The sequence below is a fragment of the Bacillus sp. V5-8f genome (genome assembly GCF_002863565.1).
GTDB lineage: Bacteria > Bacillota > Bacilli > Bacillales > DSM-1321 > Peribacillus.
The window spans coordinates 1-57,671 of the sequence record NZ_PGUW01000017.1 but is presented as its reverse complement, the minus strand read 5'-3'; the positions used below and the strand labels follow the sequence as shown (position 1 = coordinate 57,671).

Annotated in this window: 55 protein-coding genes, 3 pseudogenes, 2 riboswitches and 1 other annotated feature (1 of these 61 running past the window's edge); of the genes and pseudogenes, 19 read left to right on the top strand and 39 right to left on the bottom strand. The window is 41.3% G+C overall.

What is annotated here, in order from left to right:
• The 4 genes from CUU64_RS15985 to CUU64_RS15970 all read right to left on the bottom strand — a co-directional run.
• Window positions 1–728, bottom strand: partial view of a sirohydrochlorin chelatase gene (locus CUU64_RS15985; RefSeq protein ID WP_101634604.1) — the 5' portion only. 7 nt of this gene lie to the left of the window's left edge; the window shows 728 of its 735 coding nt (coding positions 1–728); it begins with the start codon at window positions 726–728; the stop codon falls past the left edge of the window.
• A gap of 65 nt (window positions 729–793) precedes the next feature.
• A complete protein-coding gene (cysC, locus tag CUU64_RS15980; protein ID WP_101634603.1) occupies window positions 794–1,390 on the bottom strand; it encodes an adenylyl-sulfate kinase in 597 nt (198 codons plus the stop codon).
• 20 nt (window positions 1,391–1,410) lie between these two features.
• Complete coding sequence (gene sat / locus CUU64_RS15975; RefSeq protein WP_101634602.1) at window positions 1,411–2,559, bottom strand: sulfate adenylyltransferase; 1,149 nt, start codon at window positions 2,557–2,559, stop codon at window positions 1,411–1,413.
• Between the two features lie 73 nt (window positions 2,560–2,632).
• On the bottom strand, window positions 2,633–3,346 hold the full coding sequence (locus CUU64_RS15970; protein WP_101634600.1) for a phosphoadenylyl-sulfate reductase: 714 nt from the start codon (window positions 3,344–3,346) through the stop codon (window positions 2,633–2,635).
• A gap of 214 nt (window positions 3,347–3,560) precedes the next feature.
• Window positions 3,561–3,652, bottom strand: a riboswitch (SAM riboswitch).
• A 705-nt stretch (window positions 3,653–4,357) separates the two neighbouring features.
• Here CUU64_RS15970 and CUU64_RS15960 point away from each other — a divergent pair.
• Window positions 4,358–5,773, top strand: a complete 1,416-nt coding sequence (locus CUU64_RS15960) for an NAD-dependent succinate-semialdehyde dehydrogenase (RefSeq protein WP_101634599.1) — start codon at window positions 4,358–4,360, stop codon at window positions 5,771–5,773.
• 193 nt (window positions 5,774–5,966) lie between these two features.
• On the opposite strand, the gene CUU64_RS15955 is transcribed toward CUU64_RS15960, so the two are convergent.
• Window positions 5,967–6,359, bottom strand: coding sequence for a hypothetical protein (locus CUU64_RS15955; RefSeq protein WP_101634597.1), 393 nt, complete (start codon window positions 6,357–6,359; stop codon window positions 5,967–5,969).
• 419 nt (window positions 6,360–6,778) lie between these two features.
• On the opposite strand from CUU64_RS15955, the gene CUU64_RS15945 reads away from it, so the two are divergent.
• Window positions 6,779–7,141, top strand: a complete 363-nt coding sequence (locus CUU64_RS15945) for a VOC family protein (protein ID WP_101634595.1) — start codon at window positions 6,779–6,781, stop codon at window positions 7,139–7,141.
• A gap of 73 nt (window positions 7,142–7,214) precedes the next feature.
• Here the strand turns inward: CUU64_RS15945 and CUU64_RS22110 are convergent, their stop codons facing one another.
• The 9 genes from CUU64_RS22110 to CUU64_RS15905 form a co-directional block, all read right to left on the bottom strand.
• Window positions 7,215–7,367, bottom strand: coding sequence for a hypothetical protein (locus CUU64_RS22110; protein ID WP_180954633.1), 153 nt, complete (start codon window positions 7,365–7,367; stop codon window positions 7,215–7,217).
• A 33-nt stretch (window positions 7,368–7,400) separates the two neighbouring features.
• A complete protein-coding gene (locus tag CUU64_RS15940) occupies window positions 7,401–7,763 on the bottom strand; it encodes a P-II family nitrogen regulator (protein ID WP_101634594.1) in 363 nt (120 codons plus the stop codon).
• A 12-nt stretch (window positions 7,764–7,775) separates the two neighbouring features.
• Window positions 7,776–9,002, bottom strand: coding sequence for an ammonium transporter (locus CUU64_RS15935; protein WP_101634593.1), 1,227 nt, complete (start codon window positions 9,000–9,002; stop codon window positions 7,776–7,778).
• A gap of 219 nt (window positions 9,003–9,221) precedes the next feature.
• Window positions 9,222–9,425: a YbdD/YjiX family protein gene (locus CUU64_RS15930; RefSeq protein WP_101634592.1), complete on the bottom strand. Its 204-nt coding sequence runs from the start codon at window positions 9,423–9,425 to the stop codon at window positions 9,222–9,224.
• Window positions 9,426–9,439: 14 nt separating this feature from the next.
• Window positions 9,440–11,491: a carbon starvation CstA family protein gene (locus CUU64_RS15925; protein WP_101634591.1), complete on the bottom strand. Its 2,052-nt coding sequence runs from the start codon at window positions 11,489–11,491 to the stop codon at window positions 9,440–9,442.
• Between the two features lie 243 nt (window positions 11,492–11,734).
• Window positions 11,735–12,160, bottom strand: coding sequence for a DUF4064 domain-containing protein (locus tag CUU64_RS15920; protein ID WP_180954632.1), 426 nt, complete (start codon window positions 12,158–12,160; stop codon window positions 11,735–11,737).
• Between the two features lie 293 nt (window positions 12,161–12,453).
• Window positions 12,454–14,256: an ABC transporter ATP-binding protein gene (locus tag CUU64_RS15915; RefSeq protein WP_101634589.1), complete on the bottom strand. Its 1,803-nt coding sequence runs from the start codon at window positions 14,254–14,256 to the stop codon at window positions 12,454–12,456.
• Window position 14,257: 1 nt separating this feature from the next.
• Window positions 14,258–15,979: an ABC transporter ATP-binding protein gene (locus tag CUU64_RS15910; RefSeq protein ID WP_101634724.1), complete on the bottom strand. Its 1,722-nt coding sequence runs from the start codon at window positions 15,977–15,979 to the stop codon at window positions 14,258–14,260.
• Between the two features lie 156 nt (window positions 15,980–16,135).
• The gene (locus tag CUU64_RS15905) at window positions 16,136–17,500 is read right to left on the bottom strand and encodes an aspartate kinase (protein WP_101634588.1); all 1,365 of its coding nucleotides are present in this window, start codon (window positions 17,498–17,500) and stop codon (window positions 16,136–16,138) included.
• Between the two features lie 646 nt (window positions 17,501–18,146).
• Between CUU64_RS15905 and CUU64_RS15900 the strand changes: the two genes are divergently transcribed.
• Window positions 18,147–18,338 (top strand): hypothetical protein, encoded by a 192-nt coding sequence (locus CUU64_RS15900; RefSeq protein WP_101634587.1) that lies wholly within the window; start codon window positions 18,147–18,149, stop codon window positions 18,336–18,338.
• Window positions 18,339–18,463: 125 nt separating this feature from the next.
• Here CUU64_RS15900 and CUU64_RS15895 read toward each other — a convergent pair whose 3' ends face one another.
• The 3 genes from CUU64_RS15895 to queF form a co-directional block, all read right to left on the bottom strand.
• Entirely contained in the window at window positions 18,464–18,700 is a 237-nt protein-coding gene (locus tag CUU64_RS15895; RefSeq protein ID WP_101634586.1) for a hypothetical protein, read from the bottom strand.
• 116 nt (window positions 18,701–18,816) lie between these two features.
• Window positions 18,817–18,960, bottom strand: coding sequence for a hypothetical protein (locus CUU64_RS22105; protein ID WP_180954631.1), 144 nt, complete (start codon window positions 18,958–18,960; stop codon window positions 18,817–18,819).
• A 98-nt stretch (window positions 18,961–19,058) separates the two neighbouring features.
• Complete coding sequence (queF, locus tag CUU64_RS15890; protein WP_101634584.1) at window positions 19,059–19,556, bottom strand: preQ(1) synthase; 498 nt, start codon at window positions 19,554–19,556, stop codon at window positions 19,059–19,061.
• Between the two features lie 113 nt (window positions 19,557–19,669).
• A riboswitch (PreQ1 riboswitch) is annotated at window positions 19,670–19,715 on the bottom strand.
• Between the two features lie 314 nt (window positions 19,716–20,029).
• On the opposite strand from queF, the gene CUU64_RS21730 reads away from it, so the two are divergent.
• The 5 genes from CUU64_RS21730 to qoxD all read left to right on the top strand — a co-directional run bounded on the left by CUU64_RS21730 (window position 20,030) and on the right by qoxD (window position 24,364).
• Window positions 20,030–20,164, top strand: a complete 135-nt coding sequence (locus CUU64_RS21730) for a BA3454 family stress response protein (protein ID WP_142383641.1) — start codon at window positions 20,030–20,032, stop codon at window positions 20,162–20,164.
• A gap of 371 nt (window positions 20,165–20,535) precedes the next feature.
• Window positions 20,536–21,462 carry a cytochrome aa3 quinol oxidase subunit II gene (qoxA, locus tag CUU64_RS15885; RefSeq protein ID WP_101634582.1) on the top strand — a complete coding sequence of 309 codons (927 nt, stop codon included), beginning with the start codon at window positions 20,536–20,538 and terminating at the stop codon, window positions 21,460–21,462.
• A 72-nt stretch (window positions 21,463–21,534) separates the two neighbouring features.
• Window positions 21,535–23,481, top strand: coding sequence for a cytochrome aa3 quinol oxidase subunit I (gene qoxB / locus CUU64_RS15880; protein WP_101634581.1), 1,947 nt, complete (start codon window positions 21,535–21,537; stop codon window positions 23,479–23,481).
• Window positions 23,481–24,077, top strand: a complete 597-nt coding sequence (gene qoxC, locus CUU64_RS15875) for a cytochrome aa3 quinol oxidase subunit III (protein ID WP_101634579.1) — start codon at window positions 23,481–23,483, stop codon at window positions 24,075–24,077. The genes qoxB and qoxC overlap by 1 nt, the downstream gene beginning before the upstream one ends.
• A 2-nt stretch (window positions 24,078–24,079) precedes the next feature.
• The gene (gene qoxD / locus CUU64_RS15870) at window positions 24,080–24,364 is read left to right on the top strand and encodes a cytochrome aa3 quinol oxidase subunit IV (RefSeq protein WP_101634577.1); all 285 of its coding nucleotides are present in this window, start codon (window positions 24,080–24,082) and stop codon (window positions 24,362–24,364) included.
• Window positions 24,365–24,386: 22 nt separating this feature from the next.
• Here the strand turns inward: qoxD and CUU64_RS15865 are convergent, their stop codons facing one another.
• On the bottom strand, window positions 24,387–24,641 hold the full coding sequence (locus CUU64_RS15865) for a hypothetical protein (RefSeq protein WP_101634575.1): 255 nt from the start codon (window positions 24,639–24,641) through the stop codon (window positions 24,387–24,389).
• Between the two features lie 202 nt (window positions 24,642–24,843).
• Here CUU64_RS15865 and CUU64_RS15860 point away from each other — a divergent pair, with 202 nt between their 5' ends.
• Window positions 24,844–25,548, top strand: a complete 705-nt coding sequence (locus CUU64_RS15860) for a DUF421 domain-containing protein (RefSeq protein ID WP_101634574.1) — start codon at window positions 24,844–24,846, stop codon at window positions 25,546–25,548.
• 143 nt (window positions 25,549–25,691) lie between these two features.
• Window positions 25,692–25,793 (top strand): annotated as a pseudogene (locus CUU64_RS22705) (transcriptional regulator); the annotation flags it as partial.
• Window positions 25,794–25,860: 67 nt separating this feature from the next.
• Here CUU64_RS22705 and CUU64_RS15850 read toward each other — a convergent pair.
• Window positions 25,861–26,826: pseudogene (locus CUU64_RS15850) on the bottom strand (HAD-IC family P-type ATPase); the annotation flags it as partial.
• 468 nt (window positions 26,827–27,294) lie between these two features.
• Between CUU64_RS15850 and CUU64_RS15845 the strand changes: the two are divergent.
• Window positions 27,295–29,676, top strand: a complete 2,382-nt coding sequence (locus CUU64_RS15845; protein WP_101634573.1) for a M14 family zinc carboxypeptidase — start codon at window positions 27,295–27,297, stop codon at window positions 29,674–29,676.
• 61 nt (window positions 29,677–29,737) lie between these two features.
• On the opposite strand, the gene CUU64_RS15840 is transcribed toward CUU64_RS15845, so the two are convergent.
• On the bottom strand, window positions 29,738–30,484 hold the full coding sequence (locus CUU64_RS15840; RefSeq protein WP_101634572.1) for an alpha/beta hydrolase: 747 nt from the start codon (window positions 30,482–30,484) through the stop codon (window positions 29,738–29,740).
• 161 nt (window positions 30,485–30,645) lie between these two features.
• Here CUU64_RS15840 and CUU64_RS15835 point away from each other — a divergent pair, with 161 nt between their 5' ends.
• The gene (locus CUU64_RS15835; protein ID WP_101634571.1) at window positions 30,646–31,005 is read left to right on the top strand and encodes a hydrolase; all 360 of its coding nucleotides are present in this window, start codon (window positions 30,646–30,648) and stop codon (window positions 31,003–31,005) included.
• A 91-nt stretch (window positions 31,006–31,096) separates the two neighbouring features.
• Here the strand turns inward: CUU64_RS15835 and CUU64_RS15830 are convergent, their stop codons facing one another.
• The 5 genes from CUU64_RS15830 to CUU64_RS15810 form a co-directional block, all read right to left on the bottom strand.
• Window positions 31,097–31,819, bottom strand: coding sequence for an amino acid ABC transporter ATP-binding protein (locus CUU64_RS15830; protein WP_101634570.1), 723 nt, complete (start codon window positions 31,817–31,819; stop codon window positions 31,097–31,099).
• Window positions 31,816–32,472 carry an amino acid ABC transporter permease gene (locus CUU64_RS15825; protein ID WP_101634569.1) on the bottom strand — a complete coding sequence of 219 codons (657 nt, stop codon included), beginning with the start codon at window positions 32,470–32,472 and terminating at the stop codon, window positions 31,816–31,818. The genes CUU64_RS15830 and CUU64_RS15825 overlap by 4 nt, the downstream gene beginning before the upstream one ends.
• A gap of 72 nt (window positions 32,473–32,544) precedes the next feature.
• Complete coding sequence (locus CUU64_RS15820) at window positions 32,545–33,366, bottom strand: basic amino acid ABC transporter substrate-binding protein (protein WP_101634568.1); 822 nt, start codon at window positions 33,364–33,366, stop codon at window positions 32,545–32,547.
• A gap of 249 nt (window positions 33,367–33,615) precedes the next feature.
• A complete protein-coding gene (locus CUU64_RS15815; protein WP_374702730.1) occupies window positions 33,616–34,878 on the bottom strand; it encodes an esterase/lipase family protein in 1,263 nt (420 codons plus the stop codon).
• Window positions 34,879–35,064: 186 nt separating this feature from the next.
• Window positions 35,065–37,824 (bottom strand): GTPase domain-containing protein, encoded by a 2,760-nt coding sequence (locus CUU64_RS15810; RefSeq protein WP_101634566.1) that lies wholly within the window; start codon window positions 37,822–37,824, stop codon window positions 35,065–35,067.
• 371 nt (window positions 37,825–38,195) lie between these two features.
• Between CUU64_RS15810 and CUU64_RS15805 the strand changes: the two genes are divergently transcribed.
• The gene (locus tag CUU64_RS15805; protein ID WP_101634564.1) at window positions 38,196–38,465 is read left to right on the top strand and encodes a hypothetical protein; all 270 of its coding nucleotides are present in this window, start codon (window positions 38,196–38,198) and stop codon (window positions 38,463–38,465) included.
• Between the two features lie 100 nt (window positions 38,466–38,565).
• On the opposite strand, the gene CUU64_RS15800 is transcribed toward CUU64_RS15805, so the two are convergent.
• Window positions 38,566–38,796 (bottom strand): excisionase family DNA-binding protein, encoded by a 231-nt coding sequence (locus tag CUU64_RS15800; protein ID WP_101634563.1) that lies wholly within the window; start codon window positions 38,794–38,796, stop codon window positions 38,566–38,568.
• Window positions 38,797–39,252: 456 nt separating this feature from the next.
• Window positions 39,253–39,502, top strand: a binding site (T-box leader).
• Between the two features lie 49 nt (window positions 39,503–39,551).
• On the opposite strand from CUU64_RS15800, the gene brnQ reads away from it, so the two are divergent.
• A complete protein-coding gene (gene brnQ, locus CUU64_RS15795; protein ID WP_101634562.1) occupies window positions 39,552–40,886 on the top strand; it encodes a branched-chain amino acid transport system II carrier protein in 1,335 nt (444 codons plus the stop codon).
• Between the two features lie 60 nt (window positions 40,887–40,946).
• Here brnQ and CUU64_RS15790 read toward each other — a convergent pair whose 3' ends face one another.
• Window positions 40,947–41,570: an exonuclease domain-containing protein gene (locus CUU64_RS15790; protein ID WP_101634561.1), complete on the bottom strand. Its 624-nt coding sequence runs from the start codon at window positions 41,568–41,570 to the stop codon at window positions 40,947–40,949.
• Window positions 41,571–41,812: 242 nt separating this feature from the next.
• Between CUU64_RS15790 and CUU64_RS15785 the strand changes: the two genes are divergently transcribed.
• Together CUU64_RS15785 and CUU64_RS15780 are read left to right on the top strand one after the other, a co-directional pair.
• Window positions 41,813–42,037 (top strand): YuzF family protein, encoded by a 225-nt coding sequence (locus CUU64_RS15785; RefSeq protein WP_101634560.1) that lies wholly within the window; start codon window positions 41,813–41,815, stop codon window positions 42,035–42,037.
• Between the two features lie 63 nt (window positions 42,038–42,100).
• On the top strand, window positions 42,101–42,991 hold the full coding sequence (locus CUU64_RS15780; RefSeq protein ID WP_101634559.1) for a manganese catalase family protein: 891 nt from the start codon (window positions 42,101–42,103) through the stop codon (window positions 42,989–42,991).
• A 257-nt stretch (window positions 42,992–43,248) separates the two neighbouring features.
• Here the strand turns inward: CUU64_RS15780 and CUU64_RS15775 are convergent, their stop codons facing one another.
• The 4 genes from CUU64_RS15775 to CUU64_RS15760 form a co-directional block, all read right to left on the bottom strand.
• Window positions 43,249–43,617: a hypothetical protein gene (locus tag CUU64_RS15775; RefSeq protein WP_101634558.1), complete on the bottom strand. Its 369-nt coding sequence runs from the start codon at window positions 43,615–43,617 to the stop codon at window positions 43,249–43,251.
• 137 nt (window positions 43,618–43,754) lie between these two features.
• On the bottom strand, window positions 43,755–44,858 hold the full coding sequence (locus tag CUU64_RS15770; protein WP_101634557.1) for a Ger(x)C family spore germination protein: 1,104 nt from the start codon (window positions 44,856–44,858) through the stop codon (window positions 43,755–43,757).
• Complete coding sequence (locus CUU64_RS15765) at window positions 44,851–45,933, bottom strand: GerAB/ArcD/ProY family transporter (protein WP_101634556.1); 1,083 nt, start codon at window positions 45,931–45,933, stop codon at window positions 44,851–44,853. The genes CUU64_RS15770 and CUU64_RS15765 overlap by 8 nt, the downstream gene beginning before the upstream one ends.
• Window positions 45,934–45,941: 8 nt before the next feature.
• On the bottom strand, window positions 45,942–47,405 hold the full coding sequence (locus CUU64_RS15760; protein ID WP_101634553.1) for a spore germination protein: 1,464 nt from the start codon (window positions 47,403–47,405) through the stop codon (window positions 45,942–45,944).
• Window positions 47,406–47,690: 285 nt separating this feature from the next.
• Between CUU64_RS15760 and CUU64_RS15755 the strand changes: the two genes are divergently transcribed.
• Together CUU64_RS15755 and CUU64_RS15750 are read left to right on the top strand one after the other, a co-directional pair.
• The gene (locus tag CUU64_RS15755) at window positions 47,691–48,809 is read left to right on the top strand and encodes an NAD(P)/FAD-dependent oxidoreductase (protein WP_101634723.1); all 1,119 of its coding nucleotides are present in this window, start codon (window positions 47,691–47,693) and stop codon (window positions 48,807–48,809) included.
• A 125-nt stretch (window positions 48,810–48,934) separates the two neighbouring features.
• On the top strand, window positions 48,935–49,069 hold the full coding sequence (locus CUU64_RS15750; RefSeq protein ID WP_101634552.1) for an FbpB family small basic protein: 135 nt from the start codon (window positions 48,935–48,937) through the stop codon (window positions 49,067–49,069).
• Between the two features lie 96 nt (window positions 49,070–49,165).
• Here CUU64_RS15750 and CUU64_RS15745 read toward each other — a convergent pair whose 3' ends face one another.
• The 4 genes from CUU64_RS15745 to CUU64_RS15730 form a co-directional block, all read right to left on the bottom strand.
• Window positions 49,166–50,875 (bottom strand): alpha-keto acid decarboxylase family protein, encoded by a 1,710-nt coding sequence (locus tag CUU64_RS15745; RefSeq protein ID WP_101634550.1) that lies wholly within the window; start codon window positions 50,873–50,875, stop codon window positions 49,166–49,168.
• Window positions 50,876–51,232: 357 nt separating this feature from the next.
• Window positions 51,233–51,739 (bottom strand): STAS domain-containing protein, encoded by a 507-nt coding sequence (locus tag CUU64_RS15740; protein WP_101634548.1) that lies wholly within the window; start codon window positions 51,737–51,739, stop codon window positions 51,233–51,235.
• Window positions 51,740–51,751: 12 nt separating this feature from the next.
• Entirely contained in the window at window positions 51,752–52,186 is a 435-nt protein-coding gene (locus tag CUU64_RS15735) for a DMT family transporter (RefSeq protein ID WP_101634547.1), read from the bottom strand.
• Between the two features lie 142 nt (window positions 52,187–52,328).
• A complete protein-coding gene (locus CUU64_RS15730) occupies window positions 52,329–53,300 on the bottom strand; it encodes a hypothetical protein (RefSeq protein WP_101634546.1) in 972 nt (323 codons plus the stop codon).
• 507 nt (window positions 53,301–53,807) lie between these two features.
• Here CUU64_RS15730 and CUU64_RS15725 point away from each other — a divergent pair.
• Window positions 53,808–54,032, top strand: a complete 225-nt coding sequence (locus CUU64_RS15725) for an alpha/beta-type small acid-soluble spore protein (RefSeq protein WP_101634544.1) — start codon at window positions 53,808–53,810, stop codon at window positions 54,030–54,032.
• Window positions 54,033–54,497: 465 nt separating this feature from the next.
• Here CUU64_RS15725 and CUU64_RS15720 read toward each other — a convergent pair whose 3' ends face one another.
• From CUU64_RS15720 to CUU64_RS22100, 4 genes and pseudogenes are all read right to left on the bottom strand, one after another.
• The gene (locus CUU64_RS15720; RefSeq protein ID WP_101634543.1) at window positions 54,498–54,821 is read right to left on the bottom strand and encodes a DUF5658 family protein; all 324 of its coding nucleotides are present in this window, start codon (window positions 54,819–54,821) and stop codon (window positions 54,498–54,500) included.
• A gap of 225 nt (window positions 54,822–55,046) precedes the next feature.
• Complete coding sequence (locus tag CUU64_RS15715) at window positions 55,047–56,018, bottom strand: TasA family protein (protein ID WP_180954630.1); 972 nt, start codon at window positions 56,016–56,018, stop codon at window positions 55,047–55,049.
• A 200-nt stretch (window positions 56,019–56,218) separates the two neighbouring features.
• A complete protein-coding gene (locus CUU64_RS15710; protein WP_101634540.1) occupies window positions 56,219–56,794 on the bottom strand; it encodes a signal peptidase I in 576 nt (191 codons plus the stop codon).
• A pseudogene (locus CUU64_RS22100) lies at window positions 56,787–57,671 on the bottom strand (hypothetical protein); the annotation flags it as partial. The pseudogene CUU64_RS22100 and the gene CUU64_RS15710, both read right to left, overlap by 8 nt.

The window sequence follows — 57,671 nt, the reverse complement described above, 5'->3', positions numbered from 1 at the left end:
GATAATTCTTCAACGCGCTCTTGCAATATCTCGCCGATTAAAGGATGATATCCAAGATAATTACACAATACGTACTCTTTCTCTCCATCTGGGAAACTTTTTTTAATTGTTTGCTGGATGGAATTCATCAAAATGCCAGTAAACAGAAGATAGGGAATGATAAATACTTTTTTAAAGCTGCTTTCTTTTACAGTTTCCAAAGCTTCTTCGAAACTTGGTTCAGCCGCTGTTAAAAAACATGTTTCCACCTTGCTAACTCCTGTTTTCTGCTTCAGTAGTCCAGCTATTTCGGATAAATCACGTTTTACATCCGGGTCGCTGCTTCCTCTGCCAATGATTAGTACCACGGAGTCTTCGTCGACTTTTTTTCCTGTTTCCGAAATACGTTCAACTAGAATATCAATCATATATGGGTGAACGCCGATTGGCCTTCCATATACCATATGAACATCAGGAAAAGCGGTGCCTATCCTTTTCAGTTCATTAGGGATATCTTCTTTTGCATGAACCGCGGTCAGGAGTAAAATAGGGACCACAATAATCCTTGTTGCGCCTCGCTCGACACATCTTTTATATGCTTCTTCAATTGTCGGCTCTGCCAGTTCAAGAAAGCAATACTCCTGTATGGGAGCCGGGTTATCCTTCATACATGCTTTAACAAAGGAAATCGCCTCTTCGCATGCTTTTTTTACCCTGCTCCCATGGCAGATATATAGAATAGCATCCATTTTAATCCCTCGCGATTTATCGATAAAATTCCGTGAACGCGGATTTTAGTATGTTATCCCTTTTTTTAAATAAAATTCCGTTCCGTTAAATAGTTAACTAACTGTTCGACACACTCATCAACGGAAAAACGGTCGGTTTCAAGTACAAATTCCGGTTTTTTTGGCTCCTCATATGGAGAGTCAATGCCGGTGAAGTCCTTGATCAATCCATCCCTTGCTTTTTGGTATAGACCTTTTGGATCACGTTTTTCACATTCTTCCAGAGAGCATTTTACGTAAACCTCAATAAATTCGTCCTCTTCAAGCAGGTCCCGGACGATATCGCGGTCTGCCTGGAAAGGAGAAATGAACGCAGTCAGTACAACCTGTCCGCTATCTACAAACAATTTAGAAACCTCACCGATCCGGCGGATATTTTCTTTGCGGTCTTCTTCAGAAAACCCAAGATCTTTATTTAAACCGTGCCGGATGTTATCCCCATCCAGCACATAATTACTGATTCGATCTTTAAAAAGCTTGGAAGCCACTGCATTGGCAACTGTCGATTTTCCTGAACCCGAAAGGCCGGTAAACCAGATGACAAAACTGTGGTGCCCGTTTTGGCCCCTGCGGACATCTTTTGAAACTGAAGAATCATGCCATGTAACATTTGTACTTGCCATTTTTAGCCCTCCATCACAGGTTAAACCTGTACCGTATCTTTTTTCATGCCTTTAATCAACACTTCTACTACTTCTTTCCGGCTGAATGTGCTTGGCGGAACCTCACCGTTACGCAGCATTTCCCTTACTTTCGTTCCAGAAAGAATCACATGGTCCTCTTTACCGTGAGGGCATGTTTTCGTAGATGCCATGTTTTCACACTTGGTGCAATAAAAGCTGTGCTCGAAGAAAAGGAGGGTTATTCCCAATTCATCTTCCGTAAAGTTGGTGAAAATCTTTTGCGCATCATATGTTCCGTAGTAGTTGCCTACTCCAGCATGGTCGCGGCCTACGATAAAATGGGTGCAACCGTAGTTCTTCCTTACAAGCGCATGGAACACTGCTTCCCTTGGGCCTGCATAACGCATCGCTGCTGGAAATACCGATAGGAATACACGGTTTTCTGGGTAATAATTTTTAAGAAGAACCTGATAGCTTTCCATCCTGATATCTGCAGGGATGTCATCTGACTTCGTTTCTCCTACTAGCGGATTCAACAATAAGCCGTCGACAATCTCGAGAGCTGTCTTTTGGATGTATTCATGTGCACGATGAACTGGATTCCTCGTTTGGAAACCAACAACTGTGCTCCATCCTTTTTCTTGGAATACCTTTCTTGTTTCTTCCGGATCTAGATGGAATTCCGCAAATTTATCGCGAGAAACTCTCTTAACAAGTTGGATTTCTCCCCCGATATAGGTATCGCCCCTGCTATATAATTTTTGTACACCAGGATGCTCGTCGCTGTCTGTACGATAGACTTCCACTGCTTCATGTTTCTTATCCGGCTGATAAATATCCGACACCTTAATGACACCATACGTTACTCCGTCGTTAACTAGTCTGACTTCTTCGCCAATTGCAAGGCTGCTCGCCACTTCTTGAGAAACAGGCAACGTAATCGGGATACTCCAAACCGTTCCGTCCCCCAGGCGCATTCCGCTGACAACGGAATCATAATCTTTTTGATCAAGGAATCCCTTTATTGGGCTATATCCTCCAGTGCCGATTAATTCCAGATCACTAAGTGCCATTGCATCCAATTCAATTTCCTTATCGATGTGGAAGAAATCATATTCCGGGTTCCAACGATTGATCAAGGTTCCTCCATGCGGTTTGCTAATTGTCATTATTATACCTCCATTTTGATTTACAATTTTTGATGTTAGAAAGAATAAGGCTCATCAATCTTTTAATAATTGATTACAAATGAAGTCCGCATTCCGTTTTCCCTTTTCCGCTCCAACGCCCAGACCTTAAATCATCTTCAGTGAAGGCTGGCTGGGTGCATTTTTCACAACCTATGCTCGGATATCCGCGGTCATGAAGAACATTATACGGTAGCCCGTTTTTATGGGCATAGCGCCAGACATCCTTCCATGTCCAGTGGATGAGCGGACAAATCTTAACCGATTGGAATTTGTTGTCTTTATTAATAAATTGGGTGTTTTTTCTTGTTTCTGACTGTTCCCTTCTCAGTCCAGATAACCAAGCTTTGGCTCCTGATAAAGCTTCATTAAGTGGGATGACCTTCCTGATTTCACAGCATTTGTTCGGTGCAGTTTCCCATAAAGCCTCTCCATGCTGAGCTGCCTGTTCTTCAAGCGAAAACACCGGCTTTTTCATTTCGATCTGCAGCAGCGGATATCGCTCTTTTACTTGTTCTATTAAGGCATAAGTCTCTTTAAAATGAAGGTCTGTATCCAAAAACACGATCTTCGCGCGTTCATTAACCTTGGAAATCAAGTCGATCAATACGATTCCCTCAATCCCGAAACTGCAGGCATACACCAGGTCATCCCCATAGTGTCCATACGCCCACTCTAAGACCTCCAACGCCCCTTTTGTGTCGTTATCAATTGAAAAATCCACAGGGGAAAACGTATCATAACGATCATAAACCAATAAATTGTCCATGTAATATGCCCCCAAAAAAGCAGCATCAACCAAAAAACGTCAATACCGCCTGTAGTTTGTCTAGTCAGCCATCCTTATTTGTTTGTAAAAATATATTCCGGCGACAGGTGTGCTGTTACCCAAAATCAATCATTGTTAAGCCCAATATTTCTATATTACCCATTTAAAAAACTTTCCTTTTCGGAAAGATAAGTTTAGGCAATGTACCAAACATTCCTTATCTTCCAATTGCATTTTGTTGGATGGAGCACCTTGCAGGTTGCCGGACTTCATCAGGCCAATCCCCTCCGTCGCTCTTGATAAGTTTAATTATTTTAAATAATATCATAATATTTGGTCATGTCAATAAGTTTTCTGATTAAAATACTCGGAATTAAAAAATAGCTCCCTCACCTACAGGATCGCCTTGAGTCAGCTGTGTTGCCCGGTTCTTTTTCATCTATAGGTTTTTGGCGCTTTTAAAATAATTTTTTTCCATTATTTGAGGAGGAATGGATTTCAGTTTTCCCAACTGCAGACCGCGCCCTCTCTTCCATACTGAAGAGGCCGACACCTTCTGAAATCTGTTCCGGGTTAAATCCGCATTTCGGAATTTTACAAGATTCATCATTTATAAGTCGTTCAGGTAAACCTTTATGTCATTCCAATTCTATGAATTTAATTCTATTTCTCATCTCGGAGTAATCCTCAATCTAACGAAAAAGACCCCCGTTGGCAATCATATTTTTTTTGTCAAAAACTGGACCTGATGAGAATATTAATGTTAATGGCGTTTCTGCACCACTGTTTAAAGAAATGTTTTTTTAAGTAGGAAATGTCTATAAATTCTAGTATTTGGGTTTATATCTTCTATCCAGAATTTCCTACTCTACCATTTGTCCTTCATTTATTAAGGCAAAATTTTTCCGGCCTGGGATGCGAATCATTTATAATGAAAAGAAATAGCCATCATGAAGGACACAATTACTATTTACAAAGTAGATATTTTAGAATACAAAGGGAGGTTTTTACATGGAGCATTATAAAATGTTTATTAATGGCGAATGGGTCGGTGAAGGTTTTAATACAATCGAGGTAGAAAATCCGGCTACGGGTGAGGTCATTGCGACGGTCCCAAACGGTGGTTCGCATGAAGCTAAGCTTGCGGTGGATGCTGCTCATGCAGCATTTAGTGATTGGTCCGCTTATTCCGTATACGAACGTTCAGAACTTATCCGGAAGTGGTACGATTTAATCAACGAGAATCTGGAAGATCTGGCTGTAGCGATGACAACCGAACAAGGAAAACCTTTAAAAGAAGCAAGAGGGGAAATGTCATATGCCAATGGATTCTTATCCTGGTATGCGGAAGAAGGGAAACGTGTATATGGAGAAACAATCCCGGCAACCCACCGTAATAAGAGGCTTTTTGTTTCAAAGCAGCCGGTTGGTGTGGTAGCGGCAATCACTCCTTGGAATTTCCCTGCAGCAATGATTACCCGTAAGATCGCACCTGCCCTGGCAGCTGGCTGCACGGCAGTCATTAAGCCTGCTGAATTAACTCCCATCACCGCTTTAAAACTGGCAGAGCTCAGCGAAAAAGCAGGTATTCCAAAAGGGGTTATTAATGTCGTGACTGGTGACGCCAAAGAAATTGGGGAAGCTTGGCTTGAGGATGAGCGTGTGAGAAAATTCACCTTTACCGGTTCAACCGAAGTTGGAAAGCTGTTGATGAGAGGTTCTGCAGAAACCGTAAAGAAAATATCCCTGGAGTTAGGGGGCCATGCACCTGTTATCGTCCTTGAAGATGCGGATTTGGACAAAGCTGTTGACGGTGTTATCACCTCAAAATTCCGCAACGCAGGCCAGACCTGTGTTTGTTCGAACAGAGTGTATGTTCACGAATCAATTTATCAGGCATTTATTGATAGACTTATACCAAAAGTAAAACAACTAAAGGTAGGAAACGGTCTAGAGGAAGGAACGGATATTGGGCCTTTAATCAATAAGAAGGCTATCAATAAAGTGCAGGCCCACATTGATGATGCAATCACACTTGGGGCAAAGCTTGAAACCGGCGGTACGAGCAAGGACCTTTTTATCGAACCAACAGTGCTTTCAAATATTAATGACAAGATGCTTTGCATGCAGGAGGAAACATTCGGGCCACTGATGCCGATTTCTACATTTAAAACAACTGAAGAAGCCATTCAACGGGCCAATGATTCAATATACGGACTTGCAGCATATGTCTTCACAGAAAATATAACTAAGGGTATTCAAGTAGTCGAAGCCCTGGAATATGGAATTATCGGGCTAAACGACGGTCTGCCATCAACCCCACAGGCTCCATTCGGCGGCTTTAAACAAAGCGGCCTAGGTCGCGAAGGCGGCCATTTTGGAATTGACGAGTTTTTAGAAGTGAAATATATTTCACTGGGCTTATAGGACAAACTGAAGACCGCATGGAGAAGCATGCGGATCGACAATTTGGCCGTTCAGAAAGTATTTTGAAACGATAACCAAAACAGTTGGGTCCCTCCCTTCTCTCCACTGGGTTGCCGAGGATCCCAACTGTTATAGTAACTGTTATCTCTGTCTTTCTTCCTGCGAACTGGGGGTACTGCAGCAGCTTTCTTCGTTATGGAATTATCAAAGGAATCCCTGAAATTCCCTCTTCAGACAACGCTTTTATTCCTCCTGCCACTTCTATAGCAGCCCCTATAGACACAAGCAAATCTCCTGTTATGGCGATTTTTTGTTCTTCAAACAATTTTGCCTTATCTGTTTCTCCTATCTGCCTTGATACAGAGATGGCTTCCAATACCTGGCCAATTGTCTTAATCCAAACACCGCTTAATATTTGTTTTTCACCAGTTAAATCTCCATCCTCCAATTGTAACAGACCTGATAACCCGCTAAGTTCGATAATCTGTCCGATTGATTGAATCCAAAGCCCTAAAGAGACCTGCTTCTCTAGCTCGGCAATTTTGTTTTCTTTTTTAATGCTGTTTGAATTTGCATAGTTCACCATTCTAGCCCACCCCATGAAATAAAATATGCATCCTTAACATATTAGTGATTGCGTTTCAGTTTTTTGTAGGGTAGGTATACGCTATGCAAAAGTTTATTGGCTAAATCACCTGTGCCACATCCTAAGTCAAGAATCCGCTCTTCAAGGGACTGGTGCTAATAGTTCAATCTAACCCTCACCAAACCTTGAAACAAACGAATCCTTACCATCATATAAATTTGCATCCTAGCAATCCTTTTTCTTTGTTCCCTCCAGCACGCGGATGGATCTCCTTTAAAGTTCTTTCATTCATGGCAGCATAAAAATTTTAAATTTCAGAAAAATCCAGGTGAAACCATCGTCCGCAAAGTTCACTTGATAACGTGTATGAATAACCGATAAAATAAAGTTATTGAAAATTTTTGTAAAGGAGCAAATTCATGATTACTAAAATCGCAACTGCAGCTATTTATGTGGAAGACCAGCAAAAAGCCAAGGTTTTTTGGACAGAAAAAGTTGGTTTTGATGTTTTCGCGGAAAGAGAAATGGCGCCGGGCAGCTATTGGCTGGAAGTAGGTCCTAAAGGGGCGGAAACAGCTCTTGTAATTTACCCGAAACGCATGATGAAAAATTGGGCGGAACTGAAGCCATCGATTGTGTTCGAAACCGACAATGTAAAAGAGAGTTACCAACAAATGAAGGATAATGGAGTACAATTCGAGGGCGGGCTGAATGAAATGCAATGGGGAACCTTCGCTACCTTTAAAGATGAAGACGGAAATTCATTTTTGATAAAAGGGTAATCATTTATTTTTCTTTACATTAAAAAGGAAGTAAAGAAGCAAAAACCACGTTTCTGCTTCTTTTTCTCTTATATTATTTTTTCAATTGCTCAAGCCTTTCCTCCAAGTTTTTTAACGGCAGGCTAAACAAATAGTTGCGATCATCAGGTTGATATGCCTTCTCACGAATAAGTAAGTTTATTATCTTTAACTTTTCCGTGTTAACTAGCTTCACTAACTTTCCCATCGTCCCCCTCCTGCACAACAGTCCGCCTGGAAGTTATTTATCATCTTTTAACGCATCATGCCCTTCTTCACCTGTTCTGATTTTAATGACATTTGAAAGTTCATAGATAAATATCTTTCCATCCCCGGGCTCGCCAGTATTTAAAAATCGTCTCGCAACCTCAACCACATCCTTTACAGGCACTTCACATACGACGATTTCAATTTTAATTCGGTCGTAAAGTGTGATTTCCCGCTTCATACCCCGGTATGTCTCGATAAGTCCTTTTTGTAAGCTTGTTCCTTTTACATCAGAAACCGTGATTCCACTGACGCCTATTTTCGCCAGTTCCTGTTTGAACTGATCAAATTTGCTCGGACGTGTGACAATCTCTATTTTTGTTAACGCCTCTCCCATCTTAGGTCCCCCTTAAAAATTTGTTTCATGATATGCTTTTTCACCGTGCAGCGTTAAATCAAGCCCAAGAGATTCTTGTTCTTCGTCTACGCGGATTGGTGCTACCACATTAATCAACTTGGCGATAAAGTAAGTTACGAGAGAGACAAAGATAAATGTCGCTAGTATTGCCACTACCTGTTTCCACAAAAGGCTTATATCGCCATAAAAAAGGCCATTGGCGCCGGCGGAATTAACAGATGTTGTTGCAAAAAGGCCTGTGGCAATGCCACCCCATACGCCGCCAATCCCATGCAAACCAAACGCATCCAACGCATCATCGTAGCCTAGTTTCTTCTTTAGATACGTTACTCCCCAGAAACATGCCATCCCTCCGACAAACCCAATAATAATGGATGCTGAAGGTGTGACAAACCCGCACGCCGGTGTGATTCCGACCAGGCCGGCTATCGCTCCTGAGAGGCCCCCAAGCATTGTGGGCTTTTTATTTACCATAAATTCAACCAACAACCATCCGATAATTCCGGCGGAAGCAGCAATTGCTGTATTGACGAACACCGTCATGGCAACATCGTTAATTGTTAAAGCACTGCCGACATTGAAGCCGTACCATCCGAACCAGATCAAGGTTGCTCCTAAAAAGGTTAATGGAAGATTGTGTGGGGAGCTTGACTCTAGATCCTTGCGTTTCCCCAAAAGAATTGCCAACACCAAACCTGTTACACCAGAGGATATATGGACAACATTTCCTCCCGCAAAATCCAGGGCACCCAGCTCCCGCAACCATCCGCCAACTCCCCATACCCAGTGGGCTACTGGAGCGTATACAAGCAACGACCAAGCTATAATAAAAGCGATAAATGCTGAAAACCTCATCCGTTCAGCAAAGCCTCCTGAAATAATGGCAACCGTTAAAACCGCGAAGGTCATTTGAAACATCATGAACATGTTATGTGGAATGGTGGCACTATAGTCCCCATTGGGTTCAAATGTTACTCCTTTTAACCCTACCCAGTCAAGGTTCCCTATAAAAGCATTGCCTCCAGTAGAGAAAGAAAGCGAATATCCTACCAGCACCCATAAAACCGATACAATTGCCATTGGCATATAACTATGCATTGCTGTGCTCAGCACATTTTTGCTTCTAACCATTCCTCCGTAAAATAGCGCAATTCCTGGAGTCATTAACCAGACCAACAATGTTGCGATAAACATAAACACCGCATCTCCTAATTCCATATCATTCCACCCTTTCTTGTTTTTGTTTTAATGTTACGTTTTCTAACATAATTTGTTGTTAAACTTATCATAAAGTCTAAATAATTAAATTTCAAGTAAAATTTCAATAATTTTCAATTTTATGTTATGTTTCCTTACATTAGTTTTTTATAAAAAAAAGATACCCTCATGAGGAGAGTACCATTCATTTTGAGTTGCTTATTCAGATCTCTTTTTTGATTAACAGCACCGGGAGACTTTCCCACCCTTTGCATTAAATCTGTTTTCTTGTGCTTCACAGAAAAATTCCTTGCGACTCTTTACAGGCTCACCCGGATGATGTGAACGCATATGGTCGACATACGTTTCATACGAGGGCACCCCCACTAGAAGGCTGATAAATTGCTTTCGATAGCTTAGTATCTCTGATATTTTCTTAAGCATCTTTTCCCTCCTTTTTAGGCCCGGTGTGTATGGACAGTTTCATGGAGCGTAACCTCCTGGTTTTTCAACACCTTCATCCATAAACGGACTGCTGAAATAAATACTGTTATAACAATTAACATAAAGAAGGCACACAGGGCCGCATCCACATAATCGTTGAACAAGACCTGCCTCATTTGCCCCATAGTTTTGGCAGGAGCCAGTACTTCACCTTTATCAATCGCATCCTTGAAAACCTGGCCATGCGACAAGAAACCGATCCTTGGGTTTTCATGAAACAGCTTTTGCCATCCGGCGGTCATTGTTACGATCAACACAAAGGTAGTAGGAATGAGCGTAACCCATGTATATGCCTTCTTCCCCATTTTGAACAGGATGGTGGACCCGAGTAGAAGCGCAATTCCGGCAAGCATTTGGTTTGCTATGCCAAATAATGGCCACAAAGTATTAATACCGCCTAATGGATCGATTACACCCTGATACAAGAAATAACCCCAGCCTGACACGCAAAGCGCCGTTGCAATGATATTCGGAACCCACGCTTCAGTATTTGCAAAAGGCTTGTAGAAGGTTCCAACAAGATCCTGGATCAAAAAGCGACCTACCCGGGTTCCTGCATCAATCGTGGTCAAGATAAATAATGCTTCAAAGAGTATCGCAAAGTGATACCAGAATGCCATCATAGCATTCCCGCCGATAACCTCAGCAAAAATAACCGCCATCCCAATTGCCAGGGTCGGCGCACCGCCAGTCCGTGAAATAACGGATTCTTCTCCTACTTTATCAGCCAAACCTGTTAAATCGTCCGGAGTCAGCTTGAAGCCCCAGTCAGAAATAGTGGCTGCAGCCGTAACTGCATCTGGACCAATTACTGCAGGCGGACTATTGATCGCAAAATAAATACCAGGCGTCAATACACATGCAGCAATCATAGCCATAACAGCTACGAAGGATTCGGTAAGCATCGCCCCATAACCAATGGGCCGGGCATGCGTTTCCCGCTCGATCATTTTAGGTGTGGTACCTGATGAGATGAGTGAATGGAAACCTGAGATAGCACCACAAGCTATTGTTATGAATAAGAACGGAAACAGATTTCCGGCGAAAACAGGCCCTGTTCCGTCAATAAACTTGGTTACAGCGGGCATCTCCAGGTTTGGTGCCACAATAAGAATACCTAAAGCAAGGCCTATAATGGTTCCGACCTTCAAAAAAGTACTTAAATAATCACGCGGGGCGAGCAAAAGCCATACAGGCAAAACGGAAGCAATAAAACCGTAGGCAATCATCATAAGGGCAATCGATTCCCCGCTAAATGTAAACATGGGAGCAAGTGTCGGACTCTTAGAAACCAATTGGCCTCCATATAGGGATAGAAGCAATAACACAATCCCGATAATCGAACCTTCCCCAACCCGGCCAGGTCTTATGTAACGCATATAAATCCCCATGAAAATCGCAATAGGGATCGTGGCCGCGATGGTGAACATACCCCAAGGGCTTCCTACAAGCGCTTTAACCACAACCAAAGCAAGAACTGCTAATAAAATAATCATGATTCCGAGAATGCCAAACATTGCAATTGTCCCTGTGACAGGGCCGATTTCTTCTTTTATCATTTCACCAAGTGATTTCCCGTTTCGTCTCATGGAGCCGAATAAAATAACAAAGTCCTGAACGGCACCGGCCAAAACAACTCCTACTACAATCCAAAGGGTTCCAGGCAAATAACCCATTTGCGCAGCCAATATTGGGCCTACAAGAGGGCCTGCACCTGCAATAGCAGCAAAGTGGTGCCCAAACAGGACCCATTTATTTGTCGGTACATAGTCTTTTCCATCATTATTAGCTTCTGCCGGAGTAATGCGATCGTCATTTAACTCAAATACCCTATTGGCGATAAATCTACTATAAAAACGATAGGCAACCGCATATACACAGACAGCAGCAGTCAATATCCAGATTGCATTAATGCTCTCTCCGCGTTTCAAGGCAATATAACTAAAGCTAACAGCCCCGATAGCAGAAATAACTCCCCACAGCACTATTGATTTAAGCGCTTTCATTTTTCCCCACCTCTTTCTCAAATATAATTTTTTTCTTTACATGATATTCTGTTTTTTACTAATAACCCCTCTTTTCTTTAAAGTTAAGAATTTTCTATCTATTTTCAATTATAAAATATTTTTTCTCATAAATGCAATTTCTATTTTTGAACTACCCCTTTTTCTACCGAGAATTTCACTTAAAAAAAGCCAGCATATAGAACTATGCAAGCTTTTGTTAGCGTTCAGTCTTGCAAAATATATTTAACTGGAAACTAAATCACTTGGCCGCTGTTTACGCACCAGACACATGATTCCTGCAATCAGATAAAGAATACCTGGTAAAAACCCCGCTAATATCGAAACCAGCGCTACGAGGACGCCAGCCAATATAAAAAGTATTCCGGCTGCTTTTGGCTTTCGCGCCTTTAGTACAAAAATGGCAACTAGCCCGAGCACAAGACCAAGAATGGACGCAATCGTAAACGCCCATCCAATCGCCCCGAACATGTTCAGCACAGCTGTTATATCGGTACCTGTTAGAGCCGGATCACTCTGCATCATTTTATCCATTTCCGATTTCATCTCTTCATTTCCCTCGATAAATAAAAATAATAATCCGCATATTAGCATCAGCCCCGACAAAATGACTCCAATGATTCCTAAAACATATTCACCAATTCGCTTCATTCTCATAAACCTCCTTCATTTACTTGTACTAGCCTATAGCATGAAAAAAGGAAAAATTTTTGTTTTACCTTGCCATTTTGATACACTTAAGCCGAAGGCGCCTTTCAAGACTATACGATCACCGGGACATTTCGTTTCATCTTGGTGTATAAACAGTCCTTTCGTACCGAACCGCCCGGCCTAACATTTATTGAAAATATTTAGTACTACAAATTTTTCCTTTTCTTGAAACCCCAAAACCCTATTCATTCCCCTCTTCACAAAAAAAGGACATAAACGTCCCCTTCATCCGGTCAAAACCCTTCAGTGTGCTGGCGGTTATAGAGCCCGTAATATAAACCTTGTTGGCGAAGCAATGAATCGTGAGTGCCCCTTTCCATAATGCGCCCATCCTGGAGGACAAGTATCTGGTCAGCCTTCCGGATGGTACCTAACCTGTGCGCAATTACAAAACTGGTCCTCCCTTGCATTAAATGCTCCAATGCCTCCTGGATTTGTAGTTCAGTGATGGTATCGATGCTGCTGGTTGCTTCATCTAGAATTAAAATCTTCGGATCAACCAATAGGGCTCGAGCGATAGATAGCAGCTGCCGCTGTCCCTGGCTGATCCCTCCGCCATCTTGTTTCAAGACCGTATCATATCCTTGCGGCAGTTTCATGATGAAGGAATGAGCGTTAGCGAGCTTAGCCGTTTCCTCCACCTCGGCATCCGTGGCTTCAAGCCGGCCATAACGAATATTCTCGCGGATGCTTCCCTCGAACAAAAAAGAATCCTGCAATACGAAGCCCATATGCTTTCGAAGGCTGCCTCTTGTAACATTTCTGGTATCATGGCCATCAATCAAAATCCGGCCGCTATCCGGTTCGTAAAAACGGGTGAGAAGATTGATGATGGTTGTTTTCCCGGCCCCTGTCGGACCTACAAGGGCAACTGTTTCCCCATTGTTGATGTGGAAACTAACATTGTTGAGTGTATTTGAACCCTCTTCATAGGAAAAACAAACATTTTCAAAAAACACTCTACCCCTCATTTGCTCTAGATGTTCAACTTCTTTTTTATCTTCCTCTTCTTCTTCCTCATCTAGAATTTCAAAAACCCTTTCTGCACCGGCAACTGCTGAAAGCAAGGTATTAAATTGATTCGAAAGGTCGCTTAATGGACGGGTAAACTGCCTTGAATACTCCGTAAAAATCACAATCGTCCCGATAGAGATGGCTCCTTTCACGGCCAATATCCCGCCAACACCGGCAATGATCGCAAAACTAAGGTTGTTTAATACATTCATTAATTTAGGAATAAAACCTGAATAAGCCTGGGCAAGATATCCTGACTGCTTAAGTTTTTCACTTCTATCAACAAAACGGCCGAGGACTTTCTCTTCCTGGGAGAATATCTTCACAATGCGCTGTCCTGAAATAGTTTCTTCAATGAATCCATTTAATTCTCCAAGATTCCTCTGCTGCTCCTTAAACAGCCTGCCTGTCCTGCTAGTGATCCACTTCATTCCTCCAAACATCAAGGGCACGATCAAAAGCGTCAGCAATGTCAGCAATGGGCTTAACCAAATCATAACGGCTACGGTCCCTGCCAATGTCAGAAGGCTAGAGAATATCTGGATAACCGAGCTATTCAAAGTGGAGCTGACATTTTCAATATCATTGATAACCCGGCTCATCAATTCTCCATGCTGCCGGTCGTCGAAAAACTTGATCGGTAATGTATGCAGATGCCCGAACACTTCGTTTCGCATTGTTTTTACCGTATCCTGAGCGATTCCAATCATCCAGAAATTCTGTAGCCATACTGTAAGGGAATGCACGAAATAAACGACCACCAAAGAAAGCAACAGCGCAATCAGGCCGCTGTTTTCCCCCGTCACAATAAAGTTATCTATTGCCTTTCCCACGAGATACGGGCCTAGCAGGCTTAACGAGGAGCTTAAAACCACCATTAATAAAACAAGGATTAAAACCCTTTTTTTATTACACAGGTACATCCAGATACGCTTAATGGTAGACGCCCCATTACGCGGCTTTATCGGAGTTTTAGGGGCGTGGTGATGGGCGGGACCTGTTGAAGGGTTTACCCGTCTCATATTAAAGGGCCTCCTCTCTATACTGTGATTCAAAAATACTTTTATAAAGCGGCTCGCTTCTAAGCAACTCTTCATGACTGCCCTGTGCTATAAGAACACCATTATCGAGGAGCAAAACCAAATCCGCACTTTTGGCTGTAATAATTTTCTGAGTGATAATAAAAGTAGTGCACTGATACTTTTCCAATGCCTCAAGAAGACGGGATTCCGTATTGGCATCCAGTGCACTGGTACTGTCGTCCAGAAGAAGAATCTTTGGTCTCCTGACCAGGGCCCTTGCGATGGATAACCGCTGTTTTTGGCCGCCTGATAGATTAACGCCCTTTTGTCCAACCATTGTTTCATATCGCTTCGGGAGTGTTTCTATTGTGCCATGGATTTGTGCATCCTTGGCAGCTGTTAAAATTTCTTCATCTGTTGCCTCTTCTTTTCCCCAGGCAATATTTTCCCGTATCGAACCGGTGAAGAGATGCGCCTCCTGCGGGACAACACCAATCTGTTTTCTTAATGTATCAAGCTTAAACTTTTTGACATCTGTGCCATCAATAAGAACCTTTCCCCCATCAGGATCATACAGACGGGGAATCAATTGGAAAAGGGACGTTTTCCCTGAACCTGTACCTCCTAGAATAGCCACCGTTTCGCCTGGCTTCACCACAAACGATATGTTCTGCAAAACATGTGTTGCAGCGGCTGGATATTGAAACGAAACTTGGCAAAATTCTACGCTTCCAACCTTTATTTCACAAGATTCATCCCCATCCTCCAAATCTAGTAAATCGATGTTTGTAGAAAATACCTCGTTTAAGCGCTGAGCTGAAGCCCCAGCCCTTGACATGGCCATAATAAGCCAGGAAAAAACAGAGAATGATGCGGTAATTCTCGTTACATAATTGACTATCGCAACAACTTCCCCGACCTGCGCATCCCCCGAGATGATCTGTTGGCTTCCAAACCAAAGGATCACGATAACACCTATATTTAAAACGAACAATAAGATGGGTAGTGTCGTTTCTATTAATCTTAAAGAAGCCTCGGTTTTTTCCTTTAACCGTTCAGTAGCATGCCGGAACCTTGTATTTTCAAAGTCTTGTCTGATAAATGCCTTGATAAGGCGCATTCCATTTAAATTTTCCCGCATGATGCCGTTCACGGTGTCCAACCTTGACTGGACCTCCCTAAATAGCCGCCCGGCCCTGCCCATAATCCAGAAAAGGAAATAAACCAGGATAGGGATTGTAATCAGCAGAATGAATGCTAATTTCGCATTTACCAACAAAGCCATAACTGTCCCGCCAATGACGAGCAGAGGGGCTCGCATCATAATTCTCAGGCCCATAAACACTGTATTTTGAAGAATGGTGACATCTCCTGTCAGTCTGGTAATCAGGGATGATGCGGGAAATTTATCAAGATTCGTGAATGAATAGGATTGGACTTTATGAAATAAGCTCTTCCTCATATCAAATCCGAAACCTTGACTGACGTGGGCCGCAGCATAGGAGTTAACAATACCGCCGATAAAAGCGAGGATAGACACACCTACGAGGATACTTCCCCACAGATACACCACCCGCAGATCTTTCTGCAATACCCCTTCATCTATGATTTTCGCCATTAAAAGCGGTTGGATGAGCTCGACTGCCAATTCAAAGAGCATCAAAAAAAGCGCGACGGCAATAGGGAGCTTATAGGGCTTTAGAAAAAAAGCAAGTTTTCTCATATCTTTCACCAGATTTCCCTTCCCTTATTACAAGCTTTCCTCTTTTTTGGAAACATACCTCTTAGTATACAATCTTATATTTATTTCTTTTAATAAGCCAATTTCCTGCCATAAAAAACCCATTACATATAATGTAATGGGTTAGAAGTTATGTCATCATGTAGCCGGGACCGCGGCGAAAAATTCTTCATATAATGCCCGGACCGCTGTTGCTTCATCCTTATTTTTCACCCCGAACATCATGCTCACTTCTGAGGAGCCTTGGTTGATCATTTCAATATTCACCTGCGCCCCTGCCAGTGCCTTGGAAGCCCTCGCCGTTGTTCCTACGTTTTGCCTCATGCCTTCCCCAACGATCATGATCAGAGATAGGTCATGCTGCACTTTTACCTCATCAGCTTGCAGTTCCTCGTATATGCGGGAAACAATTTTGTCCTCAAGGTTTTGGTCTAGCTGTCCCTGGCGTAATACGATCGAGATATCGTCAATTCCTGAAGGGATATGTTCATAGGAGACTCCGTTTTCCTCTAAGATATGCAGCAGCCTTCGCCCGAATCCGATCTCCCTGTTCATTAGATATTTGCTCACATAAATACTGCAAAATCCATTATCACTCGCAATACCAATGACAGGTCCGTTCGTATTATCCCGCTTATTCACGATTTTGGTGCCTTCTGCAGATGGATTGTTCGTATTCTTGATATTCACAGGGATACCCGCCCGAAAAGCAGGAATCAACGCCTCGTCATGAAACACCGAGAAACCGGCATATGAAAGCTCCCTCATTTCCCGATATGTAAGCTCCCTGACCTCTTTTGGATTCTCCACCACATTCGGATTCACAGAGTATACGGCATCAACATCCGTGAAATTTTCATATAAATCCGCTTTTACGCCATTGGCCAGGATTGACCCAGTTATATCGGATCCGCTCCTTGAGAAAGTCACAATCTCGCCAGCCTTGTTATATCCAAAAAAACCTGGGAAAACCACTATTGCAGGCTCATCCCGTAATTTATACAGATTATCATAGGATTCAGGAAGAATTTGGACATAACCTCCTTCGTTACTAACAACTAATCCCGCATCCTTAGGATTCACATAAACGGCATCCAAGCCTTCGCTTTGGAAGTAAGCAGCCACCAATTTGGCATTATTATCTTCGCCGCTAGCCTTAACGGCATCCATAAATCTGTCAGGGTTGCTTTTATCACCACGTAGAAGAGTGAGGAGATCCTCCCTTATTTGTTCCACAATGGTTTCAGGCAAATGTAATTCTTTAGCGATGCTTCCATATCTATTTACAATCGCATCCTCAAGTTCCGGTGCTTCACCGGACTGCAAATGCTGGTTGGCACATTCTATCAATAAATCGGTTACTTTAACATCATCAGCATACCGTTTTCCTGGAGCCGATACCACGACTACCTTTCTTTGCGGGTCTGCCGTAACAATATCAAGCACCTTTCTAACCTGCATACCTGACGCCAGCGAAGAACCGCCAAATTTTACAACCTTCATGCTTACATCCCCTAATTTTTAAAATTATCAGTAAAATCACTGTCTTTTATTTTACTCTTTTTCACCAAACAATCAAGTTAAAAATTCCACGATATAAAAACAAATGTATTCGCACGGAGGACTTAAATTTCTTTTAAAAGTATTTATTATATTTACTTTGTATAAAAACCCATTATATTTTACCATACCAAATTTATTGGGGGTTTTTTTATGGAAATAAAAGGAAACTATTTATCACCACGAGCAGAATTTTTAGATAATTTACATTTCCACATGTTCCTTCATTTTTTTGCACAATCTTCTACTCCGACAACAACAACAGACCTATAGAAATTTGTTGATGTCCCATCGTTTTATCTACATAAAAAGCTTTATAATGAAATTACTGTAATCCGCGCAAATTGTTTTGATAGAAACAGAAAAGAACAGAAAATTATCTCTCTTGTTTTCATAGCGATATTAGACCTTGTTCTTTTGATTTATATTGCAACAAATGTCAAGTTCGATAAGTCTCTTCCATAACTAAAGTTTTATCATCCTGTAAGATGGGACAATGTATCATTTCATTCCATTTCACCATTTCCTGTTACTCCCTGTCATGATAGTTTTATCTACTCCACACCATATATGTAGGAGGTGAGTAACCATGCCTAGAGAAGATGGTGTGCTAAGGCCTATCGAGGGGAATACCTTCCATAGAGATTTCATGTTAAATAACCATGAATTGGATAGCTTCCAGTTAGGAATGGATGCCGATTCATTCTTGAATCATGTTGGAATGACCCAGGAACAGCTGGCAGTCAATCGTGAAAACTTCCGTGTTTTTATAAAAGAGTAGCCTTTATGGTTACTCTTTTCATCATTCTCTGGCGGAGTCAGCAATAAAGGATATAAAATGTTTCACTATTGATACATTCCAACAGTGAAAATCAATAAAACAAGGCACCCAAGTGGGTACCTTGTTTATGTTAACTTTTTATTGACTTGGTTATCAACGCTCGGAAATTCGTCTCCAAAACGACCTGAAGATCCAGCTTGGTTCTGTGCTGCCTCCGCCTGATTGTCACAGGTTGCGGCCGCATTCATTCCTGGAGCGTAATCAGAGTTCTCCACAGACTGGTTGATACAAGCCTGGTTCCTTTGGAGTTCCCTCGCTCCTTTTGCGTTGGTGCTGGTCTGAGTTTGATTGGTCCCTGCCATTGCAACCACCTCCAGGCCTTTAATTTACCCGCAACCTTTCACATGTATCTCCGTTAAAAATACCCATTAGAAAATAAAAAAAGAAAGGCCGCACCAGCCTTCCTTGCCAATCTTCCTTATTCGTAGATGTCAAAATCATCAGGATTTTTCTCGTCCTGTATCCCGCGTTTGGAATCGAGCTCTGCTTCCTTTCCTTTTGCGAAGGCAGGAATCACATTTCCCTGGGCATCATATTGAATCTTGCTCTTTTCGTCCCTCATACAGCACCTCCTAAGATAATCTCACTCTTAGAGTGCCATATTTAGAGCAATCTAAACATATTTTGCTGACTTTTTCCTTCTTCGGCATGTTTGGATGATTAACGGTTATCGATTTTTTCAGGATACATATCGTGATTCATCATTCGATGCTCAGCCATTTGTTCATATTTGGTTCCTGGCTTTCCGTAATTCGTATATGGGTCTATGGAAATTCCGCCCCTTGGGGTAAATTTCCCCCATACTTCAATAAATTTTGGATCCATCAATTCAATCAAATCGTTCATGATGATGTTTACGCAATCTTCATGGAAGTCGCCGTGATTGCGGAAGCTAAACAAATATAGCTTAAGCGACTTTGATTCCACCATCTTTTGTCCGGGGATGTAACTAATATAAATCGTCGCAAAATCCGGCTGGCCCGTCATTGGACAAAGGCTCGTAAATTCTGGACAATTGAATTTCACGAAATAATCACGGTTTGGATGTTTATTATCAAACGACTCTAGAATCTCAGGTGAATATTCAAATAAATACTTAGTCCCTTGATTTCCTAATAGTGTAATGTCTTGTAATTCCTCATCTGTCCTGCCAGACATAATAAACCCTCCCTATAATAACCGTGCCATAAAAGAGGATTACTTCCATAAAAAAAGCAGCCGCGAAAACAAATAACCATATCTCCTCTGATATGGTTGATTCACACGTAATCAAAGCCATAGTTTTTTATAGAGGGTGCTGCTATGAACCTCTCCCATGTACACGGGAATAAAAATCATTTTATCAAAGACACTATAGAGAAAAATACAAACCCTGTCAACGACTTTTGCCATAAACAAACATAGCGGCGAATAAAATGAAATTTAAATTGGAATGTAATAGAAAACCTGCGAAATTCCTGCAGAAATAGAAAGTCACAATCCTATCATGCAATGAAAATATTTGAGTTTTGAACATAAAACTGGAATACTCACTATCACTAAATATATTCCTCTTTTTCCCAGGTTTATATTTCACTAATAGAAGGTATCAATAACGCGTAAGGCATATTTCAACTGAGAGGATGACAAACATGGTTCAAGTAACTGTAAAAGTTGATTATTTAGGTAAGAGCTATCAAACGAATGTACTTGCGAAACATGACGCAGCTGAGGAAGAAATTTTCCGAAAGGCCCTCGAACAGGTTCAAAAACAATGGACGGATTAAAGTCAAGCAGGCAACCAAAGGTACCTGCTTCTTCATTTCGCCAATATTTGCATTTGTCCCGCAAAAAGAAGAAAATGGTTCCATCACTATTTTAATAAAATAGTTAGCAAGTTACCTTTTCCTCATCATCTCCTCTTTAGCAATCTCACCACATTTATACTGCGCTACCACCCCTTCCCTCTCTAATATTGAACGTTTTGTGACATAGTACAATTTCATTTGTTTTTTTTCCTATATGGTACTAATATAAAGATGTCGATTTGTGAACGCATTAACAAATTTACAAACATTTACAATACAATTGTGAAATAGTAAAAATTTATATTTCACATTGTAGTTTAGTAGTCACTATTTAAGAAAGGGGTTACATTATGAGATTAAAATGGGCTTTAATAACTGTACTTTTTACTATTGTCACCGTATTAACGGGTTGTGAACCCTTAATGGTGCTGGATCCTAAAGGACCACAAGCCCAGACGCAAGCAGATGACATCATGTTGTCGATTTGGATCATGTTGTTTATTGTCCTTGTCGTTTTTGCACTATTAGTATATATGTTAGTAAAGTTCCGTGCTTCAAAACAAAGCAAAGATTATGAACCTCCACACATTGAGGGAAATAAGCTTGTTGAAGCAATTTGTATTGGGATTCCGATTTTGATCGTTGCGTTCCTTTCCTATGTATCTGTTAAATCAAATTATGAAGTAGAGGCAACACCAAAAGGATACGAGGATAAAGAACCTTTAGTCGTTTATGCTTCTTCATCTAACTGGAAATGGCACTTTAGCTACCCAGAAGAAGATATCGAAACTGTGAACTACTTATATATTCCAACTGACCGCCCTCTTGAATTCAAATTATATTCTTACGGGCCAATCACAAGCTTCTGGATTCCGCAGCTTGGAGGACAAAAATACGCGATGGCAAACATGGTGACTACATTGCATTTAGCCGCTGACGTTCCAGGGGAATACTTCGGGCGAAATGCAAACTTCAGTGGTAAAGGAACTGCTGAAAATACCTTCGACGTAAAAGCAATGCCTGAGGCTGAATTTGATGAATGGGTAGAAGAAGTTAAGTCTACTGCTAAACCTCTTACTGAAGAAAAATTCGATGATTTATTAGAGCCAGGCCACCTTGGGAAATCAACATATACAGGCACTCATCTGGAATTCAGCCCACCGCCGACAGGTGAAAATGGCGGCCATGACCATGGATCGAATGAATCTGAGGAACATCAGAATGACGAGCATGCTGAGCATGACTCTCATGAACATTCAGAACATAAAAATCACTAACATTTTGGAAGATTGATAGATGATAGTTTAGACAAGCTTAGAAATACAATTTCCGAAAGGAGTCAGCAAAGTATGGACTTTTTTGATAGATTCGCCATACCACATCCAAGCCCTGCGATTTACGCATCCATGGTTGCCATTGCTCTGACAATGGTCGCCATAGTAGCCGGCTTGACCTATTTTAAAAAATGGGGTTATTTATGGCGTGAATGGTTAACAACAGTAGACCATAAACGTATCGGTATTATGTATCTGATTTCTGCCTTGCTTATGTTATTCCGTGGTGGAGTCGACGCGATCATGCTGCGCGCGCAGCTCGCTACTCCTGAATCCAAGCTATTGGATGCACAGCACTATAACGAAGTGTTTTCGACTCATGGGGTTGTAATGATCCTGTTCATGGCTATGCCATTTATCATAGCTTTAATGAACTTTGTGGTTCCGTTACAGATAGGTGCACGTGACGTAGCATTCCCGCGTTTGAACGCACTAAGCTTCTGGTTATTCTTCATGGGTGCGATGTTGTTCAACATCTCATTCGTAGTCGGCGGTTCTCCTGATGCGGGTTGGACTTCTTATTTCCCGCTTGCAGGCAATGATTTTAGTGAATCAGTCGGAACAAACTATTATATGATTGCGCTTCAAATCGCCGGTATCGGTACATTGATGACCGGTATCAACTTTATGACTACCATTCTTAAGATGAGAGCACCTGGGATGACCTTGATGAAAATGCCAATGTTCACTTGGTCTTCACTTGTCGCTAACCTTATCATCGTTTTCGCTTTCCCAGTATTAACAGTTGCGCTAGCGATGGGTACAATGGACCGTCTATTTGGAACAAACTTCTTTACTATAGATAATGGCGGTATGGATATGCTTTGGGCGAACTTGTTCTGGGTTTGGGGACACCCTGAAGTATATATCTTGATTTTACCGGCATTCGGTATTTACAGTGAGATTATTTCTACTTTTTCACGCCGTAACCTATATGGTTATAAAGCAATGGTTTACTCCATGGTTATCATAGCTGCCTACTCATTCATGGTATGGGCACACCATTTCTTTACAATGGGTCAGGGAGCATTAACCAACAGCATCTTCTCGATTACGACAATGGCGATTGCCGTTCCGACCGGAGTCAAGATCTTTAACTGGTTGTTTACGCTTTGGAAAGGGAAAATAGAAATTACCTCTCCAATGCTATACGCAATTCTTTTCATTCCGCTTTTCACTATCGGCGGGGTTACTGGGGTTATGCTTGGAATGTCAGCAGCTGACTATCAATATCATAATACGATGTTCTTAGTAGCTCACTTCCACATGGTTATCATTCCTGGTGTGGTATTCGCTATGCTTGCCGGCCTAACCTACTATTGGCCGAAGATGTTCGGATTTATGCTTAATGAAAGACTTGGAAAATGGGCGGCTTGGTTAATTGCAGTTGGTACACTAGTCGCATTCATGCCAATGTTCTTCACAGGTTTAGACGGCCAGGCACGACGTATGTACACATACTCTGAAGCAAGTGGTTATGGTCCTTTAAATATGGTTTCATTTATCGGAGCATTAATACTTGCTGTAGGATTTGCTTTAATCGTATATAACATTTACTACAGCACTCGTTATGCTTCAAGAGACATCGGTTCAGATCCATGGGATGCACGTACTCTTGAATGGGCTACCCATACTCCTGTACCTGAATATAACTTTGCGGTTGTGCCACAGGTTAACTCAATTGAAGCATATTGGGATTCTAAGAAAAAAGGCCACGTTCTGTTTAAAGATAAATATCAAAAGATCCATATGCCAAACAGCAGCGGGATTCCGTTTATAATGGGTTGTATCTTCTTCGCTTGGGGCTTCTCATTTGTATTCGGCCTTTGGATTCCTTTGATTCTTACAACGATTGGCATCTTTGTATGTATGGCCCTCCGTTCATTTGAAAAGGATCATGGTCATTACATTTCCGTTGAAGAAGTTGAAGAAACTGAAACAAAATTGCGAGGTGCTAAATAATGAAAATAGATAACTCGCTTCCACTTGAATATAGTACTGAAGAAAATCGCTTAAAGATATTAGGTTTTTGGATTTTCCTGGGTGCTGAAATCATGCTTTTCGGAACACTTTTCGCCTCATACTTCACATTGGTTGATCGTACGGCGGGAGGGCCTGATGGAGCAGAGCTTTTCAAAATAGCGCCTGTTCTTATTGAAACATTCGTCCTTTTGACAAGTAGTTTTACCATTGGGCTTGCAGTTCATGCAATGCGTCTGGGCAACAAGAAAGCCATGCTGACTTTCCTTGGTGTTACCCTTCTTCTCGGTGCTGTATTCTTGGGTGTTGAGATATATGAATTTGTTCACTATGTTCATGAAGGAGCAGGAATACAAACAAGTGCCTTCACTTCGATCCTCTTAACTACATTAGGAACACATGGAGCGCACGTTACACTTGGTTTCTTCTGGGGATTATTTATCCTGCTGCAAGTTAAAAAACGCGGATTGACTCCGGAAACTGCCAATAAATCATTCATTTTCTCTCTATACTGGCATTTCCTTGATGTAGTCTGGATCTTCATTTTCAGCTTCATCTACCTGAAAGGAATGATGTAAACATGAAAGAACTATTTCCTGCTAAACAAGTAATGGGCTTTGTATTTTCTCTGGTCCTGACTGTAGTAGCTCTTTCGGTTGCTTTATGGGACATGTCTTTTGAACTCGGTATGACAATCCTGCTTGTAACAGCATTCGTACAAGCAGGCCTTCAATTGGTTGTGTTTATGCATGCTGGTGAATCTGAGGATAAAGCAGCAATCTATACGAATGTATATTACGGAGTATTCGTCGCATTAATTACCGTTTTTGGTACACTACTATGTATGATCTGGGGTTATATTTAAACCTTTTAACCAAAAGGAGCACCTAGAAAGGTGCTCCTTTTTTTCTTTTCATTAATACTACCTTTTTCCCTTTATGTGTTTTTTCTAACATCTCTTGAGTTGCTACCAGGAATACACCCATTAGAAAAATAAAAGTAGCACCGACAACTGTTCCGATTCCAATAGGAGTTAACAAGCTGTAACCGCTTTCAAAAAAGCCGAACAAAAATATAATAGTGCCAATCGTAAGTACTGTACCACCAATATACTTTACAGCATTGAGTATTCTTACATCCATCTTACTCAACCTCCTTTGTATATATTATTCCTCTAGTTCACAATATTGTCAAACTTTTTCAGTAGTTTTAAACATATTTTTCTTGACATTTTTCGCATCTACCCAATTGTATATATATTAGAAAAGTTTTTTATTGAACATCCCATGTGGGTACATCTAAAAAATGAATTGAATTATGAATAACTAAGGAAGTGATACTTTAATGGGTTTTCTATTCAGCCAGGAATCACTAACCACCCTTGAGTGGATTTTGCGGGTGGTTTGTTCTTTTTTCTTTTTGCTTGTTACGGTCAAAATAATGGGTCAACGGTCCATTTCCCAGTTAAGGTTACTTGATTTTATTATTGCATTAGTATTTGGAAATATCATTGCCCATCCCTTGTCTGACCCGAAATTAGGGTTAAAGGGATCCTTTATTTCAATCATTGGATTAGTGGTTTTACATAATATAGGTGTTTTTTTGTGTCTTAAATCAAAAACGGTCCGAGGCTTTCTTGATCCTTCTCCCTTTCCCCTTATCAAAGATGGACAATTTATCTTTAAAAATCTGAAGAAAGCAAAGATTCCACTTGACTTTGTTTTATTAGAGTTAAGAAAAAACCAGGTGGTAGATGTGCAAAAGGTGTCCCTCGCTTTATGGGAGGCAGATGGGACTATTTCATTTTTTTTAGATCCAAAAAACCAAGCGGTCACTCCAATGGACATGAACCTCGAATCTAAGCCTTTTCTTTTTCCCAGAACGATCATTAAGGAAGGAAAAATTGAGTTTGATGTATTAAGGGAGATGAAAAAAGATGAAATGTGGCTTAAAATGCAGATAAAGAGAACATTTCATACGGACATAAAAGATATTTTGCTAGCAACGATTGATGATCACGGTTGTGTGAAAGTATTTTTCTACAAATAAAAGTGTATATATACCTACCTGTTAGGAAAGCGAAAAATCATGACTCCAAAAGGAACCATGATTTTTTTTCTTTCTTATTATCGTTATAATGTTGCATAGGGAGGTTGATTACAATGGAACATGAGAAATAGAACCAGCCGGCAGCCGCAGGCGATCTAGATGAAGAGACATTATTCATCGTCTCCCAAACCTTTAAGGCCTTATCGGACCCGACTCGGCTACGCATTCTAAATTTATTATTTCAACCGTAATTTCATCTTTATATAAAATACCCCAAAGTGAAAAGGTTTTCCGTTTTACAAGGAAACCCATCTAATCTTGCACCCTAAGTAAACGCAGGCTGTTTATTGTCACTAACAGCGTTGCCCCCATATCTGCAAAAATAGCAATCCAGAGTGTTAACCAGCCTGGGATTACCAACAGGAGGGCCAACAGTTTAATGCCTATTGAAAAACTAATGTTTTGCTTGATAATTTCCAACGCTTTTCTACTCAATTTTATGGTGAACGGAAGTTTTCTCAAATCATCACCCATAAGGGCAATATCAGCTGTTTCCAATGCGGTGTCTGTACCCGCTCCACCCACCGCAACTCCTACAGTTGCAGCTGCCAATGCCGGTGCATCGTTCACACCGTCGCCGAGCATCACTGCTTTTCCAAAGTCTTTACGAAGCGACTTGATCACATTCAGTTTATCTTGCGGCAACAATTCCGCTTGGAAATCACTCACACCCACATGTTTCGCGATGGCATTGAGCGGTACCCTTATTGTCACCTGTAAGCATGACTGTTTTTTTTATGCCCAGATCATGAAGTTTCCGGACCACTTCACGGCTGCTTTCTCTGACTTCATCAGCAACTGCAATTAAAGCCAATACTTTCTCATCCGTTCCCGTAACCATTACAGTTTTCCCAGCACTTTGAAGAGTTGCAATAGTAGCCTTTATATCTTCTGATAAAGTTGTTTGAACTTCCTCAAACAATTTTGGACTCCCAACGTAATACGTCGTTCCCTTAATGATCCCTTTAATCCCTTTTCCAGTAATTGAAGTGAAGCCTTCTACTGCTACTTCTTTAAAAGGTCTTTCGTCCCTTCAGAATGGCTGAGGAAAGAGGATGCTGCGAACGATACTCAAGTGCCGCTATATATGAAAAAAGTGCTCTTGTATCTATTTTCCTCTAAAACGGTAAAATCTGTAACGGCAGGTACTCCTTTCGTTAGAGTCCCTGTCTTATCAAAAGCAATGGCTTTTAAGCCCCCAGTCTCTTCCAGATGGATCATTCTAGTTTCATCAAATAATGCCTTGAAAATTTTTAAAGCAGCCTCAAACCTTTTGCTGAACAATCTTCCCTTGGACCGGTTCACCTTTTCCTTATCCACACAGGTTATCTCACAAACGTCTTGTTGATTCATTGATTTCACCACTTTAAATAATCAAATCTCTGTTTGAATTATATTATTCAAATCGAGGTTTGTTTGTCAAAAAATACGTTAGCCTAATGGAAGGTAATATTTACTTTTTAAGTTTTATGAGTTTGTTAAGCTGCTTAATTTATACGGTTGGTCTCTTGCGAAATGGTAAGTCTCTTATAAATGCATCAATATGCGTGTGTTTTCCATATGAAAAATGAGATTTTGTCTTTTTATAGGTAACATGGTCCTATTGTTCCTATCACATTAGTGAATTAAAATTAGCCTTATAGAATATTTATACAAAACTATGGATTTTTACTAGGGAGGACAATCATGAAAAAAAAGAAATTGTTAACCGGTGTTATCGCAGCAAGTATACTTACATCCGCGCCTTGGACAAGCTCTTTTGCAGTTGCTCCACAGTCGACAAATGTTAATACATATGAAGAACAAAATCACAGTAAATTCAACAGTGAACACTATGATTATCTTAAGTTCTCAAAAATTGGCGAAACGCTACAGCAAATAGCAGGTAACTCAAAACGCGTAAAAGTTGAAGTGAAAGGCAAATCAGCTGACGGACACCCGCTTTATGTAGTAACCATTTCCGACCCTAAAGCCCAGGGGAATTTTGGAAAAAACAAGACTTTAAGAAAGCAAATGTTCAAAAATCCACAAAAAGCACAGGACTGGATCAAGGATAATCCTGATTTCAAAGTGCCGATCATGATTAATGGCTCCATTCATGGAACTGAGTTTGTCGGAACTGATGCGGTTATTCAGTTAATTGAACGCTTTGCGACACAGAATGATGAACAGACAAAAAAGATACTGGCAAACAACATACTTATCTTTAATGTCGTTCAAAACCCTGATGGAAGAATTGATGCCACTCGCTTTAATGGACAAGGGATCGATTTGAACCGTGATTTCATCACACAGTCGCAGCCAGAGACACAGGAAACTGTTCAGCTTATTAAAGAATGGAATCCAATGGTATTCCTTGATACTCACGGCTATGTAAAAAACTATGCACCAAATCTGCAAGGATTAATTGAGCCTTGTACGCCACCTCATAATCCTAATTACGAATATGACTTGTACAACAAGTGGGCGTATAAGCAAGCAGAAGCCATGGAAGCTGAAGTTATGAAAAATAAAGGCAAGTATACTGGCACTCTCTACAAGGAAATGGAAGGATCCTATATTCCTCAGCGTGACGATTCTGCCGGCTGGGATGACTATCCACCAATCTTTACACCTATGTATGCCATGTATCATGGTGCATATGGGCACACACTAGAAGCGCCTACTAATGACTTGGATGGCGTTCGCTGGCAATATGACGCGATAATGGGTGCGTTGCAGTATGCCACTGATAATAAACAGGGAATGATCACAGACCAGCTTGAGATGTTTAAGCGTGGCATTAATTTTGATCACCCATTCCATCAGCAGGGATTCTTCCCTAGAGCTTATGTTTTACCGGTTGATAAAATTGATCCAACCGTGACTGAGAAAGCCGTCAACCACTTTATTAAAAACGACATCGAGGTTGTGAAGGCCTCTAAAGATTTTACAGCTGAAGGGCAATCTTATCCAAAGGGAACGTATATTGTAAAGATGAATCAGGCAAAAGCTGGACTTGCGAATACGATGCTTTGGGATGGAGAAGACATTACCGATGATACGCCGGCCATGTATGATATTTCCGCATGGAGCCTCCCTGAACTATGGGGCTTTGAGGCAAACCCTGTAAAAAGTGAAATTAACGTAACAACCATCAAGGTAAAAGAGGTCGATTATCAGGGAGCAGTTACAGGAAAAGGACCTTACCTAATTAAAAACAGTTCAGTAAAGGCTGTGGCACTGGTTAACTCCCTGCTTCAAAAGGGAGTCCAAATCAAACGTGATTCCAAAGGGGATTTTTATGCAATAACAACAGCAAATAAAATTGCTGCAGAGGTCGAAGCTTCCGGCGTTCAAGTGACAACCGCCCAGTATCCTAAGGATGCGGTCAAGATATCCAATTTAAAGGTTGCGATCCTAAAAGATGGCGGTATGGGCAAGCAGCAGTCCCACTCAGGAACAAAGCTCGCCTTACGGAGACTGGGCTTCAATGTAACTGAGGTTACATCTGTAGAAGTGGCAAAGCAAGGCCTGCAAAACTTCAATGTGTTTGTATACAGCGGAACTGAGAGTCTAATCGCACTGCCAGAAAAACTGAGTGCTGCTAATAAAGAATTTGGTTTTGAGACGAATGAACAATTTGATGTGTTTAAAGCAAATGTTGAGAGCTTTTTGAAACAAGGCGGGAAATATATTGCCGTTGGTGCTGGCGCATCAAAAGCTTCTTTTATTCTTGGTCTAACGGATGACACAGTCAATACCGGCGGCTCAAACAGCAACGGAATTGTTAAGGTTGATTACACGGGAACAGATGTGACAACCGGCTATAAAAATGATGATATCGGCTTTGTATATCGTCCTACATGGTATACCGGAACAGAAAATGATAAGGTGTTAGCAACCCTTGATAATTCACCAGGCTTCTTTATAGCCGGCCACTGGGCAAATAGGAATGACGCACAGGGCAAGGCTGTTGTAGTGCAGGAAAATGATAAAGACGTAACCCTGATCGGCTTAGAGCCTGGATTCCGTGACCACACGGACTATCTGTTCCGCCTGCTTTCTAATTCCATTTTTGACAAATAAAAGATACAAAAAGGGCTGAGCTAACGGGAGAATCAGCCCCCCTAGCTTTCAGCCCTTATTTTTATTTTTGTAAAATCTGTTCAATGAAGCTTAGCGTTTTTGAAATAATAAGTTCTTGGTCATTATCCAGCGTGGCTACATGATAACTATTATCCAAGTGAACAATCCTTTTTTCTTGGGACGAAATTTGTTCATAAATGATTTGCGAATTATCCGGCGGCACGACATGATCTTCCCGGGATACAAAAATCAATGCCGGGCATGTGATTTTTTTAAGATCCCCTTTCACCTGTCCCATTAACTTTACAATTTCACCTATGGAGCGGACAGGAGTTTTTTCATATGCAAGTTCTATTACTTCCGGTTTCTTTATATCCGATCCGATCGCATCCAAAAACCGCACCTCAACGTTTTGGGCTGCGGCCATATTGTCAATTTCAATTGCCGCGTTTATCGGGATGATTGCTTTGATTTCCGGATGGTTCTCCGCTAAATATAGAGTAAGGGTTCCACCCATTGATAACCCAGTTACAAAAATGACCTCACAACGCTCTTTTAGCCATTGATACCCCTCTTCGACGGACACAATCCAATCCTGGTATGTTGTTATTTCCATATCTTCATAATGCGTTCCATGGCCTTTAAGTCTCGGGCCGCACACCGTATATCCTGCTTTTGCATATGCTTCCCCTAACGGCCTCATGCTTTGAGTGGATCCTGTGAAACCGTGGGAAACCAAGATTCCAACTTTGTTTCCTTCAAAATAAAATGGCTCTGCTCCCTCTAATACTGAATATTGTTCCTCCATACCTTCCCCTCCAACTTCTTCTATTAGAAATATTAACCTATTATTAATTCGTTATTTTTCACTGTTTACCTGCTTCTTCCTTACAACCTCTTTCTTAACCGGTGGTTACTTTTTCATAATTTGTGGTAAATAGAGGATAAAAATGGATAGGAGTGAGTTTATTGAATCCAGGGAAGAAAACTTATTATGTGGACCTTGTCAGTGGAGATGTGCTTGACCGCCGTGCAATTGAAGAAAATCCAAGCTTTAAAATAGAAGCGACAGATATGGAGCTACATGAGTTAAGGACCTATTTACAGGAAAGCTACACCGCGGATTTGCAAGCATACGTACGTTCTCATATCCCTTATGTTGAATATCATAAAGATCCAGCTAACGACAGATACGACCAGAGCATGAAAAAAATATATGCGATGATCTATCAATTAGGCGATATGGAAGCAAAACGCCATATCGAAGAAATGGGGATTTTGGAAGAAGATGAATCCATGCAGGATGAGGAAATTGAAAAATTCAAATAGAGATATAAAGCATATAGAATATATAAACTAAACCCTTGAGAGAAAAATCTCAAGGGCTGGTTTTTTCTTATTGTTTTCGAGTCTTTCTTTTCTATAAAACTTTTCCCAAGAAAGATTTTGTTCTTTCCTGCTGTGGATTCTCGAAAAGCGCTTTTGGAATATTTTCTTCGACAATGTAGCCGCCATCCATAAAGATAACCCGGTCTCCCACTTCACGCGCGAAGCCCATTTCATGGGTAACCACGACCATTGTCATTCCTTCCTTTGCAAGCTGCTTCATAACTTCCAGAACTTCTCCCACCATTTCCGGGTCAAGAGCCGACGTAGGCTCATCGAACAGCATAATCTTTGGCTCCATGGCGAGCGCCCTTGCAATAGCGACGCGCTGCTTTTGCCCGCCGGATAGAGAGTCAGGATAGACATTCGCCTTTTCTTCAAGCCCAACTTTCCGAAGCAGGACCATTCCTTTTTCTCTGGCTTCTGCTTCTTTTGCTTTTTTCACCTTCAAAGGCGCCAGCATGATATTTTCTATGACCGTTTTATGCGGGAAGAGGTTAAATTGCTGAAACACCATTCCGACGTCTTCCCTGATTTTATTAATGTCTGTGTTTTTATCAGTGATATCCTTGCCTTCTATATAAATATGCCCTTCCGTTATAGACTCAAGCCTGTTTATACATCGAAGGAATGTCGATTTTCCGGAACCGGAAGGGCCAATTACTACGACCACCTCTTTCGGCTGGATTGTAATATTGATATCTTTTAAAACTTCGTTTGTACCAAATGACTTCTTTAGTTTTTCTACTCTTATCATTCCGTTGCCAGCCTTCTTTCCAAACGCTGTAATAAAAAGCTCAATGAGAGAGTTAATACTAGATAAATAACTGCTGCAGTCAGGTACGGCTCCCACACTGCAAAGTATTGCCCGTTCATAGCTCGTCCCCAATACATGATTTCTGGCGCTGCTACTAGCGAAGCCAAAGATGAGTCTTTAATCAATATAATAAATTCATTACCAAGCGGCGGTATCATCCTTTTTGATGCCTGCGGCAAGATGATATATCTCATAGCCTGGACATGGTTCATCCCAAGAGAACGGGCAGCCTCCATTTGCCCCTTATCGATGGAAAGGATCCCAGCCCGGAAAATTTCGGCAATGTATGCAGCCGCATTCAAAGAAAGAGCAATGATGGCTGCAGCAACTCCATTTGTATCTCCAATAAAAAATGGCACAACCGCAAAATGAATCAATAAGATTTGAACCATAAGGGGTGTTCCCCGAAAAATCGTTATGTAGCATTCAAACGGGAATGCCAGCCATTTGTTCTTCATCATTTTTCCTAAACCAATGAATAAACCAAGCAAGGTGCCAAGTGCTATGCCCGCCAGTGACAAGCCGATCGTCAGCAGGGTTCCTTCCAGAAAGAAAGGGGCATATTCGACGATAATATCAAAGCGAAAATCCATTCATTTTCTCCCCCAGATAGTCAAAAATTGCGTAACACATCATTGGGATGGGCTACGCAATTCTCTGTTTTCTTATTGTTGTTCTTTTAATCTATCAAGATCTGGTTCTACCTTGAACCACTTTTTATAAATCTCAGCATATTTACCATTTTCCATTACTTTTTTGATCGCTTCATCAAACTCCGCTTTCATTTCGCTGTCCTTCGGGAACATGAGTCCGTAAAACTCGGATTCAAATGCGTTAGTGTCCTCGATGACGACTAGTTTGTCTTTCGGGTTGTTCTTTGCATACTCTTCGATTACAGTGTTGTCTGCAACAACTGCATCTGCACCGCCGCTTTTCAGCTCCATGATAGCCAGGTTAGTATTCTCAAATTTCTTCATATCTTTATTGTTTTTGCCAAATAATTTTTCAACCGCTTCAGCTCCGGTAGTGGCATTCTGTACAGCAACTGTTTTACCTTTAAGATCGGCAGCCGATTTGATATCACTGCCTTTAGGAACTAAAATCTTGTTGGTTGATAGGAAATATGGGACAGAAAAATCATATGTCTGTTTCCGTTCGTCATTTATCGTAATGGCTGACATCCCAAAATCCGCTCTCTTATTCTTCACTTCTACAAATAAAGGGTCCCAACCGACATGCTCGATTTCCGCCTCATAACCGGCCTCTTCTGCGACTGCTTTTGTGAAATCAACATCAAATCCGACAACTTCATCACCCTTCATTGACTCAAAAGGTGCATAGGCCGCATCCGTTACGACCCTGACCGTCTTCTTCTCGCCCTCTGAACCACCTGTTGTATTACCATTGCTTTCAGTCTTCTCTGACCCGCAGGCAGCCAAGAATACGGAGAAAACAAATGTCATAGCAAATATAACTACCTTTTTCATTAAATTCCCCTCGTTTCATCCGGTATAATCATGCAGTAATTTGGTATATTTAAAAATATTATAACATTTTTTTTATTCTAGTAAAGAGATTACTTTAAAGCAAGAAAGCATAAAATTATAAATTAGGAGTAGTGAAGGAAAAACCACCCTGTTAATAATATTTCTACTATAACAACAAATTTGGGGTCAGTCCCCCACTGCTTTAAAGCAAAAACGCAGTACGGGACTGACCCCGTAAGAGCCGGTCTATCATTTTGGCAAAGAGGACAATTCCTGTGCAATAGAAATATAGAAGTCTTCAACCTGGTTTATGTTTAAGCTATCAGTAACCCTGCCGATACCCACTAAATCCATATGATCCCAATGATATTTGGGAGCCGTATAATTCCACATCCCCCTTGCGATTGTCCCATTCAACGGAACAGCTTCATGACCGGCAGGAGATAGAGAAGAAATGACACTTACAAGGCCATCATTCGGCCACCAGCTTTTATCAATATATGGTTCGAATTGGTTACGAGAATAGCTTCCTATGAATCTGCTTGGCTCAAGGAATAATGGAATCATGTCAGCTAACGGCAGATAATGCCCGGTCAAAAGCGATTTGTAGGATGCATCCCCGGTATAAGAAATATAGTACATATCGTCATAGGTTTTCATTTTCGTATTTAAGTCCTTCGCACCATAAGTGGATAAATCATGTATACTGATGTCCCTGGATTTCCAGACAGGGCTTTGGTATACCCTGTCTGCATATTCTAGAAAGGTTTCATCAGGCTGTTTCTTTAGTCCCCATTGATCCAGTTTGAAATCGTATACCATTGAAGTTGGACCTTGTCCGGATAACACACCCATTGTCAGGATCAGGTCTTTCAAAAATGGCATAAAAATATCGATATTGTCAGCATAGGTAGAGCCATTATGCGGAGTTCCAATCGTAGTGATGCTGTGTACCCATTTTTTCTTCCCCTGGTAAAGAGGCGAAATTTCCTTTTCTTCCGGATGTTGCTTATGGTAAGTCAGTTCTTCCTCATTGCCGCTTCTTAATAGTTCCGTCAACATTCTTGATGTCTGACCGCCCATACTATGGCCTACCAAATGGATTTTGCTGTTGTCGGTCCACTCGGGATACAGCCCTTCATAGGTCCGGCCAAATCGGGCATGTCCATGTTTCTTGGCATGGGCTGCCCCGTAGTCGACCGTTCCGCCTTTAATATAGGCGTAAAGTTCTGCGGCACGATCCCAGTTGCTGGACACAGGCCCTACAGTAGCAGTATAGACTTCATACCCTTTGCTATTAAGGAAATCATTTAAATCTCGATTTCCTCCCCAATACCGGAATCCAAGCATTTCATCTTCTCCCCAGCCAGTAAGACCGTGTACAAGAACGATTGGATAACTATTCTTCTTCATAGGCTCCACCTCATCGGCAAAGGCAAAATCAGTCTGGGAAAAAACAAGGCACAAAACAATTCCTACCGCCAAACACACTTTTGTTAACGCTTTCATAATTTCCCCCTTCAAAAATAAGAATTATAAGACCAAGTTTATCAATTTTAATCTGAAAATTCAAAATTTATATGTTTGAGTGGTTTATCCCTAATAGTTTAACGCGTTACCGTCTCAGGGGTCTGACCCCGGTTTATATATTTGGTACCAAAAAAATAAGGAGGGTTTAATTTCTCCCTCCTTGTACTATTAACTTGATTTTATGGAATGAAGCTGAGGATTATTGTTGATTTCCCTAGCATTCAGCATCCATTCATATTGTCGCAAACGGACTTCAAACAGGTTAATCGGGTCACGGAACAACTCTGGTTTTTCTCGCATTTTCTGGAGAGCTGCCTTATTGTCTTTGATTTCGGTATGAGCTTCTTCGACCGCATCATTTAGGTTGCTAAGAGGATTTCTAAAAAACAAGCTAATATCTCGATCAATCGATTTCTCAAACAATTCAAATTGGGAAAAGAATTTACGGATAATGGAAGCTGTTACGTCCTCGTAATCCTGAGTCTCTAAAAACTTTTTGTATCTTGTATACAAAGCCGTGTTATTTTGGCCGATCGCTCCGAATAATTTCCCTGCACTCTTTAAAAGCAATTGTGCAGGCGTATGCCGCATAAGTATATTGACCTCTTCTATATACGCGCCGCTTGTCAATCGGTCTGCGTCTCGGCGCCAGTCATCAAGCACCTTGAAGTCACATTCCAGATTCATTCTGTCTGTGCCATACATAGAGTTGAATCCATCGGCCATTTCTTCTAAATAGTACTGGCTCTGGCTGAATTCTTCCTTAGCCTCTGAAATCCACCCTTTAAGCGATGTATAGAACTTCGGCAGTGCGGTATGGTTGATATACTCCTGAATTCGATCATTCATGGCTTCATTCAATTCGATATGGATCCTACGGAAGTCGCTGTCTTCTTTAAGCATCTCTGCACAATCCCGCAGTATTTCCGGGATTTTGGCGTTCAACTCTTTTTTCACGTCCTCCTTGATTAGGCGGTAGGAGTTTTTGATGTTTCTGGTTTTTTCCTTTTCCAGATCGTTTAACTGATTGATAGCACCATTGAGTTTAACGACCATATCTTCATTCCAGCTGATAGAGTCAACCAGCTTGCTTTCCATTTCCACCCGTTTATCCAGCATGGAAGTCAACACTTTCCGGATAAAATACAAAAGTTTGTCCGCTCGTTCGTCCTCATGGTGTGCCGCTTGGAAATTTTTTGATAGAAACTGGGCTAAATCGTCCAGGTTTTTTCTATTATTGTAATCTACAGAAAACGCGAATACCTTCGACTTAGGTAAAAATGATTGTATCCTTGCTGTCGTTTCCTCTAGTATTCGGAGAGCATCCTGATCATTGTTTACCTTATCCATCTTGTTCAACAGGAAATGAACCTGCGTATAAGGTGACTTCCTTTTCATGTCTATGATCATGTCACGTTCACGGTCTGTGAACGGCGATTGTGCATCCAAAACGAAAAGCAGGCCATCAGAAGCATTGAGCAAATTGTAAATCTCATATTTTACAAGCTCGTTTCCGTTTACTCCTGGTGTATCAATCAAGGATATTCCATTTCGATGCAAAAATTCGGAAGGGAATCCAATTTCAAAAAAGGAGTCCCGCTGACTGCGATTCTTGGAGATGCTCTCCAGATCCGGCAGATCCTTAATCTCATTATCGGAAATCTCCAATATCCCGGATTGGTCACTATCTTTTACAAAAACGAAGGCCGAAGTAGTATCTTGGATAATCTCTTCTCCAAGTACTGTATTAATGAAAGAAGATTTGCCAGTGCCGCCGGGACCCGCAAGCAATAAATGCTTCGTCTCTAAATTCAATAGCTGACGCACCATCCATTTGTCTTTTTGGCTTATTTGTACTTCGCGCTGTTCGGCCCACAGCTCAATGGCTCCCAACAAGGCCTGTGACTCCTCTAGGGATTTCATATAATTCCTGGAGTTCATAAGAAGATGTTCTGCATCGCTCACAGGCAGTGAGTGTACTTTATCAGGGAAAATTTCGCTCCAGGACAGAACAGAAGCAGAGGAAAACAAGGCATTGGTTTCATCAACAAGCTTCAGCCAGCTAGACAACAAACCAGGAACGAGTCCCTCAATTTCCCTGATGAAATATCTCCCGTCTATCAATTCGAGATACGTATCCTTATAGGCTGTAGATAAACCTTGAAACTTATCATATTCCCCGATTTCTTCCTGTAGAAAGAAATGGTTTAGCGATACAAGCCAAGAGAAATAAGCATCCTGTTGTTTATAAATATCCCATAGTGAAAGGACTAGCTTTTCAAACCGCGCATGATCAGATTTGAACATCGTTTGCATCACCTGCAGGAAATACTCTGGAGGCAGGTCCTTTGTATACCCTTCTTCAACATATATCTGCAGTGCATCAAACCAACGCAGTGACTCTGTGCGGATGCTTTCGTTAACCGCAAGCTCGATTGCACTGCTGTAATCCTTTTGTTCTTCGAAAAAGACGCGTGCAAGATCCGTAACATTTGGATAATCAGGATGGAAGGAAACAACTTCCTTGATTGTTCGCGATGCCAAATCGAATCTTTCTTCCTCTATGTATAGGGAAAACAATTGCAACGCAACTTCAGCCCGAAGGACCAGGCTGTCAGTTGAAATGCTTTTATACATTTCTTCAGCAGTGGAGAGTATTCCCATTTCATAATAAGCGTCAGCAATATTTTTTTTCGCCCACTGCTCAAGTTCGCCTATTACATTGCCCCATTTAAAAATGGCAGCTTCATAGTCTTTGTAATGAAAATATACCTCTCCCTGCGCAAAGCGAAGCGGCGTCAAATCAGGAATTTCTTTCTTCTGCTCGGCTAAAAAAGCATCGCCCAGTGCCTCGAGCGGATTCACTGGTTTTTCCGAATCAAGCAATGTTTCATAATACTTTTTAGTAATGAAAGTATTTTCCTCCATCTTGGTTATCCTCCGCCATAAAAAATATTGAAAGTAATGTCTATGCTTTTAAAACATAATTAGAACATCTATTCGAAATTGAAATATATATAATCTCTAACTTACTATTTTACCAAACCATTACTTATCAAAAGTTTCATTCACCTTACAATTACTTATCATATTTTACTATATTGTAATAATAACAGGTACATAGACGTCATAAATAGGGGTCAGTCCCCCAGTACGGTGACGCGTTAAACTAGTAAGGGCCTGACCCCCGCCGCTTTAAAGGGGTAATTCAGCTGGGAGATTGAACCCCAATCAAAATTTTCCATTTTGAAATATTTACCCGATTTTAAGGGAAAATAACATAAAAGGAGTGGTGGTTCATGTATTATTTGGAAGGAAACATTTTATCTGGAGAATTTGATGGCGATTCAAATGAATTTTCGATACAAAAAGTGAAGGATTTCCATACACAATCAGTGATCAATCAAAAACAGCTGGCCAATTTGTATGAATATTTAAAGAAGAACCAAAATGATCAAGACGGGCAGATCATCACACTGTATGATCAAATGCCCGTAAGGCTTAGCCAAAATGAAATACATCAGCTGTTAGAGGATTTAAAGGAAATTCAATCTTTGTACAAGGGATAAGGGTCACGGGGCTGACTAGAAAAAAGGGTAGGCCCCGCTACCCTATATCCATATTTGTATTTTTTATAGGTACAGATATAGTAGGGGAAGGTTCTGGATTCTAATCCTCGTCCTTCACATCAGGATCATCTGGAATCGGTTCTCCCTGCTCGTCAGCAAGTTGCTGTTTATACTTTTCAAGCTGTTCAAAATGGCTTTTGAACTGTTCTTTATAGATTAAGAACTGGTCACCATCATGGACCGTCCGAATCCGCTTCTGCTGGATCAAGCTCTCTACATGCGCCTCTGTCAGCGATAAATATTCCGCAGTTTCTTTTATGGTTAAATACATAAAATCCTTCCTTCTTTTACGTTAGTTCTAATGAATGTTCTTCTGCTTAAAGGGCAAGCTGAAAAACTTTTTAAGACGTTCACCGGGATTAGCACCGCTTATTTACTCGATACATTCCGTGTATGTGTGAGAAAACTTATGCTAATGGATATTGCATTCAAATTTTCAACTTTCACAAGCCACCCCAAAATTCTATAATTCAAGCAATAACATCTAAAAGTAAAAAAATCAAGCAAAACAAAAAATAGACCTGGAAGTTACTTTTTAATAGCCAGGACATTTACCACGTTCATAACCCTTTTGTGCTTTTTATGGTGCTTTCAAGCCCCTCTTTACATTCTCGTTTTCCTAATTAATTATAGTATTTTTTCCTTCAATAAAGAAAAAGGGGAATTATTTCAACTGTCAAAATATATTGACATAACTTTTTTGCTCTGGTAAATTACTTTTATATTAAAAAAATCAATGATGAGAAGAGTAAGATGGGATCCTTGTCCTACAGAGAACCTGCGTTTGGTGGGAGCAGGTGCACAAGACTTATCCGAAGATCATCTCTGAGATGCAAAGCCGAATGTAGTAAGCTTTGACGGGTTTTCCGCCGTTACCTTGGAGCACGTATGATTGTACGTTGACTGAGAGCCGTTTATCTTTTTAAGTGGAAGAGACGGAATAAGGGTGGTAACGCGAGCACAAACTCGTCCCTGGCTATAGGGACGAGTTTTTTTATTTTAAAATAACAAAAAGGAGAAATTACAATGAAGAAATTAGACACTTTATTTATTGGTTTGATGTTATTTTCCATGTTTTTTGGTGCCGGCAATTTGATTTTCCCACCCTTCTTGGGTGCAGAGTCAGGCACTTCTTATTGGCTCGCGATGTCGGGCTTCATCTTGACGGGGGTAGGGCTACCATTTGCCGTATTGTATGCTGTATCACTTGTAAAGGACGGTGTTCAAACGATTGGAAATCGCGTTCATCCTTTATTTAGCACAATCTTTATGGTGGTCATCTATTTAAGTATCGGGCCGTTTCTCGCCATCCCGCGAAATGCCAATGTTGCTTTTGAAATGGGAATTGTTCCTTTTCTAGGTAAATCGCAAAGTTCATCTTTATATTTATTACTATTCACAGCCGTATTCTTCACCCTGGCCTATGTAATCAGCTTAAACCCAACCAGAATGGAGAAGTACATGGGTCGATGGATCACACCAGCCCTTCTCCTAGCAATGGTTGTCCTATGCGTTGTAGGCTTTGTAAAATTGGACACTCCTTTACAAGCTCCTACAGCCGCGTACGAATCCGGGGCGTTTTCTAAAGGATTCATTGAAGGATACAACACTATGGATGCATTGGCCGCCTTGGCGTTTGGAATCGTTATCCTCACTTCCATTCAGCAAAGGGGCATACGTGATAGAAAGCAATTGACAAGCTATACACTGAAAGCCGGTTTGATTGCCGGTGCATTATTATCATTGGTTTATATCAGCCTTGGACTAATTGGTGGAAAAATGGGGTCTGAAGGTTCTTTTGAAAACGGAACACAGATCCTATCTGCCGCTTCCACACTTTTATTGGGTCAAAGCGGTAAAACGCTGCTAGGGTTCATTTTCACATTGGCCTGTTTCACGACGGTTGTCGGGTTAACTACTGCCTGCGGGCAATATTTTTCAAACCTTATCCCGAAAGCAAGCTATAAAACCGTGGTATTAGCTGTAACTTTAGTAGGCTTTACTCTTTCAAACTTAGGTTTGGCTCAAATTTTAAAAGTTTCCGTACCATTCCTGGTCACGGCTTATCCATTAACAATTGTTCTAATCGCTTTAACATTCTTCAATCGATTCTTTAGGAATTCAAGAAAAGTATATGGCAGTGCTATGTTATTCACAGGTGTTTTTGCTGTAATCGATGGGTTAGCAACGTTTGGCATTAACTTGGGGCCATTGCAGACGATCAGGGATTTCCTACCGCTTTCATCAGTGGGTCTTCAATGGATTGTACCGGCCCTTGTCGGTACAGCAATTGGCATCATCCTAAGCCATTTGGGCAGTGAGGGAAAAGCATCGGAAGAAGTAGAAATGAAAGCATCATAAACATAGCAATAAAAGGGTCAGACCCCCGCGACTTAAGGCGGTGATTCTGACCCTTTTTATTTATGCTTTTCTTTTCACCCAGTTCCCCCGTTTTGCAGCTGAAGGCTGGTATCTTCTCATATGGCCATAGGAAACGACTTCTTTAAGATAGGTATCACCGGCGGGATTGATTTGACTTAACAGCTCCATCAAGTATGTAATATCATCCATCGCCCTGTGTGATTGGTAACTCGTTATATTATGCGCTTTAAGCAGGGTTAGCAGTTTGCTATCTGCAAATCCATAGTTTTTCCAGGGTACATTCCGCATCGTACAATACCATTTTGCATCATTAATTTCAGGATACATATGATAGAGAAAGCTTCGGTCAAAGGAAGCATTATGGGCAAAGACAGCATCCGTCTGGTGAAAGTAAGCTTTAATTCTATCATCCAGGAAGCTCTTGCCTTCCACTAAATCATAAGGTATTCCATGAACCCGGTAGGCATTTGGATAATTTCGTTTTGCAGTAGGTGATAACGGTTCTCTCAGGAAAGACTCTTCCTCGATCACCTCTATAATCTCTCCTGTATCTTCATTAAAGGAAAATAACTTGACAGCAAGTTCAATTATTTCGTCAGTCGCAGGACCCAATCCCGTGGTTTCAACGTCCACCAGCAATCCCAACTTTTCCTGTCGGATCAATCCATTCAACCTCCAATATATTATAAAAAGAACCTTCAAACTATAGCTTATAAGATTTTCTGGAATTATTCCACTAAATTTGTCGAGTGGGATCACATCCCCACCGTATTTAATACGCCACCGTGTCGATGGGTCTGCTCGCTCAATGGCTGGCCGCTAAATTTTTCATCAAGACAAATACCCATTTCTGTATCCTGTTCATATAATGCACAGTGGAAATTGATAAAAAGGGAGCGGAGAAGATGGAAGAGGTTGAATGGAAACTGGAAGATCCATATGTTTATCAAACATTATCATCAATTGTAGGAGCGCATGTAGCCGTGCAAACAACTAAATTCTTAGTAAGAGGCATCCTAAAAAACGCCATGCCCGACCATATCGTTGTGGAAATGGGCGGCAATAATTTTTTTATTAGGACAAAGGAAATTGTTTGGGTGGTTCCGAATCCCTCTTATACACTGGAATAATACAAACTTCCCCCGACATATGCATTGATGTATGCACAAACCTTATACGATCGGGGGATTATTATGATTAAACGCATAAATAGGCTACAAGTGGAGCTTCCACGGCCCGAACACGGAGATCCAAACGCTGCCTCAGCGGTACAAGATTTATTAGGCGGCAAATTCGGTGAAATGTCCACTTTGAATAACTATATGTTCCAATCCTTTAACTTTCGCGGCAAGAAAAAATTAAAGCCTTTCCACGATCTAATTGCGAGCATATCAGCAGAAGAGTTTGCCCATGTTGAGCTTGTAGCCAATACCATTAATCTTTTAACTTTCGGAAATACCTATCCGGCAGATCCTGATGCGGCACCTTTGCAGGAAGGTAAAGATGCAAGGTATTCCCTGTACTATACACTTCAGGCACAAACAGCTTATCCGGGTGATTCAATGGGAAGGCCATGGAACGGTGAATATGTGACCAACACAGGCGTTTTGGTTGAGGATTTATTGTATAATTACATGCTGGAAATTGGTGCACGGACCCACAAGATGAGGGTTTATGAAATGACAGACCATCCTACTGCAAGGGAACTGTGCGGGTTTCTTCTCGTTCGCGGAGGTACGCATATTCTTGCTTATGCCAAAGCACTTGAGGTCGCAACAGGGGTTGAAGTAGGCAAGATGCTGCCAGTCCCAAGTTTGGACAATTATAAATTTGATGCTGCAAAAAAATATATGGATCAAGGCCTGCACAATGTACTGTATACATGGGATGAACCTGAATATAGAGACATCAGCATGATATGGAAAGGGAAAAACCCAGAAACTGGTGAACCATTGAGGGTAATTGATGGAATCCCTGAAGGAGCGCCTATTCCTGACTTTGAGGAAAAGCCTGAGCAATTTGCTCCTGGCATTGATAGAGACGATTATGATAGAATCTTAAAAAGGTTAATGAGCAATATTTAATCCCCTTCTAAGAACGCCTGTCGGAGCTACTTTCCGCAGGCTACTTTTATAATCGGAACTCTTTCGATTAAGCTGAGTTCAATCGATGGAATTAGTAGTCCTGAGAAATAAGGAGGAATATTGTTTGTAAACCGGTCGGCCAGCAACAGATGTGCGATGAACAGCATAGATTCTGGCACATTAGAAAATAGTAGCTTTCAGATGGCAGAGAAAAACAGGGACAGGAACACTTAATATTCCTGTCCTATCAATAAAATTTATCCCTTTTGGATTGCTCCCATTCCTTCCAGAATGATCTTCGCATCAGCATTCAAGTGATCGATAAAATCTTTCCGCATGAGCAGCTTCTCCTTATCTTTTATCGTTACTTTAACGGATCTTACATCAAACTTGGAAGCAAAGGAATTAATGGCACTTGCTGTAGCCATTTCCCCCCTTGTAAGAGGTTCATGGCCTGCGTCCCTTCTGTTAGTAAGAAACTCAAGCAACACACGAGCATTTCCCTTCAATAGATTTCTATTATCATTCAGGATCTCTAAATTTTCTTCAATGTACTTCCTGGTGGTCACTAGGTCAAGTTCATTTACAGATTGGTTGATTTTCAGTAATAAATCCTTGATGTTCAAAGTTGTATCCCCACTCTTCTTTATATCTTTCTTTTCTATATCGGTTAAAAACATAGATTATGAATGCAGTGGTGGCAATTTTTAACGACATTAGCCCCCTTACACTATAAATTCCCATAAGTTTCAGAGTCCCACTACTAGTTCACTCTTCCGTAATCCCGCAGTTGAACATCCGTATGTATTGTTATCGGGATATTTGAATATGTTTCTCGCCAATTTAGCTTATTCCATTCTTCATAGTTCAAGCTGTTACGGACCACTTTTCCAATACCAAGTGAATCGACCCTATGTTTCTGTGTAAAGGCAACAACTTTTTTCATCTTTTCCTTTAAATGTTTTTCCATCTTCTTTTCAATACGGCTATGTTGGTTAGGGTTTGCTATATTGCCTTCTCCCATATACTCCAGAACCGTGCCTTTCACATTTACCGAAATAACGAGAGCAAAAGGATGGCGGACAGAGCGTTTTATATCTATTTTCTGGTCACTGTCCGTAATGGAAAATGTCAATAACTCCGCTTCCCGATTCTTGCCTCCCTCCCATGTAAAAGTCAGACGCCCTTTTTTGACCGTTTTTGTTAGAAGCATATAAAAGGGACCCATGGAAGAATCTAAATAGGTGATATAATGATCATCACGGAATAAGGCAATTCCGTCTACCTCTACATGCTTCTTCTTTTTAACCAGTTGCGGGGCGACTGGATCAATTCCATCATCATACAGGTCCCTCATGAATTGATAGCTATTGATTTCAGGCAGGCGATTATTTTTGCTTTCTTTCTCTATCAATTGGTCGATATACTCATAGGTACCCTTTTGCTGTTGATAATTGTCAAAAAGCATCTTTGCAGCGTTTCCATTAGTAATCATGATGTGCGTTCGATGTCCGACTGAAGGGTCTCTCTCAAGTGTATCGCAGTAACTTGAGAGACCTTTTTTAGCGACACTCTTCCCGAATAACACAGTTCTTAGCTGCCCATGCACAATGTCCCAGTCTGTTTGTTCTGACGCTTTCATTTGTGCTTCCAGCATGCTCTTTGCTTTGGTGGAAATGATTTTCTGAGATTCCTCCTTTTTCGCAAGGGGGAGGGCTGCACTGACCTGGATCTGATCCATCCCATTTTGTTTCCCCGCTAAATCATACGTGATCGTCTGAACCATTGCCTGATCCTCCAGAATTCGCTGGTCTCCGCAACCCGTCAGGAGGATTAGTAAAATCAGCCACTTTCTATATTTATCCATCTACTTGCCTTCTTTCTTGCCGCTGGCGTGTTAGCAGTATAGTGATAGCAGGCAGCAAAAATCCGATGCCCATCTCAACGATGGATAAATTAGTCAACCAATTCTCCACTTCCTCCATTGAATAGGCAAATGCCGAAATGGCCAGTGTCCCGGCAATGATTAGTGCAGACAGGAAATTCCGGTTTATTGTTTTAAAGATTCGATTTGCAGCCTGAATAGAAGCCCAATAAAACACCGTAACAGAAATGAGAGTCTTTAATAAAAATAAACCATAAAGGAAGTTTTCCAATCGTTCCACGAAAGGGAACTGAATATAAGAAAGGGCATCCAATAAGGGAAATAGTATTTTCTTTAAATACTGGTGGCCAAAAAAGCCAAAGCAAATAATAGACGTGTAGGCGTAGATTATGGTTGTGACCAACTGTCCTAGCATAAGCGATTTGAAGAACTTGGATTCCCTGTTTGTAAACGGAAAAAAAAGAATGGAGAGCTCGTACCCGATAAACGTTAAATATGTTTGAAATATGCCCCTTGTCCACCCATCCCCTTCCTTAAATACGAATGAAGTAAAACGGGCCAATTCGATCTCCCTGAAAAAATACATGAATAGGACGGACAATATTACCGAGATGGAAAAAATGAAAGTGGATGTTTTTGCGATAATATAAATTCCTTTTATCACAAGCATATACACAAGAAGATCAAATGCTAATTTTAACGCCAGGGTAGGCGTTGAGTGATACGACAAAAGCTGGTAGAGGGTTACATACTGTTTGGCAATTAGGCAGGCAATCACACTCCAAACCACAGCAAGAAATCCAAAAAGTAGGTAGGCCGCTACACGCTGGAAACGCTCCTCAATAAGGTCTAAGATACATTGTCCCTTTGCTCTCCTGTATGCGGCTCCTATTAAGAATATATTGAGATAAGCCAGAGCTGACACAAGAAACAACGCAAGCCATCCATTTGTACCAAAATGTACCGCCAGTGTGTGGGGAAGGGCAAACAGGACAACGCCGGTTTGAGTCAAGTAAACCAGTATAACAAGATGAAATGAATGCAATTTTTCTTTCATACGTGTCCCTACTCTCCGTTTTTCCTGCGAATAGAATGATCGGTTCTTGACTGGGAAGGTCGCGTTCTCAATTTAGAAAATGGGGCACGAATGAGGATATCCTTCAAATCACCAAAGGCCATCGGAGTAATCGGTGTCATATAAGATGTTTTTAAACTTGTCAGGCTTGCCAAATGAATAAGCACAAACCCAAGGCCTATCATAATGCCGAAATTCCCCCAGATTCCTGCCAGCAGAATGATACCAAAACGAACCAGGCGTATCGACTGGCTCATCATATAGCTCGGAATGACAAAAGAGGCAATGGCCGAAATGGCGGTGGAGATAATCAAAATGTTGCTCGTTAAACCCGCCTGTACCGCTGATTCCCCAATCACAATACCTCCAACAATGCCAATTGTCTGGCCAATTTTCGTAGGCAGCCTAGCTCCTGCCTCCCGTAATAATTCCACCGTTACCTCCATTAACAATGCCTCATACAGAGGCGGAAAAGGAACTCGCATCCGTGATTTAAGAAGCGTCATCAATAGGGGCCGCGGAATCATTTCGTAATGAAACGTTGTCACGGCAACATAAAAGGCCGTAAAAAAAATGGTAATAAAGAATGCCGTATACCGAAGGATTCGTAAAAAAGTGGCAACTGCCCATCTTTGGTAATAATCCTCCGAGGTATTGAAGAATTCAAAAAAACTGGTTGGGGCAATTATGACGGAAGGGCTCCCGTCAGCCATAATGACGATTTTCCCTTCTAAAAGTTTGGAAGCTGTGGAATCGGGCCTTTCAGTCGTCAAGAATTGCGGAAAAACAGAATATGGCTGGTCATCAATCATTTGAACGAGCATAGCAGAATCAATGATCCCGTCTCTTCCAATCGCTAGTATCCGTTTTTTCGTAAGTGATACGAATTCGGGGTTTGCTATTCCTTCAATATAAACAATATAGACATCTGTGTTACATACGTTACCTACACGAAATTTTAACGTTTTCAAGCTGGAACTCTTAATTCGCCTTCGTATAAGAGAGAGATTATTTCCCGCAGATTCTACAAATGAATCGTGTGGGCCAATGATGACCGATTCCGTTTGCGATTCAGCAATTGATCTGGCTTCCGGCCCAAACACATTTACCAAATAAGCTTTCTCTTTATAAAATATAGCAGCTTTTCCATCTAACACCCCCTGGCACAGGGTTTCATTATCCGCTACTTCCTGATATCTTGTTTCTGAAAGTATTTTTATTACATCGTCTGGTTTTCCTTTGTCAAAGGGTTCAACAAGGAGCTCTTGTACTTTTGCTTCCTTTACGAGATTCTCTATATACGTGTATTGTAACGATAGATGGGTGATATCATTTTCCACCAAATCTGCACAATCCCTGAATTCCTCCCGTATAGCTGCGAGAGTTGGAATAATATTAGGCTCTTTTTCCTCAGATGTAAGCTTCTTGTTTTTTCTTTTAAATACTCCAACCATTTTATGCCTCCGAAATTCACTTTTTCTTTCGGATAGCTTTTGTTAAATTTGGTTTGTTATGCAAATCACTATGAATTTCGGTCCTATCATTAGCATAAAACTATCAAAATAGTAGGGGTTGTATTTGCAAAGCTTTTCCCTTGATTATTCTGATGAAGCTTTATAGCTTTTGACATTGGAGTCATTTTAATGACATACTTCCTTTATATCTACTCATATTCACGAATTTCACGGTTTGGCTTACAGCCAATCCCAGTTAGTCCGTTAATGAAAGGATGCAAACTTGTGAAAAAGTTCATTGTTGTCGGGGCTGGAATCCTAGGAGCTTCAACTGCTTACCAGCTGGTAAAAAAGGGGGCGGAAGTCCTCATTGTAGATCGAAAAGATGCGGGTCAGGCCACTAGTGCCGCTGCAGGGATCGTTTGCCCATGGTTATCCCAAAGGCGCAACCAGGCTTGGTACCAACTGGCAAAAGCAGGGGCCCGCTTTTACCCTGGCTTGATCGAGCAGCTTGAGGCCGATGGGGAAACAGAAACCGGCTATGCCCGGGTCGGTGCAATTAGTTTACATACTGACGAAAAGAAACTTCTTGCGATGGAGAAACGTGCGGAAATTCGTAAGGTGGAAGCACCGGAAATCGGAAGCATCAACCGTCTTACCATAGAAGAAACCAAGGCAAGTTTTCCACCACTAGCAGAAGGGTATTCCTCTGTCCATGTAAGTGGTGCTGCTCGGGTCGATGGACGCTCTCTACGGGATGCCCTATTGCGGGCAGCTCAAAAACACGGTGCTACGCTGATTTACGGCAACGCTGCCCTTCACTTTAACAGTGATCATGTAACAGGTGTTTCTGTAGGTGAACAATCTTATACTGCTGATAAAGTAATAGTATGTGCCGGTGCGTGGGCCAACCAATTGTTGGAGCCACTCGGTATTGATTTTAAAGTGAGCTTGCAAAAAGGACAAATTGTTCATTTACGCATACCCGACACTGATACAAGTAAATGGCCAGTAGCAATGCCATCCAGTAACCAATATTTTCTGGCATTCGAGGACCAGAGGGTTGTAATTGGCTCTACTCATGAAAATGAAATACAAGGGTTCGACAACCGTATTACGGCTGGAGGATTGCAGGAAGTGATCAACAAGTCACTTGAGACCGCTCCTGGTTTAACGAATAGTACATTTTTAGAAGCACGAGCCGGCTTTCGTCCTTATACACCTGGATTTCTCCCTGTTATAGGTTCGCTACCCGGTTGGGACGGAATATTGATTGCAAATGGATTGGGTGCTTCTGGTTTGACGATGGGCCCATATTTAGGAGACCAACTGTCAAGACTTGCCCTTGGATGGGAAACGGAAATCAATCTAGAAGATTACGATATATCTACTGCTATAGGGTAAAGTGTTTAAAAATGTCATGAAACTGTCACTTTTTAAAATGATACTCCCTTTTATATATCATATTATTTAAAATATATATTATTTTCAGATATATTAATTCACACACTTAAAGGAGTGCCTATATAATGCGACGCCGATTAACGAAATCATTAGAAGAATTGGTACAGGAAAATAAAAAGGAATTACTTAACGACAAAAAAGAATTAGAAAAAATCGATAAACGAATCGAACAACGCCATGAAATTAAAAAGCTTGCTTAGACATTGTCCTATATAGCTTAAACTGTTAAACCCACTCATAGCAAGAGTGGGTTTTGTCTTTATTAAGCATAATCATGATTTTCCAACACGGTACTGTTAATTCTGCAATTTCTCTTGCTCCTCCAGATAATTCCGCATACGTTGGAGATACTCAGGAGCATCCATTGGATCATGAACGACCATTTCTATGATGCACAATTTATCCTTGCACTCAGTCTCTGCCTGCTTTATGGCTTCATCCAGCTCCTGATTTGTGCGCACCTTTGCAGTAAACGCAATGCCGCCAAAAATATCAGCCAGTTTCGTATACTCCCATGCGGGTATCTGGTTATATTTCTGATTTTCAGACTTTACATTCAAATATTTTTCAATTGTGTATCCTTCGTTGTTTAGAACGAATATGATCGGCTTACAATCGTTTTCCAGCATCGAACTAATTTCCTGTACCGTTAACTGAAGCGAGCCTTCTCCAGTAAAAAGAAGGACCCGCCTATCCTTTTCCGCCAGACACGCACCAAACGCTGCCGGAACCCCATACCCGATGCTCTGCCATCCCCCTTGAGCAATATAATTCGCTCCCTTTGGCAGTCTAACCTGTGACATTCCATAAGAAAACGTACCTGTTTCGACTACTACGATATCACTGTCTTTCAGCATTTGTTGAATCCGGGGATAATAGGATGAGGCAGCAATAAGCTCATCCTGGCCTCCTCTAACAACGTCATATGGAAAACCTTTGCTACTAGGGGTTTCCCGCTGCCGAAAGCCGCTTTTCCGCAATGCATCCAGCATATCCTCTGCATAAATATTCTCATATTCAGCTTCGCTGACTATAACAAATTGAGGCTGAATCGTTACCGTATTCAACGGATTCAGCTTTGCCGTAAATTTTGCCATGTTGACATCAGACTTCACATGTCCTACCATAATGACACAATCGGCTCCTTCAACGATGCCACACACCTCTTTATCTCCGAATGGACCTCCATATGTTCCTATATATAGGGGATGGCTTTCATCAAATCCACCTTTCCCTTGCATCATAGACGCAACAGGCACATGCATTTCTTCAGCTAGACGCATTGCAGCATTTTGAAGACCGTACCGAATCGTTAATGTATCTATTAACAGCACAACACTCCGGGCAGAATCTAACATTTCCTCAACATGGCTGACGGCCGCCCGTAACGAATTTTCTTTTGTTTTTTTTTCGTCAGTTGGCTGCAAGTTGTGCCGCAATATCGGTTTCATTACAAGGTCGATGGCGACTGACAAGTACACAGGCTTTTTCTTTTCCTTAGCAATCCTTATTGCTACCGGGATTTCTAGCTCCGCATTTTCCGGCGTCAATATCACTGTGTAGCCGGTAATATTCTCATATACTTTCCGGAAAACATCATAATCCCCATTCATCAGGGTATGGTGCAGCAGCTTCTTCTCCCTTTGTTCCTTTGACTTTGGTGTTCCTACGATATGGATAAGAGGCACATTTTCACTATAAGCACCCGCAATGGCATTGCAGGCGCTCATTTCTCCAACTCCAAAGGTCGTTATTAGTGCCCCTATTCCTTTTAATCGGGCATATGCGTCTGCTGAGTAAGCGGCATTCAACTCGTTTCGGCCATTGATAAATCGAATATCTGCTTGTTTTTCAAGCGTATCCAAAAGGGTAAAGTTAAAATCCCCCGGTACCCCGAAGACCTCTTGTATGCCCTCACGCTTTAAGCAGTCCAATAAATACTGGCCAAGCGTGATGTCATCCGTCTGTCCAAGTTCCGCTGATATTGCGGGCTTTGAAGATAACACTGTTTATCACTCCTAATGGATTGATGGTTGATAGCTTCCACCGATTATATACCCTATCCATTTTCAGCTAATCACGATAAGTGACGGAGGCCTTTCAATCCTTATGGAAAAAATCGTCGCCAAAAACGGCTCAATTTAATGTTGTGTATCGATTGTTACGTCATTTTGGTATCATACTGCCAGTTCTTCCGTTCTTTGTTCAACTTCCTTCTCAAGCTTATTTATTTACTGTTGTTCTTTTTGTCCTGCAAGGTTATCTATGTTTTGGGTTTTGAAGTGGCGGTACAAATGAAATCTAATAAAATGCTAATAAATTCAGTAATTACTATTTAATGGAACTCTATAAATATATGGTTTTCACCCAATGCTTTCTATCGCCTGCTTCACATTTGCGAACGTTCTGATCGATGAGAAATCCATGCCGCCCCCTATTACCTTAGTTGCTAAATCCGGACGGATTCCGGTGGCAATCACTTGAATTCCCAGCAGCCGAAGCACTTTATACACATTAAAGATATGGTTGGCAACCTCTGAATCAATCGTTACAATGCCGAAAAAATCAATAATCAAGCATTCTACCCCAAGTTCACTGATTTTTGGGACTACCTTATTTACTAAATGTTCGGCTCTGTCATGATCAAAGGACCCAATCAATGGAAGAACAGCCATCCCGTCCTGGATTGGCACGACCGGTGCCGATAACTCATTCGCTTCCGTTCTCCTATTTTTGATAATCTTGTCTGTGTACTCCTCATAAGCAAGAATCGTCTCAGTCAAACTGATGTCGAGCGCACACGCCCTTATCCTGGAATTTATTATTATTAGAATATCGCTCTCCCTCGCATTTTTAAGACGGGATCTCATTTTTTCTTTTAGTCATTTATAGTTAAATAAGTAGAGTGATACGAATAATAAAACGATTGCCATAATCTTTTTTAAATCGATTGGTATTTTTACTCCACCAAACAATCCAAAGTGATCAATGACGGCCCCTATGATAATTTGTCCGGCAATAACAGAAACCAATGTGGGGGCAACACCTATCTTTGGGACTACGAGAATCATGACAGTGACATAAAAGGCACCAAGTAAACCGCCTATAAGCTGCCATTTGGGCACAGCTTGCACCGCTAAAATATTTCCTTTTCCAAAGAACAGCATCAAAAAGAATAAAGCAAGTGTCCCAATGAGAAATGAAACAAACGCTCCCTCAAACGCCCCCGCTTTTTTTCCCAATCCGCCATTTATCTGGGCTTGAACAGCAACCGCGAATCCGCCCATTAATGCAAGCAAAGGAAAAATAAATTTCACAACGAATTGCCTCCTTCTATTGTTTTCTATTTTTCCATTATACTCTAACCAGAAAATACTTGATGGAACTTCTTTAACAATTGAAGCTGTATTAACGCAAAATGCCCTTCACAAAGAAGGGCATTCACGCAATATGTTCCTATTATTGAAGACCACCTTGAATTCCATTTGTAAATCCTGTTTGGCCAGCTTGTTCGGTAGCTGCTTGAATTTCCTGTATTACCTGCTGGGCATCCGTTCCTGCAAATCCTGGCTGCATGATAGATTGAACGGGGCCGCCCACTTGCTGTGAACTATATCCGTTTGTCATTCCGGCCTGACTGCCAAAACCGCCAACTTGCATTCCTGCTGATTGCATGCCAAAGCCCCCTTGCTGCTGGCTAGAACCATATTGCAGGTCGCGTTGGATATCCTGTCTTACCTGCTGAGAATCCGTTCCTGCAAATCCTGGCTGAGTGATAGATTGAACGGGGCCGCCAAATGCGCCAGACATTCCGCTCTGCATACCAAATCCACCTGCTTGCATTCCAGCTGACTGCATGCCGAAGCCGCCTTGCTGCTGGCTAGAACCATATTGTAAATCTCGTTGGATATCTTGTCTTACTTGCTGAGGGTTTGTTCCAGCAAATCCTGGCTGCATGACTGATTGTATCGAATCGCCCATTTGCTGTGAACCATATCCTCCTGTCGATCCCGCTTGCATCCCGAAGCCGCCTTGCTGTTGGCTAGACCCATATTGTAAATCTCGTTGGATATCTTGCCTTACTTGCTGAGGGTTTGTTCCTGCAAATCCTGGCTGCATGACCGCTTGTAAAGGACCGCCCATTTGCTGTGAACTGTATCCGCCTGTCATACCTGTTTGCATTCCCAAACCGCCAGCTTGCATTCCAGCCTGACTGCCGAAACCACCTTGCTGCTGGAGAGAACCATATTGCAAGTCACGCTGAATATCTTGTCTTACTTGCTGAGGGCTGGTTCCTGCAAATCCTGGCTGAGTGATAGATTGAACGGGGCCGCCAAATGCTCCAGACATTCCGCTCTGCATACCAAATCCACCTGCTTGCATCCCTAGTTGTTGTGCTCTTTGTTGCATCTGTTGTTGTGATTGAGACATGTTGATTCCTCCTTGAAGTTTAGTACCAACACTTATAGATTTTGCAGGAGTCTCTTTTTTATACATTTTTTTACTATTTTTTTGATTTTATAAAAAAATATTCACTCCATATTCAGCCAGTTTTTTGAAAAAGGAACTTGGCTTGGTTTAACACCACTATTTTCAGTAATCCCCATGCAAGAAAATGCCCACAGCAAGTAAAAATTAAGTTGCTCATCAACAAGTCCCGTTCTCTTATCAATAAATAAGAGTTGCATATCTTCAAAATATTTTACGCTTTACGTAATCAAGTACATTCATTAATTCGTATTGCTGCAAATCCTCCTTAAGAATGAACGCATTTTGGATCTGTTTCCCATCTCCCTTGGCAACCGAATATACTTTCAAGTGGGGAAAAACAATTAACATCTTATAATAGCAGAATTGTTCAACGATACGTATTCCAAAATTTTGAATGCATTTGTTTTTAACAATAAGAGAACATAGGTAATGAGGAGGTGACGAAACATGTCTAATCGTCGTGGAGGCCGCAATCGCCTTTTAGTACAAGGTGCAGAAATGGCAATTGAGCAGCTGAAGTATGAAATCGCAGCTGAGTTTGGGTTTGAGCTTGGAGCTGACCAAACAGCGCGTGCAAACGGTTCAGTAGGCGGTGAAATCGTAAAACGTCTGATCGCTACAGCTCAATCCCAATTGTCTGGACAAGTTGCACCACCGAACTCTTCTCGTTAAGCATCAATAAAACCTAATGATATATGGATTGAGGCTGTCCCAAAAGTGACTTTTGGGCGCCTCTTTTTTTGTGGGCATAAAAAAATAAGAAAACATTTCCTTTTGGTATAATAAAGTACCACACCAAATCATACGAGAAAGCAATGTTTTCTTATGTACATTCAGTATAACATTGACCAGCTAATCCTTCCAATGGATATTGAAATCCTCATCCCCAAACACCACCTTTTCCGGATCGTCAGCCATGCCGTCGACCAGATTAGTCCTTCTATTTTCGCCAGTCTCTATCCGGTGGGGGCCGCTCTGCTTATCATCCCCGCATGATGTTAAAAATCATTTTATTCGCCTACAATAGTGTTTTCCATATCGGGGAACTTCCCCATCCGAAGGGGGAAATCGCCTATCTTCCTGAAGGCGGACACAGGATGTTCGCAGTAAATCAATGATACAATTGGGACGATCCTTTTACTCAATATAGGGGAAAGGCGCAAACTTATATAACGAGGACCAGCCAATAACCGTGGAGCAAGCATATGAACGTATAGAAGGCCAATCCGCAATGGAGATGCCTTTTATCCAATAAGCAGGGCGGGGCTTTATGTATAAACTAAGAACATATAATAGGAACGAAAGCGTCAATTTGACCGTCATAAACAAAAAAGGATGGGTTTCATATAAAGAGTTCATAAGAGGATTTGCTTCGGTGATATGGGAATTGAGCAAGCCATAATATGTAAGGAAAGCGGCTAGGAGGTTGAGAATAGCGAGGTATTGGAATAGGTGTTTCATTTGGATCACCTCTTTGTAAAAAAATATCTGTTCTTAATTGAGAATTGATACTTTTAAAAAGACCTTGATTGTTACTTTTTATTCAATCAAGGTCTTATACAGTTGCGCTATTCTTTCTTTATTTAAAAAAAGGAAACATCCCTCACTCAAAGAACGAAATCAGGAAATTTACTTCACCAAAGCAAATCAGTCCTTCTTTAGTTCATCTACCTTATATAACTCTCTTCATTTTGGAAAATTAATTTCTCCACTCCACAATTCCCCTGTACCACGATGACCCGGACGCTGGTATGCTTTAATCATATAGGTTCCAGATTTTTTTGGATTATACATAATCTTATATGTTTGGCCGGAACCTAGAGTAGGAACTGTACCAGTTGCTACAATTTCCCCTCCTTTAGGATTACCCTGTGCAACCCAGTATACTTCATATTTTACAGGGCCACCCATTCCTGAGCCCCCATTTTTTACATCAGCATATATTGCATTACCCTCACGACCTTGGTCAATGAATTTTAATGAACTTTTATCCCATTGTTTTGGTTCGTCATCGTTCTTGTCATCATCACCGTCGCCTCCACCACAAATCCCTTCTATATCAAAATCAACAGATAAAGAATCATCCTGAAATTGCCCTTCATTGTTTATTTCATTTCTATGTTTATTTACTGATTGAGATATAAAAGAAATTTCAATTTCTAGATCAATCCCCTCAGATACATTCAATTTGCCCCCTGGAAGCCACGAAGCAATGTTAAGTGGCTTTTTCTCTAATTCAGCAAGTGTCAATTTGAAGAAGCTTCCATCTTCGTTTTTTACATATGCATCATCTAATCGAAATTTTACTTCGAACTGTTCAGTAAACTCTTCTGCTGTGGTTCCATTTTTAGGATTGAGCTTATTATCCGTGCCATCTGTAAATTTTAACTTCGTATGCAAATAAACTTTATTTACTGGTAAAGACCCGCTGTTCGCTATAGTCAATATTCTTTCTTCAACCTGCATTGGCATTACGTTATCAATATCAAAATCCGAAAAGACCACAATATTGCATTTTCCCACCGCTAATGTGTGCCCTTTCGTTTCAATGTCATTAAAAAGGGACCATGTACCTTGAGGAATAACAGCCGAAATTAATAATATAAAGCCACTAATGAGAAAGATGATTCCTTTCGTAATTTTATATTTAGAACTCACTTTTATCACCTAGCTTTCGAATGGATAATCTTTATAGAGTAATAGAAAAATATGATATTTGTTGCTGATTGTTTGAAAGACTAAAACTTATAATCGTCTTCCTATGTAAACTCCATCATTAAATTTTTAAAAAGGTGAGAAAATCTTCTCACCTTTTTTTGTTACGGCCATAATTGTTCAAAGATTTTATGATATTCCCTTTAACTGGCTCCCTCTTTACAATCCGATACAACAGTTTGAAGATATTTAATATTAGAGACTATTATATAGATGGCAGGAATAATCAAGAAAATGATTAAACCTAATTTTGACTTCATAAATTCGATTAAGTAACCGAGATACGGAAAAGTAACACCCTGATATTTTCCCACTACTAAATTGGCAGAAAGTGGCCTAGCGTCAGGTGTAAGATTTGCATCGCCTTTCGTAATAAACTCGGTATGAATTCCTTGTTCATTAATATCCATGATACGATGTGTAATGAGTTGATTGCTATCTCTTGGCGAGCGAAATGTAACAACATCACCTTCCTGAAGTGCTGCTGGGTCTTTCATTGATTTTACTAATACAACTGCTCCTCTATTGATTTCAGGTTCCATGGAACCCGATAATATCGTCATGAACTGATAGCCAAAAAACTGTGGGCTTCCTCCACTAATTTTTGAGAATAGAATCAAGTAAACAAATATTAATAGAAGCATTATCCCCAAAATATTCGTTGCTTTTATGACCAGTGATTTCACCCTCATCCGATTTTTTACTTTAAGTTCAGTCATCTATTTTAGACCCAATTGTCACCTTGACGTTATAGTTATTTCTAAAATGCGCAACCTGTGTTTTATTTGAAAAAGATGAAGTATTATCATTTTGGCTACCTGTCGCTTCACTACTTTCAGAATTGGAATCTGCCTCTTTTTCACTTGATTCAGACGAAGCATTCTCACTCTGGTTACCTGTTGATGCACCATTTTCGGAATCGGAGTTTGTTTCTTCTTTATCTGACTGAGAAGGAGGTTCACCCACTGAATTATCATTCGACTGGCTATCTGTCGTGTCCGATACTGTTTCCTCTTCCCTGTTTGCTGGGGTTTCTGTCGGCTGTTCACTTGTTGGGACTTCCTCTTCTGTTCCTGTCTCACTCCCCTCTTCCAATCCCGGTGCACTTCCTTCACTCGGAGCGGTTGGCGATTCTTCTGGTTGTTCACCTGTTGGAGGTGCTGCTTCCGGTCCTGGTGGATTTCCTTCACCCGGAGTGGCCGGCGGTTCTTCTGGTTGTTTACCTGTTGGGGTTTCTCCTTCCGATCCCGGTACATTTCCTTCGCCCGGAGTGGCTGGCGGTTCTTCTGGTTGTTCACCTGTTGGGGTTTCTACTGCCGGTCCCGGTACATTTCCTTCGCCCGGAGTGGCTGGCGGTTCTTCTGGTTGTTCACCTGTTGGGGTTTCTCCTTCCGGTCCCGATACATTTCCTTCGCCCGGAGTGGCTGGCGGTTCTTCTGGTTGTTCACCTGTTGGGGTTTCTCCTTCCGATCCCGGTACATTTCCTTCGCCCGGAGTGGCTGGCGGTTCTTCTGATTGATCACCTGTTGGGGTTTCTACTTTCGGTCCCGGTACATTTCCTTCGCCCGGAGTGGCTGGCGGTTCTTCTGATTGATC

Coding starts and splice junctions, on each gene's coding strand:
- CUU64_RS21730 (WP_142383641.1), top strand. CDS start 20,030: ATGGTTCAAGTAACTGTAAAAGTTGATTATTTAGGTAAGAGCTATCAA.
- CUU64_RS15945 (WP_101634595.1), top strand. CDS start 6,779: ATGATTACTAAAATCGCAACTGCAGCTATTTATGTGGAAGACCAGCAA.
- CUU64_RS15730 (WP_101634546.1), bottom strand. CDS start 53,300: ATGTCTCAATCACAACAACAGATGCAACAAAGAGCACAACAACTAGGG.
- brnQ (WP_101634562.1), top strand. CDS start 39,552: ATGAAGAAATTAGACACTTTATTTATTGGTTTGATGTTATTTTCCATG.
- CUU64_RS15845 (WP_101634573.1), top strand. CDS start 27,295: ATGAAAAAAAAGAAATTGTTAACCGGTGTTATCGCAGCAAGTATACTT.
- CUU64_RS22105 (WP_180954631.1), bottom strand. CDS start 18,960: ATGAGGGACGAAAAGAGCAAGATTCAATATGATGCCCAGGGAAATGTG.
- CUU64_RS15830 (WP_101634570.1), bottom strand. CDS start 31,819: ATGATAAGAGTAGAAAAACTAAAGAAGTCATTTGGTACAAACGAAGTT.
- qoxD (WP_101634577.1), top strand. CDS start 24,080: ATGAAAGAACTATTTCCTGCTAAACAAGTAATGGGCTTTGTATTTTCT.
- CUU64_RS15915 (WP_101634589.1), bottom strand. CDS start 14,256: ATGAGACGGGTAAACCCTTCAACAGGTCCCGCCCATCACCACGCCCCT.
- CUU64_RS15970 (WP_101634600.1), bottom strand. CDS start 3,346: ATGGACAATTTATTGGTTTATGATCGTTATGATACGTTTTCCCCTGTG.
- CUU64_RS15935 (WP_101634593.1), bottom strand. CDS start 9,002: ATGGAATTAGGAGATGCGGTGTTTATGTTTATCGCAACATTGTTGGTC.
- CUU64_RS15865 (WP_101634575.1), bottom strand. CDS start 24,641: ATGGATGTAAGAATACTCAATGCTGTAAAGTATATTGGTGGTACAGTA.
- CUU64_RS15925 (WP_101634591.1), bottom strand. CDS start 11,491: ATGAAAGCGCTTAAATCAATAGTGCTGTGGGGAGTTATTTCTGCTATC.
- CUU64_RS15720 (WP_101634543.1), bottom strand. CDS start 54,821: ATGAAACACCTATTCCAATACCTCGCTATTCTCAACCTCCTAGCCGCT.
- CUU64_RS15860 (WP_101634574.1), top strand. CDS start 24,844: ATGGGTTTTCTATTCAGCCAGGAATCACTAACCACCCTTGAGTGGATT.
- CUU64_RS15740 (WP_101634548.1), bottom strand. CDS start 51,739: ATGAGATCCCGTCTTAAAAATGCGAGGGAGAGCGATATTCTAATAATA.
- queF (WP_101634584.1), bottom strand. CDS start 19,556: ATGTCTGGCAGGACAGATGAGGAATTACAAGACATTACACTATTAGGA.
- CUU64_RS15765 (WP_101634556.1), bottom strand. CDS start 45,933: ATGAAAGAAAAATTGCATTCATTTCATCTTGTTATACTGGTTTACTTG.
- CUU64_RS22110 (WP_180954633.1), bottom strand. CDS start 7,367: ATGGGAAAGTTAGTGAAGCTAGTTAACACGGAAAAGTTAAAGATAATA.
- qoxB (WP_101634581.1), top strand. CDS start 21,535: ATGGACTTTTTTGATAGATTCGCCATACCACATCCAAGCCCTGCGATT.
- CUU64_RS15895 (WP_101634586.1), bottom strand. CDS start 18,700: ATGGCAGGGACCAATCAAACTCAGACCAGCACCAACGCAAAAGGAGCG.
- cysC (WP_101634603.1), bottom strand. CDS start 1,390: ATGGCAAGTACAAATGTTACATGGCATGATTCTTCAGTTTCAAAAGAT.
- CUU64_RS15770 (WP_101634557.1), bottom strand. CDS start 44,858: ATGGATAAATATAGAAAGTGGCTGATTTTACTAATCCTCCTGACGGGT.
- CUU64_RS15750 (WP_101634552.1), top strand. CDS start 48,935: ATGCGACGCCGATTAACGAAATCATTAGAAGAATTGGTACAGGAAAAT.
- qoxC (WP_101634579.1), top strand. CDS start 23,481: ATGAAAATAGATAACTCGCTTCCACTTGAATATAGTACTGAAGAAAAT.
- CUU64_RS15955 (WP_101634597.1), bottom strand. CDS start 6,359: ATGGTGAACTATGCAAATTCAAACAGCATTAAAAAAGAAAACAAAATT.
- CUU64_RS15910 (WP_101634724.1), bottom strand. CDS start 15,979: ATGAGAAAACTTGCTTTTTTTCTAAAGCCCTATAAGCTCCCTATTGCC.
- CUU64_RS15780 (WP_101634559.1), top strand. CDS start 42,101: ATGATTAAACGCATAAATAGGCTACAAGTGGAGCTTCCACGGCCCGAA.
- CUU64_RS15820 (WP_101634568.1), bottom strand. CDS start 33,366: ATGAAAAAGGTAGTTATATTTGCTATGACATTTGTTTTCTCCGTATTC.
- CUU64_RS15800 (WP_101634563.1), bottom strand. CDS start 38,796: ATGTATTTAACCATAAAAGAAACTGCGGAATATTTATCGCTGACAGAG.
- CUU64_RS15810 (WP_101634566.1), bottom strand. CDS start 37,824: ATGGAGGAAAATACTTTCATTACTAAAAAGTATTATGAAACATTGCTT.
- CUU64_RS15825 (WP_101634569.1), bottom strand. CDS start 32,472: ATGGATTTTCGCTTTGATATTATCGTCGAATATGCCCCTTTCTTTCTG.
- CUU64_RS15840 (WP_101634572.1), bottom strand. CDS start 30,484: ATGGAGGAACAATATTCAGTATTAGAGGGAGCAGAGCCATTTTATTTT.
- CUU64_RS15905 (WP_101634588.1), bottom strand. CDS start 17,500: ATGAAGGTTGTAAAATTTGGCGGTTCTTCGCTGGCGTCAGGTATGCAG.
- qoxA (WP_101634582.1), top strand. CDS start 20,536: ATGAGATTAAAATGGGCTTTAATAACTGTACTTTTTACTATTGTCACC.
- CUU64_RS15805 (WP_101634564.1), top strand. CDS start 38,196: ATGTATTATTTGGAAGGAAACATTTTATCTGGAGAATTTGATGGCGAT.
- CUU64_RS15760 (WP_101634553.1), bottom strand. CDS start 47,405: ATGGTTGGAGTATTTAAAAGAAAAAACAAGAAGCTTACATCTGAGGAA.
- CUU64_RS15960 (WP_101634599.1), top strand. CDS start 4,358: ATGGAGCATTATAAAATGTTTATTAATGGCGAATGGGTCGGTGAAGGT.
- CUU64_RS15900 (WP_101634587.1), top strand. CDS start 18,147: ATGCCTAGAGAAGATGGTGTGCTAAGGCCTATCGAGGGGAATACCTTC.
- CUU64_RS15710 (WP_101634540.1), bottom strand. CDS start 56,794: ATGACTGAACTTAAAGTAAAAAATCGGATGAGGGTGAAATCACTGGTC.
- CUU64_RS15940 (WP_101634594.1), bottom strand. CDS start 7,763: ATGGGAGAGGCGTTAACAAAAATAGAGATTGTCACACGTCCGAGCAAA.
- CUU64_RS15930 (WP_101634592.1), bottom strand. CDS start 9,425: ATGCTTAAGAAAATATCAGAGATACTAAGCTATCGAAAGCAATTTATC.
- sat (WP_101634602.1), bottom strand. CDS start 2,559: ATGACAATTAGCAAACCGCATGGAGGAACCTTGATCAATCGTTGGAAC.
- CUU64_RS15785 (WP_101634560.1), top strand. CDS start 41,813: ATGGAAGAGGTTGAATGGAAACTGGAAGATCCATATGTTTATCAAACA.
- CUU64_RS15725 (WP_101634544.1), top strand. CDS start 53,808: ATGTCTAATCGTCGTGGAGGCCGCAATCGCCTTTTAGTACAAGGTGCA.
- CUU64_RS15920 (WP_180954632.1), bottom strand. CDS start 12,160: ATGAAGCGAATTGGTGAATATGTTTTAGGAATCATTGGAGTCATTTTG.